Origin of the sequence: Ottowia sp. SB7-C50 (genome assembly GCF_033110285.1) — a bacterium.
Taxonomy (GTDB): domain Bacteria; phylum Pseudomonadota; class Gammaproteobacteria; order Burkholderiales; family Burkholderiaceae_C; genus Ottowia.
On the sequence record NZ_CP136995.1, the window covers coordinates 170,525 to 227,459 of the forward strand.

General features: G+C 68.9%; 49 protein-coding genes and 3 pseudogenes (2 of these 52 cut by a window edge). 37 read left to right on the top strand and 15 right to left on the bottom strand.

The window, feature by feature from the left end:
* The 3 genes from R0D99_RS00815 to R0D99_RS00825 all read left to right on the top strand — a co-directional run.
* On the top strand, nt 1-2,705 hold the 3' portion of the coding sequence (locus R0D99_RS00815; protein ID WP_317749538.1) for a YhdP family protein. It extends 1,387 nt beyond the left edge of the window; 2,705 of the gene's 4,092 nt are visible here — the last part of the coding sequence; its start codon lies beyond the left edge, outside the window; its stop codon occupies nt 2,703-2,705.
* Nucleotides 2,702-3,526, top strand: coding sequence for a carbon-nitrogen hydrolase family protein (locus R0D99_RS00820; RefSeq protein WP_317749539.1), 825 nt, complete (start codon nt 2,702-2,704; stop codon nt 3,524-3,526). Before R0D99_RS00815 ends, R0D99_RS00820 begins: the two co-directional genes overlap by 4 nt.
* A gap of 126 nt (nt 3,527-3,652) precedes the next feature.
* A complete protein-coding gene (locus R0D99_RS00825; protein WP_317749540.1) occupies nt 3,653-5,674 on the top strand; it encodes a sensor histidine kinase in 2,022 nt (673 codons plus the stop codon).
* Between the two features lie 50 nt (nt 5,675-5,724).
* Here R0D99_RS00825 and R0D99_RS00830 read toward each other — a convergent pair whose 3' ends face one another.
* Nucleotides 5,725-6,618, bottom strand: coding sequence for a LysR family transcriptional regulator (locus R0D99_RS00830; RefSeq protein WP_317751165.1), 894 nt, complete (start codon nt 6,616-6,618; stop codon nt 5,725-5,727).
* 679 nt (nt 6,619-7,297) lie between these two features.
* Between R0D99_RS00830 and R0D99_RS00835 the strand changes: the two genes are divergently transcribed.
* The 5 genes from R0D99_RS00835 (at nt 7,298) to R0D99_RS00855 (ending at nt 11,917) form a co-directional block, all read left to right on the top strand.
* Nucleotides 7,298-8,104, top strand: a complete 807-nt coding sequence (locus R0D99_RS00835) for an Ig-like domain-containing protein (protein WP_317749541.1) — start codon at nt 7,298-7,300, stop codon at nt 8,102-8,104.
* A gap of 182 nt (nt 8,105-8,286) precedes the next feature.
* Complete coding sequence (locus tag R0D99_RS00840; RefSeq protein ID WP_317749542.1) at nt 8,287-9,642, top strand: aspartate aminotransferase family protein; 1,356 nt, start codon at nt 8,287-8,289, stop codon at nt 9,640-9,642.
* 55 nt (nt 9,643-9,697) lie between these two features.
* A complete protein-coding gene (locus tag R0D99_RS00845; protein WP_317749543.1) occupies nt 9,698-9,988 on the top strand; it encodes a nucleotidyltransferase family protein in 291 nt (96 codons plus the stop codon).
* On the top strand, nt 9,985-10,332 hold the full coding sequence (locus tag R0D99_RS00850) for a DUF86 domain-containing protein (RefSeq protein ID WP_317749544.1): 348 nt from the start codon (nt 9,985-9,987) through the stop codon (nt 10,330-10,332). Before R0D99_RS00845 ends, R0D99_RS00850 begins: the two co-directional genes overlap by 4 nt.
* Nucleotides 10,333-10,399: 67 nt before the next feature.
* On the top strand, nt 10,400-11,917 hold the full coding sequence (locus tag R0D99_RS00855; RefSeq protein WP_317749545.1) for a CoA-acylating methylmalonate-semialdehyde dehydrogenase: 1,518 nt from the start codon (nt 10,400-10,402) through the stop codon (nt 11,915-11,917).
* 21 nt (nt 11,918-11,938) lie between these two features.
* Here R0D99_RS00855 and R0D99_RS00860 read toward each other — a convergent pair whose 3' ends face one another.
* Both R0D99_RS00860 and R0D99_RS00865 read right to left on the bottom strand, forming a co-directional pair.
* Nucleotides 11,939-12,619 carry an SDR family oxidoreductase gene (locus R0D99_RS00860; RefSeq protein WP_317749546.1) on the bottom strand — a complete coding sequence of 227 codons (681 nt, stop codon included), beginning with the start codon at nt 12,617-12,619 and terminating at the stop codon, nt 11,939-11,941.
* Nucleotides 12,620-12,733: 114 nt separating this feature from the next.
* Entirely contained in the window at nt 12,734-14,038 is a 1,305-nt protein-coding gene (locus tag R0D99_RS00865) for a D-amino acid dehydrogenase (protein WP_317749547.1), read from the bottom strand.
* A gap of 141 nt (nt 14,039-14,179) precedes the next feature.
* Between R0D99_RS00865 and R0D99_RS00870 the strand changes: the two genes are divergently transcribed.
* A complete protein-coding gene (locus tag R0D99_RS00870; RefSeq protein WP_317751166.1) occupies nt 14,180-14,659 on the top strand; it encodes a winged helix-turn-helix transcriptional regulator in 480 nt (159 codons plus the stop codon).
* 15 nt (nt 14,660-14,674) lie between these two features.
* Here the strand turns inward: R0D99_RS00870 and R0D99_RS00875 are convergent, their stop codons facing one another.
* The gene (locus R0D99_RS00875) at nt 14,675-15,745 is read right to left on the bottom strand and encodes an alpha/beta hydrolase family protein (protein ID WP_317749548.1); all 1,071 of its coding nucleotides are present in this window, start codon (nt 15,743-15,745) and stop codon (nt 14,675-14,677) included.
* 738 nt (nt 15,746-16,483) lie between these two features.
* Here R0D99_RS00875 and R0D99_RS00880 point away from each other — a divergent pair.
* Complete coding sequence (locus R0D99_RS00880) at nt 16,484-17,110, top strand: response regulator transcription factor (RefSeq protein WP_416365953.1); 627 nt, start codon at nt 16,484-16,486, stop codon at nt 17,108-17,110.
* A 75-nt stretch (nt 17,111-17,185) separates the two neighbouring features.
* Here the strand turns inward: R0D99_RS00880 and R0D99_RS00885 are convergent, their stop codons facing one another.
* Nucleotides 17,186-17,362 carry a hypothetical protein gene (locus R0D99_RS00885; protein ID WP_317749550.1) on the bottom strand — a complete coding sequence of 59 codons (177 nt, stop codon included), beginning with the start codon at nt 17,360-17,362 and terminating at the stop codon, nt 17,186-17,188.
* Between R0D99_RS00885 and R0D99_RS00890 the strand changes: the two genes are divergently transcribed.
* Both R0D99_RS00890 and R0D99_RS00895 read left to right on the top strand, forming a co-directional pair.
* Nucleotides 17,295-18,530, top strand: coding sequence for a murein transglycosylase A (locus tag R0D99_RS00890; RefSeq protein WP_317749551.1), 1,236 nt, complete (start codon nt 17,295-17,297; stop codon nt 18,528-18,530). The genes R0D99_RS00885 and R0D99_RS00890 overlap by 68 nt on opposite strands.
* A 443-nt stretch (nt 18,531-18,973) precedes the next feature.
* Complete coding sequence (locus R0D99_RS00895) at nt 18,974-19,297, top strand: hypothetical protein (protein WP_317749552.1); 324 nt, start codon at nt 18,974-18,976, stop codon at nt 19,295-19,297.
* 127 nt (nt 19,298-19,424) lie between these two features.
* On the opposite strand, the gene R0D99_RS00900 is transcribed toward R0D99_RS00895, so the two are convergent.
* Both R0D99_RS00900 and R0D99_RS00905 read right to left on the bottom strand, forming a co-directional pair.
* Nucleotides 19,425-21,572: a PhoX family phosphatase gene (locus tag R0D99_RS00900; RefSeq protein WP_317749553.1), complete on the bottom strand. Its 2,148-nt coding sequence runs from the start codon at nt 21,570-21,572 to the stop codon at nt 19,425-19,427.
* A gap of 98 nt (nt 21,573-21,670) precedes the next feature.
* Entirely contained in the window at nt 21,671-22,156 is a 486-nt protein-coding gene (locus tag R0D99_RS00905) for an Lrp/AsnC family transcriptional regulator (RefSeq protein WP_317749554.1), read from the bottom strand.
* A 191-nt stretch (nt 22,157-22,347) separates the two neighbouring features.
* Between R0D99_RS00905 and R0D99_RS00910 the strand changes: the two are divergent.
* From R0D99_RS00910 to secF, 4 genes and pseudogenes are all read left to right on the top strand, one after another.
* Nucleotides 22,348-25,936: pseudogene (locus tag R0D99_RS00910) on the top strand (indolepyruvate ferredoxin oxidoreductase family protein).
* A gap of 273 nt (nt 25,937-26,209) precedes the next feature.
* Nucleotides 26,210-26,542 carry a preprotein translocase subunit YajC gene (yajC, locus tag R0D99_RS00915; RefSeq protein WP_317749555.1) on the top strand — a complete coding sequence of 111 codons (333 nt, stop codon included), beginning with the start codon at nt 26,210-26,212 and terminating at the stop codon, nt 26,540-26,542.
* 63 nt (nt 26,543-26,605) lie between these two features.
* Complete coding sequence (gene secD, locus R0D99_RS00920) at nt 26,606-28,480, top strand: protein translocase subunit SecD (protein ID WP_317749556.1); 1,875 nt, start codon at nt 26,606-26,608, stop codon at nt 28,478-28,480.
* Nucleotides 28,481-28,581: 101 nt separating this feature from the next.
* Nucleotides 28,582-29,532 carry a protein translocase subunit SecF gene (gene secF / locus R0D99_RS00925; protein WP_317749557.1) on the top strand — a complete coding sequence of 317 codons (951 nt, stop codon included), beginning with the start codon at nt 28,582-28,584 and terminating at the stop codon, nt 29,530-29,532.
* 211 nt (nt 29,533-29,743) lie between these two features.
* On the opposite strand, the gene R0D99_RS00930 is transcribed toward secF, so the two are convergent.
* The 3 genes from R0D99_RS00930 to R0D99_RS00940 form a co-directional block, all read right to left on the bottom strand.
* The gene (locus tag R0D99_RS00930; RefSeq protein ID WP_317749558.1) at nt 29,744-30,229 is read right to left on the bottom strand and encodes a DUF494 domain-containing protein; all 486 of its coding nucleotides are present in this window, start codon (nt 30,227-30,229) and stop codon (nt 29,744-29,746) included.
* A gap of 113 nt (nt 30,230-30,342) precedes the next feature.
* A complete protein-coding gene (dprA, locus tag R0D99_RS00935) occupies nt 30,343-31,503 on the bottom strand; it encodes a DNA-processing protein DprA (RefSeq protein ID WP_317749559.1) in 1,161 nt (386 codons plus the stop codon).
* A 96-nt stretch (nt 31,504-31,599) separates the two neighbouring features.
* Nucleotides 31,600-32,856, bottom strand: coding sequence for a LysM peptidoglycan-binding domain-containing protein (locus R0D99_RS00940; protein WP_317749560.1), 1,257 nt, complete (start codon nt 32,854-32,856; stop codon nt 31,600-31,602).
* A gap of 155 nt (nt 32,857-33,011) precedes the next feature.
* Here R0D99_RS00940 and def point away from each other — a divergent pair, with 155 nt between their 5' ends.
* The 14 genes and pseudogenes from def (at nt 33,012) to R0D99_RS01005 (ending at nt 45,026) form a co-directional block, all read left to right on the top strand.
* Nucleotides 33,012-33,542, top strand: a complete 531-nt coding sequence (def, locus tag R0D99_RS00945) for a peptide deformylase (RefSeq protein ID WP_317749561.1) — start codon at nt 33,012-33,014, stop codon at nt 33,540-33,542.
* Entirely contained in the window at nt 33,539-34,069 is a 531-nt protein-coding gene (locus tag R0D99_RS00950; protein WP_317749562.1) for a hypothetical protein, read from the top strand. The genes def and R0D99_RS00950 overlap by 4 nt, the downstream gene beginning before the upstream one ends.
* 221 nt (nt 34,070-34,290) lie before the next feature.
* Nucleotides 34,291-34,605 (top strand): annotated as a pseudogene (locus tag R0D99_RS17245) (methionyl-tRNA formyltransferase); the annotation flags it as partial.
* Nucleotides 34,606-34,700: 95 nt separating this feature from the next.
* Nucleotides 34,701-35,366 (top strand): annotated as a pseudogene (gene fmt, locus R0D99_RS17250) (methionyl-tRNA formyltransferase); the annotation flags it as partial.
* A gap of 131 nt (nt 35,367-35,497) precedes the next feature.
* The gene (locus tag R0D99_RS00960; protein ID WP_317751167.1) at nt 35,498-36,262 is read left to right on the top strand and encodes an AzlC family ABC transporter permease; all 765 of its coding nucleotides are present in this window, start codon (nt 35,498-35,500) and stop codon (nt 36,260-36,262) included.
* Nucleotides 36,255-36,602, top strand: coding sequence for an AzlD domain-containing protein (locus tag R0D99_RS00965; RefSeq protein ID WP_317749563.1), 348 nt, complete (start codon nt 36,255-36,257; stop codon nt 36,600-36,602). Before R0D99_RS00960 ends, R0D99_RS00965 begins: the two co-directional genes overlap by 8 nt.
* A 146-nt stretch (nt 36,603-36,748) precedes the next feature.
* On the top strand, nt 36,749-37,945 hold the full coding sequence (locus tag R0D99_RS00970) for a phosphoglycerate kinase (RefSeq protein WP_317749564.1): 1,197 nt from the start codon (nt 36,749-36,751) through the stop codon (nt 37,943-37,945).
* Between the two features lie 24 nt (nt 37,946-37,969).
* Complete coding sequence (locus R0D99_RS00975) at nt 37,970-39,598, top strand: phospholipase D family protein (protein WP_317749565.1); 1,629 nt, start codon at nt 37,970-37,972, stop codon at nt 39,596-39,598.
* Nucleotides 39,599-39,834: 236 nt separating this feature from the next.
* On the top strand, nt 39,835-41,268 hold the full coding sequence (pyk, locus tag R0D99_RS00980) for a pyruvate kinase (RefSeq protein ID WP_317749566.1): 1,434 nt from the start codon (nt 39,835-39,837) through the stop codon (nt 41,266-41,268).
* A gap of 16 nt (nt 41,269-41,284) precedes the next feature.
* Nucleotides 41,285-42,076, top strand: a complete 792-nt coding sequence (locus R0D99_RS00985; RefSeq protein WP_317749567.1) for a hypothetical protein — start codon at nt 41,285-41,287, stop codon at nt 42,074-42,076.
* Nucleotides 42,077-42,175: 99 nt separating this feature from the next.
* A complete protein-coding gene (gene fba, locus R0D99_RS00990; protein WP_317749568.1) occupies nt 42,176-43,240 on the top strand; it encodes a class II fructose-bisphosphate aldolase in 1,065 nt (354 codons plus the stop codon).
* A gap of 85 nt (nt 43,241-43,325) precedes the next feature.
* Nucleotides 43,326-43,625, top strand: coding sequence for a type II toxin-antitoxin system VapB family antitoxin (locus tag R0D99_RS00995; protein WP_317749569.1), 300 nt, complete (start codon nt 43,326-43,328; stop codon nt 43,623-43,625).
* Nucleotides 43,622-44,023, top strand: coding sequence for a PIN domain-containing protein (locus R0D99_RS01000; protein WP_317749570.1), 402 nt, complete (start codon nt 43,622-43,624; stop codon nt 44,021-44,023). Before R0D99_RS00995 ends, R0D99_RS01000 begins: the two co-directional genes overlap by 4 nt.
* A 52-nt stretch (nt 44,024-44,075) precedes the next feature.
* Entirely contained in the window at nt 44,076-45,026 is a 951-nt protein-coding gene (locus tag R0D99_RS01005) for a phosphoribosylaminoimidazolesuccinocarboxamide synthase (protein WP_317749571.1), read from the top strand.
* An 86-nt stretch (nt 45,027-45,112) separates the two neighbouring features.
* Here the strand turns inward: R0D99_RS01005 and R0D99_RS01010 are convergent, their stop codons facing one another.
* Both R0D99_RS01010 and R0D99_RS01015 read right to left on the bottom strand, forming a co-directional pair.
* Nucleotides 45,113-46,285, bottom strand: coding sequence for a phosphoglycerate dehydrogenase (locus R0D99_RS01010; RefSeq protein WP_317749572.1), 1,173 nt, complete (start codon nt 46,283-46,285; stop codon nt 45,113-45,115).
* 86 nt (nt 46,286-46,371) lie between these two features.
* Entirely contained in the window at nt 46,372-47,493 is a 1,122-nt protein-coding gene (locus R0D99_RS01015) for a phosphoserine transaminase (RefSeq protein WP_317749573.1), read from the bottom strand.
* Nucleotides 47,494-47,559: 66 nt separating this feature from the next.
* Between R0D99_RS01015 and pyrF the strand changes: the two genes are divergently transcribed.
* The 7 genes from pyrF to R0D99_RS01050 all read left to right on the top strand — a co-directional run bounded on the left by pyrF (nt 47,560) and on the right by R0D99_RS01050 (nt 55,347).
* A complete protein-coding gene (pyrF, locus tag R0D99_RS01020) occupies nt 47,560-48,405 on the top strand; it encodes an orotidine-5'-phosphate decarboxylase (protein ID WP_317749574.1) in 846 nt (281 codons plus the stop codon).
* A 184-nt stretch (nt 48,406-48,589) separates the two neighbouring features.
* A complete protein-coding gene (locus R0D99_RS01025; RefSeq protein WP_317749575.1) occupies nt 48,590-49,558 on the top strand; it encodes a tripartite tricarboxylate transporter substrate binding protein in 969 nt (322 codons plus the stop codon).
* Nucleotides 49,555-50,550, top strand: a complete 996-nt coding sequence (locus tag R0D99_RS01030; protein ID WP_317749576.1) for a succinylglutamate desuccinylase/aspartoacylase domain-containing protein — start codon at nt 49,555-49,557, stop codon at nt 50,548-50,550. Before R0D99_RS01025 ends, R0D99_RS01030 begins: the two co-directional genes overlap by 4 nt.
* Before the next feature lie 216 nt (nt 50,551-50,766).
* Nucleotides 50,767-51,693, top strand: coding sequence for a LysR family transcriptional regulator (locus R0D99_RS01035; RefSeq protein ID WP_317749577.1), 927 nt, complete (start codon nt 50,767-50,769; stop codon nt 51,691-51,693).
* Between the two features lie 136 nt (nt 51,694-51,829).
* Complete coding sequence (gene tcuA, locus R0D99_RS01040) at nt 51,830-53,185, top strand: FAD-dependent tricarballylate dehydrogenase TcuA (protein WP_317751168.1); 1,356 nt, start codon at nt 51,830-51,832, stop codon at nt 53,183-53,185.
* Complete coding sequence (gene tcuB / locus R0D99_RS01045) at nt 53,172-54,344, top strand: tricarballylate utilization 4Fe-4S protein TcuB (RefSeq protein ID WP_317749578.1); 1,173 nt, start codon at nt 53,172-53,174, stop codon at nt 54,342-54,344. Before tcuA ends, tcuB begins: the two co-directional genes overlap by 14 nt.
* A 25-nt stretch (nt 54,345-54,369) precedes the next feature.
* A complete protein-coding gene (locus tag R0D99_RS01050) occupies nt 54,370-55,347 on the top strand; it encodes a tripartite tricarboxylate transporter substrate binding protein (protein ID WP_317749579.1) in 978 nt (325 codons plus the stop codon).
* An 81-nt stretch (nt 55,348-55,428) separates the two neighbouring features.
* Here R0D99_RS01050 and R0D99_RS01055 read toward each other — a convergent pair whose 3' ends face one another.
* The 3 genes in view from R0D99_RS01055 to R0D99_RS01065 are tightly spaced (at most 12 nt apart) and all read right to left on the bottom strand, a layout consistent with a single transcriptional unit that may run on beyond the window.
* Nucleotides 55,429-55,599 carry a hypothetical protein gene (locus tag R0D99_RS01055; protein WP_317749580.1) on the bottom strand — a complete coding sequence of 57 codons (171 nt, stop codon included), beginning with the start codon at nt 55,597-55,599 and terminating at the stop codon, nt 55,429-55,431.
* A 12-nt stretch (nt 55,600-55,611) separates the two neighbouring features.
* A complete protein-coding gene (locus R0D99_RS01060; RefSeq protein WP_317749581.1) occupies nt 55,612-56,751 on the bottom strand; it encodes a YeeE/YedE thiosulfate transporter family protein in 1,140 nt (379 codons plus the stop codon).
* Nucleotides 56,748-56,935, bottom strand: partial view of a sulfurtransferase gene (locus tag R0D99_RS01065; RefSeq protein WP_317749582.1) — the 3' end only. It continues 778 nt past the right edge of the window; 188 of the gene's 966 nt are visible here — the last part of the coding sequence; the start codon falls outside the window, past its right edge; its stop codon occupies nt 56,748-56,750. The genes R0D99_RS01060 and R0D99_RS01065 overlap by 4 nt, the downstream gene beginning before the upstream one ends.

Sequence of the window (56,935 nt, forward strand, 5' to 3'; positions counted from 1 at the left end):
AGCCGCGCATTCCGCTGGCCGATCTGGCGCTGCAATCGCGCTGGCGTGTGCAGGGCGAGCAGATCGAGGTCGACGTAGACCAGCTCAAGCTGCACAACGCCGACGCCACCGGCAGCTTCAAGGGGCGCTGGCAGACGCTGGCCGGGCAGCAGGGGGCGAAGCGCTTTCCGGGCGTGCTGGACCTGACCGGCAGCTTCACCCGTGCCAACGGCGCGCGCGTGCACCGCTACCTGCCGCTGGGCATTCCGGCTGAGGCACGCGACTACGTGCGCAGCGCCGTCGCGCGCGGTGAGGCGCGCGACTTTGCCGTGCGCGTGAAGGGCGACCTCAACCACGTCGGCGACAGCCAGCCCGCGCCGGGCAGCGAATTCCGCTTTGCCGGTCAGGTGCAGGGCGTCACGCTGGCCTACGTGCCGCGCGCGCTGCAGCCGGCCGGCCAGCCGCCCTGGCCGGCGCTGGAAGACCTGGCGGGCGAGCTGGTCTTCGACCACAACAGCATGCAGGTCAGGAACGCCAGTGCGCGCGTGCAGGGCCACCCGGGCTGGCAGTTCCACCGCGTGCAGGCCGACATCGCCGACCTGATGCACACCCGCGTGCGGGTCGACGCCGAAGGGCGCGGCACCCTCACGTCGGCGCTGGGCATCGTCAACGCCTCGCCGGTGGCGGGCTTCATCGAACACGCGCTGGACCGCGCCAGCGCCAGCGGCGACGCCGGCCTGCGCCTCAAGCTCGACCTGCCGATCGACCGCATCCGCGAAGCCAAGGTCGAAGGCCGTGCCACGCTGCACGGCAACGACGTGCGCATCACGCCCGATTCGCCGGCGCTGGCGCAGGCGCAGGGCGCGGTCACCTTCAGCGACACCGGCTTCGCGCTGCAGGACGCCCGCGCGCGCCTGCTGGGCGGCGAGGCGCGCCTGTCCGGCGGCACCTCCAGCGCGCCCGGCGGCCCGACGGTGGTGCTGCGCGCCGCCGGCACCGCCAGCGCCGAAGCGCTGCGCGAGATGGCCGACTGGGCCCCGCTGCCCGGCGTGGCGCGCCAGGCCAGCGGCAGCGCGGCGTACGAGGCGCAGATCGGCTTTCGCGCCGGCGAGCCGGACGTGCTGGTCACCAGCGACCTGCGCGGCATGGCGTTTGATTTGCCCGCGCCGCTGGCCAAACCCGCTGACGCCGCCTGGCCTTTGCGCTATGAAAGCGGTAGCGTCAATGGCGCGCCGGGCCGCCAGCGCTATCGCGTGGCGGTGGCCGATCAGCTGACGGTGGAGTTTGAGCGCGACGGCGCCAGCGGGCGCGTGCAGCGCGGCGTCATCGGCGTCGGCCCGCAGGCGCAGCCGCAACTGGCGCTGCCGGCCAGCGGCGTGCTGGCGCGCGTGCACCTGCCGCGCCTGCAGACCGATGCCTGGGGGGCCGCCTTGGGCAAGGTGTTCGGCGGCGGCGGCAGCGACGCCGCGTCGGCGCTGGCCGACGGCGGCTTCGTGCCCACCGCGTGGTCGCTGCGCGTGGGCGAGCTGCAGGTGGACGAGCGCACCCTGAACGACGTGGCCGCCACCGGCACGCGCGAAGGCAACACCTGGCGCGCCGATGTGCAGGCGCGCGAACTGGCCGGCCGCGTCGAATACAGCGGCGGCGTGGGCGACCGGCCGGGCAAGGTGCTGGCGCGCCTGTCGCGCCTGAGCATTCCCGCCAGCAGCGTGGGCGAGGACGAAAGCATGCTGGCCCGCCCGCCCGCCAACCTGCCGGCGCTGGACGTGGTGGTGGAGCAGTTCGAGCTGCGCGGCAAGAAGCTCGGCCGGCTGGAGATCGAGGCTGTCAACCACGACGTGGCGGCCGCGCGGCAGACCAGTGCGCTACAAGAATGGGAGCTGAAGAAGCTTGCCATTCGTGCGCCAGAAGCCACTTTTACCGCCAGCGGCCAATGGGCGGCGCTGGTGCGCGGCGCGCCGCCGCCGCTTGACCCGCGCGCGCCGCGCGAACGCGGCGACCCGCGCCGCACCGCGCTCGACTTCAAGCTGGACGTGCGCGACGCCGGCGGGCTGCTGGCGCGCTTCGACATGCCCGGCGTGCTGGCGCGCGGCAAGGGCAGCATGGAAGGCACGCTGGACTGGCGCGGCGCGCCACTGTCGCCGCATTACCCCAGCATGTCTGGCAAGCTGCACCTGGACATCGGCGCCGGGCAGTTCCTCAAGGCCGACCCCGGCGTGGCCAAGCTGCTGGGCGTGCTGAGCCTGCAGGCGCTGCCGCGCCGGCTCACGCTCGACTTCCGCGACGTGTTCAGCACCGGCTTCGCGTTCGACTTCATCCGCGGCGACGTCGAGGTCGCGCGCGGCATCGCCACCACCAACAACCTGCAGATGAAGGGCACCAGCGCCGCCGTGCTGATGGACGGCAGCGCCGACATCGACAAGGAAACGCAGAACCTGCGCGTGCTGGTGGTGCCCGAACTCGACGCCGGCACCGCGGCGCTGGTGGCGACGGCGATCAACCCGGCCATCGGCATTGGCGCCTTCGTGGCGCAGCTGGTGCTCAAGCGCCCGCTGGTGCAGGCCGCCACGCGCGAATTCCACGTCGGCGGCCGCTGGGACGACCCGCAGGTCACCGCCGTGCGCGCGCGCCCCGGCCCCACGCCGCGCGCCGAAGCCGGCTCCGCGCCCGCGCCTGCGGCCGCCACCGCGCCCGTCGACGCGCCTTTGCCAGAGGACAAGCCATGAAAGTCGCCGCCATCCAGATGGTCTCCGGCCCGCACGTGGCCGACAACCTGCGCGACGCCCGCGCGCTGCTGGCCGAAGCCGCCCGCGCCGGGGCCGAGCTGGCCGTGCTGCCCGAATACTTCTGCGTCATGGGCCACCGCGACGCCGACAAGCTGGCGCTGCAAGAGCCGCTGGGCGGCGGCCCCATTCAGGACTGGCTGGCCGCCACCGCGCGCGCGCTGGGGCTGTGGATCGTCGGCGGCACGCTGCCGCTGTCGTGTGAGCCGCGCGACGAACAGCGCGTGCGCAACGCCAGCCTGGCCTTCAGCCCGCAGGGCGAGCGCGTGGCCTGCTACGACAAGATCCACCTGTTCAAGTTCGACGACGGCACGCGCACCTATGACGAGGCGGCGGTGCTGGCGCGCGGCAGCCAGCCCACGCTGTTCGACCTGCCTTCGCGCGACGGCCACCGCTGGCGCATCGGCATGAGCGTGTGCTACGACCTGCGCTTTGCCGAGCTGTACCGCGCCTACGCCGCGCAGGGCGCCGACCTGCTGCTGGTGCCCAGCGCCTTCACCTACGTCACCGGGCAGGCGCACTGGGAAGTGCTGCTGCGCGCCCGCGCCATCGAAAACCTCAGCGGCGTGATCGCCGCCGCGCAGGGCGGCGTGCACGACAACGGCCGCCGCACCTGGGGCCACAGCATGGTGGTCGACGCCTGGGGCCAGGTGCTGGCGCAGCACGCCGAAGGACCGGGCGTGGTGCTGGCCGATCTGGACGCCGCCGCGCTGGCCGCGCGCCGCGCACAACTGCCGGCGCTGGCGCACCGGGTATTGGGCTGATGGCGCCGTGGCGCGCGGCCAGTTCAGGCCCTGATCGGCCGTCTGCGCTTTCCAGGACTGCGCAGACAGCTATCTAAATAGTAGCAACCCTGGCGCCGCGCCGCCGCCGCGTTCTACACTTGCGCCATGACCGACATGCATTCGTGGCCGACCCCTCTGCCGGGGCATGGCGCGCCCGCGAATGCCTGGCGCCGCCGCGGGCTGTGGGGCATGCTGGTGCTGGTGGTGGTCGGGCTGCTGGCCACGCTGGTCTGGCTGGCGCGCAGCTACGAGATGGAGCAGACCCAGCGCGACCTGGAGCGTGACAACACCTACGCCGCGCAGGCGCTGCGCCAGCGGCTGGCGCGCAACCTGCAGGACCTGCACGGCCTGGCCGCCACGCAGACCGAGGCCGTCGGCTGGACCGCGGCCGCCGGCTCCATGCTGGGCGAGCACCGCGAATGGCTGCGCCTGCAGTGGCGCGACCCCCAGCTGCAACTGCTGGCGGCGGTCGACAGCCCCTACTACGCGCCGCTGCCGGCGCCCGACACGGACCTGCTGCCCAACGTCGACCTGGGCCAGGCCTGCGCGCAGGCGGCCAAGACCGCGGGGCCCGTCTACGCGCCCAGCCGCTTTGTGCCGCGCCCCGGAGGGCTGGGCGACGAGGTGATGGAGCTGTGCCTGCCGATCCTGCAGGGCACGCAGCTGCAGGGCTTCCTGATCGCCGCGCACACGCTGGAAGGCGTGCTGTCGCAGCTGCCCGTGCAGCTGACGCGCGGCCAGAGCGTCAGCCTGACCGAGCTGGACGGCACCCGCCTGGCGGTGCAGGGCGCGCCCCGGCGCGGCACGCGCGTGTTCGTGGCGCAGCAGGTGCTGGACTTGCCCGGCGCGCCCATGGTGCTGCGGCTGGAAGGCGCGCGCCAGCTGCCCGACGTGTTCCCCAACGTGCTGACGGCGCTGGTCACCGGCCTGTCGATCGCGCTGGTGACGGTGCTGGTGCTGCTGGCGCGCGACTTCCGCCGCCGCCAGGCCGCCGAGGCCGAACTGGCGCAGGCGCTGAGCTTTCGCAAGGCGATGGAGGATTCACTGGTCACCGGTCTGCGCGCGCGCGACCTGCAGGGCCGCATCACCTACGTCAACCCGGCCTTCTGCGCCATGGTGGGTTACGAGCCGCACGAACTCATCGGCCGCGGCGCACCCATGCCCTACTGGCCGCCCGAGCACGCGCACGAATACGGCGAACGCCAGGTACAGCGCCTGGCCGGCCAGGCGCCGGGGCGCGACGGCTTCGAATCGGTCTTTCTGCGCAAGGACGGCACGCGCTTTCCGGTGCTGATCTTCGAGGCGCCGCTGATCGCCGCCGTGGGCAAGCAGACTGGCTGGATGAGCGCCGTGATGGACATGACCGCGCTGCGCCGCGCCGAAGAGCTGTCGCGCTCCAGCCAGGAGCGCCTGCAGGCCAGCGCGCGCCTGGCCACCGTGGGCGAAATGGCGTCGCTGATGAGCCACGAGCTGAACCAGCCGCTGGCGGTGATCTCCAGCTACGCCACCGGCTCGCTCAACCTGCTGCAGGGCGGCCCGGCGGCGGGCGCCGACGCCGCCATGCTGCACGACGTGCGCACCGCGCTGACCCGCATCGCCGACCAGGCCGGGCGCGCCGGCAAGGTCATCCACAGCGTGCGCGACCTGGTGCGCCAGCGCAGCACCGCGCGGCAGGCCGTGGCGCCGCGCGAACTGGTCGACACCGTGCTGCCGCTGGTGCAGCTGCAGGCCCGCAAGCTGGACGCGCTGCTGCAGGTCGACGTGCCACCCACCTTGCCGGCGGTGTGGTGCGAACCGACCATGATCGAGCAGGTGCTGATCAACCTGGCGCGCAACGGCCTGCAGGCCATGGACGGCCTGCGCGGCACGCGCGTGCTGCAACTGCGTGCGCGCAGCGTGCCCGGGCGCGCGTCGGTCGAATTCAGCGTGGCCGACAGCGGCGACGGCATCCCGGACGACATCGCCTCGCAGCTGTTCACGCCCTTCTTCACCACCAAGCCCGAAGGCATGGGCCTGGGCCTGTCGCTGTGCCGCACCGTGGTCGAGCAGCACGGCGGCACCCTGCGCCACGCGCCGCAGTCGCCGCGGGGGACGGTGTTCAGCTTTTGGCTGCCGGTGGCGCGCTGAAGGGCGTTCGGCTCGGGTCGACGGCGCCCTCGCCCATCCGATGCATCCGATCAGGGCGCGTCGGCATGCGCTATCAGCAAGGCCTGGTGAAACGCCTGCGCCGCACGCGCCGGTTGCGGCGAGCGGCGCAGCACGCTGACGAAATCACAGGCGTAGTGCAGCGTTGCTGGGTGGATGGCGCGCATCAGCCCGCGCTGCACAAAGGTGTCGGCATAGTGGTCGGGCAGAAAGCCGACGAAGCGGCCCGACAGGATGAGCGTGGCGATGGCTTCCTGCTCGTACGCCGTGGCGGCGCGGCGCAGCTGGCGGCCGTGGGCCAGTTCCATGTTGGGTGAGTGGTAGCCCAGGCCGGCAAAGTCTTTTCTGGCCCGCAGCCCTGGCCAGTCTAGCAAAGTTTGCTCTGATTCATATAGCGCGTGCCGCTGACCGGCGTACAGGTACATGGTCTCGCTGAACAGGCTGTCGTAGCGCAGGCTGGCCGACGCACGGTGCGCCGGGATGACGCCGACCGCGAAGCTGCCGTCCATCACGCCGCGTTCGATGGTCTGGATGCTGCCCACGTGCAGGTGCAGCTTCACGTCGGGCGCCTGGCTGGCGAAGGCGGCGATGGCCGCGTGGATGCGCGCGGCCGGGTTGCTGGCCGTCTTGTCAAACAGCGCCACGTGCAGCGCGCCGCCCATGCGGTCGTGGATGTCATCGACGCTGGCGCGAAAGCCGTCCACCGCAGCCAGCAGGTGCAGGGTCTCGTCGTACACGCGCTGGCCTTCGGGCGTGAGCGCGAAGCCGGCCCGCCCGCGCCGGCATAGCGTGAGGCCCAGCCGCGTCTCCAGGTCCTTGAGGTGGCGGCTGACGGTGCTGGTGCCGATGTTCAGCTCCAGCTCGGCCGCCGACAGGCCGCCGCATTCGACCACGGCCTTGAACACGTGCAGCAGGCGCAGGTCCATGTCGCTGACCTGGCCGAGCACGGCGCGGGTGCGGGGCGGATGTGGGGATGACGGGGGGACTGCGGGGGCCACGGTGAGCACAATCGCAAGGGACGTGGGCTTTTTATCACGCTGCTTGCCTTCCAAAGTCAACCAAAAGCCGATTTTGTGAACTTTTGGCTTCAAGTCAGTACACTACTGTCGTCGGCAGACGGTGCATCCGTCGGCATTTGTAAGGGAAGAAAGCGCATGACATCGATCACAGTGACACGCAAAGCGACCCAATACCAAACCCGGGCAACTCGTCGCGTGGCCGCCGTCATGGGCGCTGCGGGCCTGATGGCCTTGGCGGGGCCGGCGTCGGCGATCAATGGGTCGGGGACGTGGACCATCAGCACCACCAGCGCGCAACAAATCACCGGCACCTACACCACCCCTCAAGGCGACGCTGGCGCTTACACGCTCACGCGTACCGGGTACGACGGCTACCAAAGCGATGTGACTTTCACCTCGCCCGCCACCGGGCTTTTGGCCCATAACGGGGCATGCAACGCCATCACTGCGGGGGGGGTGCTCGTCTGGCGGCGATACGTTCACCTACCAGTTGACGCTGACCCCGACCAACCCCAGCATTCCCTTGGTGACCGAGGTGGTTCAGGGCGTCCCGACCAGCAACTTGGGGAACAGCGAGCCCGGCCGAATGACGCTGACCTTTTCGGGCACCGGCGTGCTGGCTGCCAACCCGGCGGTGCCGCTTCACTTCACGAACGGCACAGACTGGCCTGCGGCAGGCAATGAGGAGCAGGTGCGCGCTTACCCCAGCCCTGCTGCCAATCCGACCTACCCCATCAGCCAAGCCACACTGGGCGCCAGCTACCCGGCGTTGACCGTGGGCTCGCCCATCACCAGCGACAGCAGCATGCAGCTGTTTGCCGTATTGAACGTCGACAGCGGCTATCGAATCGACCTGCTCAATTCGACCAGTATCACGGTCAGCTACGTTGGCAACATGCAGAACAACGCGCATTCGGTTCCGGCAATCAACACCGCGCTTGGCGAAACCTACAACGAATGGATCGGCTTCGGTGTGCGCAGTCTGCCTCTGGCTAAAGACGACAGTTATTCAGTCACCAATGCCGCGGCCGCGGCCGCGACCACGGCGTCGGTGCTGGTCAACGACAGCGTGGGCGGCGTGTCGGGGCCCGCCGCGGGCACCTATTCGCTGACGCCGGGCACAGCGCCGGTGCCCACGGCAGGCAGCATCACGATGAACCCCGACGGCACCATCACCATCGCGGTCGGCACCACGCCCGGCACCTACAGCTACCCCTACACACTGTGCGACACGCGCGGCGCCACACCATCGTGCGTGACGGCCATCGCCACCATCACAGTCACAGCGCCCGCCATTCCGGCCGCTGTCCCGGTGGGCCCCTGGTGGTTGCTGCTGCCCCCGGTGCTGATGGCGGGCGGCTGGTCGATGCGGCGCCGACGCGAACAGCGCTGATGAGCAAGGGGCCATTCGGCCCCTTTTTTCATGGCCTCGTCCTGCGAGGGCTTTGCTTGCACTAATCCGCAAGTGAACATGAATATTTCCATATTTGAAAAGCTTGGCTCTTGCGCACACAATGGGCTGACGCCAAGCGCCGCCATGGCGCGATGTCGCCAAGCCGTCCCGAGGAGACACCCATGAGCACCGCCACCCAAGCCGCACCCAAAATCCAGTCGCGCCCCGACGCCGCCTGGCTCGACGCGCACTGGATGCCCTTCACCGCCAACCGCCAGTTCAAGCGCGACCCGCGCATGATCGTGGCGGCGCAAGGCGCCTACTTCACCGACGGCGACGGCCGGCAGGTGTTCGACGGCCTGTCGGGCCTGTGGTGCAGCGGCCTGGGCCATGGCCGGCGCGAGATCGCCGAGGCCGTGGGCAAGCAGGCCGCGCAGCTCGACTACGCGCCGGCCTTCCAGTTCGGCCACCCGCTGTCGTTTGAGCTGGCCAACAAGCTGAAAGCTTTCACCCCCGCCGGGCTCGATTACGTCTTTTTCACCGCCAGCGGCTCCGAAGCCGCCGACACGGCGCTGAAGATGGCCCGCGCCTACTGGCGCCTGAAGGGCCAGGGCGGCAAGCAGCTGCTGGTGGGCCGCGAGAAGGGCTACCACGGCGTCAACTTTGGCGGCATCTCGGTTGGCGGCATGGTGGGCAACCGCAAGCTGTACGGCACCGCCGTGCAGGCCGATCACCTGCCGCACACCCAGCCGCCCATGGGCACCTTTGCCAAGGGCCAGCCGGCCGAAGGTGGCAAGCAACTCGCCGACAAGCTGCTCGATCTGATCGCGCTGCACGACGCCAGCAACATCGCCGCCGTCATCGTCGAGCCCTTCAGCGGCTCGGCCGGCGTGGTGATTCCGCCCGTGGGCTATTTGCAGCGCCTGCGCGAAATCTGCACCCAGCACGACATTCTGCTGATCTTCGACGAAGTCATCACCGGCTTTGGCCGCTGCGGCACCAAGACGGGCGCAGACGCCTTTGGCGTGGTGCCCGACATCATGACCTTCGCCAAGCAGGTCACCAACGGCGTGCAGCCGCTGGGCGGCGTGATCGCCAACAAGGGCATCTACGACACCTTCATGGCCGCCGGTGGGCCGGACTACATGCTGGAGTTTGCGCACGGCTACACCTACAGCGCACACCCCGTGGCCTGCGCCGCCGGCATCGCCGCGCTGGACTTGCTGGAGCGCGAAGACGGCGTGGGCCGCGTGAAGGCCCTGGCACCGCACTTCGAGGCCGCCGTGCACAGCCTGAAGGGCGCCAAGCATGTGCTCGACATCCGTAACTACGGGCTGGCGGCCGGTTTCACCATCGAGTCGCTGCCCGGCGAGCCGGCCAGGCGGCCCTACGAAATCGCCATGCACTGCTGGAAGGCCGGCTTCTACGTGCGCTACGGCGGCGACACGATCCAGCTGGCGCCGCCTTTCATCAGCACGCCCGCGGAGATTGATCGGCTGGTGAGTGCGGTGGGGGATGCGCTGAGCGCGACGGCCTAAGGCCGCGTTGCTTCAGTTACGCTTGATGGTTGACGACTCTGTCCAAGGAGCACGCATGCGTCCCTCCATCGTCCTCGACGCCAAGCGAAGCGCGGTTCGTGAAGCCACCAGCCGCCATCGCGCTGCCAATCCGCGTGTGTTCGGGTCGGTGCTGCACGGCACGGATCGCGATGGCAGCGATATCGATCTGCTGGTGGATGCGCTGCCTGGAGCGACCTTGTTCGATCTGGGCGGTCTGCAGGACGAACTGGAGTCGCTGCTTGAGCTGCGCGTCGATTTGCGCACACCCGCCGACTTGCCGCCCAAGTTTCGTGCGCAGGTCTTGGCAGAGGCGCAGCCCGTATGAACGACAGCCGTCTTCACGACTATCTGGATCACATGCGACAGGCAGCGTCGGACGCTTGCGGCTTTGTAGCTGGCTTGGACAAGCAGGCGTTCCTTCAAGACAAACGCACCCAGCAGGCCGTCATCATGAGTCTGGTCATCATTGGCGAAGCAGCCACCAAATTGATGGACAGTCATGAAGCGTTCGTGCAAGCGCACCCCATCGTGCCCTGGCGCAGCATGCGCGGCATGCGCAACCGCATCGCGCACGGCTATTTCGACATCAACCTCGATCTGGTGTGGGAAACGGTAGGTACCGCACTGCCGGAACTGCTCGAGCAGCTTCGTGACATCGGTCCGGATTGAACTCACTTATTGATAGCTTTGAACCCAGTCCGGAACTGGTCAGACAGCATTTTTACCGAGAAACAACATGCAGCACGACAAACCCGTCACCCAAACCCTCGGCCACCTCATCGACGGCCAGATCGTCCACGACACGGCGCGCACCCAGCCCGTGTTCAACCCCGCCACCGGCCAGTCCAGCCTGAACGTGGCGTTGGCTTCCAAAGCCACCGTTGAGCAAGCCATCGCCAGCGCCGACAAGGCATTTCCCGCCTGGCGCAACACGCCGCCCCTCAAACGCGCGCGGGTGATGAGCAAATTGAAAGTGCTGCTGGAAGACAACGCCGACAAGATCGCCGCCATGATCACCGCCGAGCACGGCAAGGTGCTGAACGATGCGCATGGCGAGCTGCAGCGCGGCATCGAGAACGTGGAATACGCGAGCTACGCGCCCGAGTTGCTCAAGGGCGAGCACAGCCGCAACGTTGGTCCCGGCATAGATTCGTGGGCCGAGCATCAGGCGCTGGGCGTCACCGCCGGCATCACGCCGTTCAACTTTCCGGCCATGGTGCCGCTGTGGATGTGGCCGATGGCGGTGGCGTGCGGCAACACCTTTGTGCTGAAGCCCTCCGAGCGCGACCCGTCGAGCGCGCTGTTCATCGCGCAACTGGCGCTGGAAGCGGGCCTGCCGCCCGGCGTGCTGAACGTGGTCAATGGCGACAAGGAAGCGGTCGATGCGCTGCTGCACGACCCGCGCGTGAAGGCCATCAGCTTTGTCGGCTCTACGCCCATCGCTGAATATATTTATAGCGAAGGCACCAAGCACGGCAAGCGCGTGCAGGCCCTGGGCGGAGCCAAGAACCACGCCGTGGTGATGCCCGACGCCGACGTGGCCAACGCCGTGACAGCCATGATGGGCGCCGCCTACGGCTCGTGCGGCGAGCGCTGCATGGCCGTGCCGCTGATCGTGGCGGTGGGCGATGAAGTGGCGGACCAGATGATCGAGGGCCTCAAAACCGAGATCGCCAGGATGAAGGTCGGCCCCGGCACCGACAACGGCAACGACATGGGGCCGCTGGTGACCAAGCCGCACTTTGAAAAGGTGCGTGGCTACGTTGACCAGGGCGTGAAGGAAGGCGCCACGCTGCTGGTCGATGGCCGTGGCCTGAAGGTGAAGGGCCACGAGGACGGCTACTTCCTCGGCCCCTGCCTGTTCGACCACTTAAAGCCCGGGATGGTGATCTACCAGGAAGAAATCTTCGGCCCGGTGCTGGGCATCGTGCGCGTGAAGTCGCTGGATGAAGCCATGCAGCTCATCAACGACCACGAATACGGCAACGGCACCTGCATCTTCACGCGCGACGGCGAGGCGGCGCGCCACTTCACCGACCACATCCAGGTCGGCATGGTCGGCGTGAACGTGCCGCTGCCGGTGCCGGTGGCGTACCACAGCTTCGGCGGCTGGAAGCGCAGCCTGTTCGGCGACCTGCACGCCTACGGCCCGGACGCGGTGCGCTTCTACACCAAGCGCAAGACGATCACGCAGCGCTGGCCGTCCAGTGGCGTGCGCGAAGGGGCGGTGTTCAGCTTCCCCAGCAGCCGCTGATCGCAGGCGGCGCCGCGCTGTTCAGCGCGCCACCCAGCCGCCGCACACCGGAAACACCTGCCCCACAAAGCAATCGGCCGCCGGGCTGCACAGGTACGCGGCAAACAGCGCGTCTTCGCGCGCGCCCACCAGGCGGCCCAGCGGCACCTCGCGCTTCAGGCGCTCCTGAAAGCGCGGGTTGGCCTGCACTTCGGGCGGGAAGTAGGTGGGGTTGTCGACAAAGTTCTGCGCAATGGCGTTGACCTGCACGTTATGGGGCGCCATCTCCACGCCCACCGCCTGCACCCACGCCAGTTGCGCGCCGCGCGCGGCGCTGTAGCTGGCGCAGCGCTTCATGCCGCGCAGGGCGGCGGCGCTGCCCATCACCAGAAACTTGCCGGCGCGGCGCGCCATCATGGCCGGCAGGGCCGCGCGCGCCAGGCGCGGCAGCGGGTCGACCAGCGCGGCGAAGGTGGCGCGCCATTCGTCGTCGCTCACCGCGTCAACGGGTGTGGTGGGCGCTTCAAACGCCAGGTTGGCGACGAGTGCGTCGATGCGGCCGGCCTGCGCCACCACGTCGGCGGCCGCATCGGGCGCCAGCAGCGGCTGGGTGCTGGCGATGACTTCGGCGCCCTGTTCGGCAAACACGGCGCACAGGGCCGGCCCCATAAAGGCGTCGGCCTGGGTGATCAGAATGCGCTGGCCTTGCAGCGGCTGGGGCATGGTCGGGCTCCTCGTGTGTGGGGGCGCACCGCAGTGCGGCGGCGTGTCGCCAACGATAGCCGATGTGGCTTACCCCACCCCGCGTACGGCGGGCATGCATGCCCGCCCTGCGTGTCACGCAGGCGCCCAGCCCTCGACCCATCTGCCCCGGTTGCTCCTGGATGGATAGCGATCAATGCCCAGCCCACGGGTGGAAATGTCCGGCCGTCGCCCCAGCGCCAGATCGGCCACCAGCTTGCCCGAGCCCGCCGCCATGGTCCAGCCCAGCGTGCCGTGGCCGGTGTTGAGCAGCAGGTTGTCAAAGCGCGTGGCGCCGACGATGGGGGTGCTGTCGGGCGTCATGGGGCGCAGACCGGTCCAGAACTCCGCTGCGGGCAGATCGCCGCCGCCGTCGAACAGGCCGCGCGTCACCATCTCCAGCGTGGCGCGGCGCGCGGGGTTCAGGCCCAGATCAAACCCGCCCAGCTCGGCCATGCCGCCGACGCGGATACGTTGGTCGAAGCGCGTGATGGCCACCTTGTAGGTTTCGTCCATCACGGTGGAGCGCGGCGCGCGGGCTTCGTCAATGAGCGGCACGGTGAGCGAATAGCCCTTGACCGGGTACACCGGCAGATCGAGCCCCAGGTTGCTAAGCAGTTCGCGCGAATAGCTGCCCAGCGCCAGCACCACCCGGTCGGCCTTCAGCACCTCATCGGCCACGCCGCGAAGCAGCACGCCGGTGATGCGCTCTCCATCTTGTAGCAATTCCTCAATGCGCGCACCGAAGCGAAAGCGCACGCCCAGCGCCCGCGCGGCGTCGGCCAGTTGCGTGGTGAAGCGCTGGCAGTCGCCGGTTTCGTCACCCGGCAGGTGCAGGCCGCCGACCAGGCCGCGCGCGTGCGCCAGGGCGGGCTCGACGTCGGGCAGTTCATCGGCGCGCAGTAGGCGATAGGGCACGCCGCATTCCTGAAGCACGGCGGTGTCGCGCTGCGCCGCCTGCAGTTGCGCGGCGGTGCGAAAGACTTGCAGCGTGCCCAGGGTGCGCTGCTCGTACTGGATGCCGAGGTCATCGCGCAGGGCGCGCAGGCAGTCGCGGCTGTATTCAGCCAGGCGCGTCATGCGCTCCTTGTTGACGGCGTAGCGCTCGGCCGTGCAGTTGCGCAGCATGGCGGCCATCCAGCGCAGCTGGAACAGGCTGCCATCGGGCCGGATCGCCAGCGGGGCGTGCTTCTGGAACAGCCACTTCACGGCCTTCAGCGGAATGCCGGGCGCGGCCCACGGCGTGCTGTAGCCGGGCGACACCTGGCCGGCGTTGGCAAAGCTGGTTTCCAGCGCCACGCCGGGCTGGCGCTCCAGCACCGTCACGTCGGCGCCCGCGCGCGCCAGGTAATACGCGGTGCTGACACCGATGACACCGCCGCCGAGAACCAGGACTTTCATGCTTGCCTCCGCTTGTGTTTGACTTTGAATGGACTCATTCAAGTCTAGGCAAATGTCACCAAAAGTTTTGCCGAAGTCGCTGGCTTTTGGCTGAATTTTCAGCAAAATACGCTGATGAACATGGATTGAACGGTGATTTATATGGACATCGACCGCATCGACCGAAAAATCCTCGACATCCTGCAGCGCGAGGGCCGGCTGTCGATCACCGAACTGGCCGAGCGCGTGGGCCTGTCCACGTCGCCCTGTTCCGAGCGGGTGCGGCGGCTGGAACGCGCCGGTGTCATCCGCGGCTACAGCGCCAACGTCGATCCCGCCGCGCTGGGGCGGCCGCTGCTGGTGTTTGTGCAGCTCACGCTGTCGTCCAATTCGGGCGAGGTGTTCGAGCAGGTGCGGCGCGAACTGCTGCACGAGCCGCGCGTGCTCGAATGCCACCTGGTCTCTGGCGCGTTCGACTACCTCATCAAGGCACGCCTGTCGGCCATGAGCGAGTACCGCGACCTGCTGGCGCAGATCCTGCGCACGGTGCCGGTGCCGGCGCAGAGCAACAGCTATGTGGTGATGGAGGAGATCAAGGAATCGCTGGTGCTGCCCGTGGACGTGGCAGCACCCGCGCGTTGACCGACCTGCGCCCGGTTACAGGTCGCGCGCCAGCCGCGCCATGCGGTTGACGGCGAAGACGAAGTACTCGGGCACGCAGTCCAGGTGGCCCAGCTTGCCGGTGGTGCAGTCGGTCAGCGTCACGTCGCGGCCGCCGGCGGCACGCAGCGCGTCGCGCGCCGATTCGGACGCGGCGTAGGGCACCGTCATGTCCTGCCGGCCGTGGAACAGGTACACCGGCGCTTCAGGCGCCCAGCCCAGGTGCACGCTGTGGTCGCGCGCCAGTAAGTCGCGCTGGTTGGCCATGTAGCGGTCGAGGAACAGCGTCTGGTAGCTCACGTCGCCGTCCTCGGGCACCATCTGGCGCAGCAGCAGGCGGCGCACTTCGTTGCGCACGCTGGTGGGCAGGCGCGACAGCACGCTGGGGTCGAGCAGCGTGCCCAGCACCGACGAGGTGCTGCTCACGCGCGCCAGTTGCTCGTCCAACGTCTTCAGGATGTCGTACGGCCCCGCGCCGGGCACGGCGGCCTGCAGTTGCGTCTTGAGCGCGCCGCCTTCCTGCTGGATCGCGCGGTGCGCGGCCATGGTGGCGTAGCCCCCTTCCGAATAGCCGACCAGGAACAGCTGGCCGTTGCCCACCACCTTTTGCCCCTGGCGCCAGGCCTGCGCGGCGCGCAGCATGTCGATCACCACGCGCGCGGTGGGCGTGGCGACGAGGTAAGGGTGGTCCTGCCCCTTCGACGCGCCGAAACCCACGTAGTCGGGCGACACCACGATGTAGCCCAGCGAGGCCAGCACCTGCGGCGGCTCGTACGGCTCGACCTTGTTGGACGGCGCGTTGGCGTCCAGGAAGGTGGTGGCGTGCTGGTAGCTCAGCACCGGGCTGACGGCGCCGGCCGGCTTGACCGGCACGCTGATCAGGCCGGACACCGGCGTGGTGACGCCGTACTTGTCGGTGCTCAGGTAGGTCAGCCGGTACGCGGCCACGTCGTAGCGCGGTGCCAACGACCCCGGCTGCACGCGGCTGTCGGGCGAAGACAGCGCCGCGTCGATGGCCGCCGCGCTCAGCGTCTTGACGTAGCTGCCCGACAGCAGGCTGCCCGGCATGCCGGCGGCCGGCAGCGGGTCGCCTGGCTCGACCGGCTGGGTCGGGGCGGGCGCGGGTGTTGGAGCAGGCGCGGGTGTTGGAGCAGGCGCGGGTGTTGGAGTAGGCGCCGGTATTGGAGCGGGCGCGGGCGTTGGAGCGGGCGCGGGCGTTGGAGCGGGCGCGGGCGTTGGAGCAGGCGCAGGCGTTGGAGCAGGCGCGGGTGTTGGAGCAGGCGCGGGTATTGGAGCAGGCGCGGGCGTTGGAGCGGGCGCGGGCGTTGGAGCAGGCGCGGGTGTTGGAGCAGGCGCGGGTGTTGGAGCAGGCGCGGGTGTTGGAGCAGGCGCGGGTGTTGGAGCAGGCGCGGGCGTTGGAGCAGGCGCAGGCGCCGCAGGTGTCGTCTGGTAGGAGTCGCTGCTGTCGCCCCCTCCACCGCAGCCAGCCAGCCACACGGCCAGCAGCAAGGGCGCCAGGGTGGCGGCGGTGCGTCGACGAGAAGGGCTGTGCAAGATCATGGCTCCCTGATTTGAGTGGGTGGGCGGCGCTCCGTCTTTTGCTGGCGGACGCCTCAGTCCGGCGCGCATTGTCGGCGGCGGGGCGGCAGCCGGCGGCCACGTGGCGCATCGCGCTGCAAACAACTTCACGCAAACGCGCGCTTTTTTTGCCTTCGGACAGCGCTGCCTGTCGCTCACCGCCGGGAAATGACCACCATCGGTTTCATTCGTAAGCGGTGGGCGGGGCATCACCCTAGAATGAGCCGCATGTCCTCCAACGACGCCACGGTCTATATCGTTGACGACGACGCCAGCGTGCGGGAGGCGCTGGCCTGGCTGCTGCGCTCGCGCCGGCTGTTGTCCGAGGCTTTCGACAGCGCCGAAGCGTTTGATGCCGCGCTGGCGCAAGTGGTTCCCGCCGCGCCGGCCTGCATCCTGCTGGACGTGCGCATGCCGGGCACCAGCGGGCTGGCGCTGTTCGACCGGTTGCTGGAGCGCGGCATCGCGCACGCCTGGCCGGTGATCTTTCTCACCGGCCACGCCAGCGTCGCCACCGCGGTGGACGCGGTCAAGCGCGGCGCATTCGACTTCTGCGAAAAACCCTTTTCCGACAACGCGCTGGTCGACCGCATCGAGCGCGCGCTGGCCACCTCGCGCGAGCGGCTGGCCCAGCTGTCGGTGCAGCGCGCGCTGCACGCCCGGCTGGGCGAACTGACCGAGCGCGAACGTGCCGTGCTGCGCCTGGTGGCCGCCGGCCGCCCCAACAAGCTGATCGCCGACGAACTGGGCATCAGCGTGCGCACCGTGGAAGTGCACCGCGCCCGCGTGTTCGAGAAGATGGACGTGAAGTCGGCCGTCGAGCTGGCGCAGGCACTACAAAAAATAGAGCAATAAGCGCTCACCAGTCAAGCGCTGGCGACCGAATTCAATGCGAATGTCCGGGCGCGCGTCGCGGGTTCGGCACGATGCCTACGGCGGGGGCGGGCCGGACTTGTCACGCGCCGGTGCGGGCGGCTCGGCGGGCCGCGGCGGGGCATCCTGCTGCCCCGGCAGCTCGCCCTTCTTGCGGCCGGCAAACATGGTCCACCACACGATGAGCAGCAGCAGCACCAGCGCCGCCAGCGCTTCCAGCAAAATCAGGGTCATGAAACGACTACTACGGTTTCTGGCATGTGCGGCCATTGTAGGAACGCTGGCCAGCTGCGCGGTCAAGAAGCCGCCGCCCGCGCCCGCGCCGCCGCCCGCGCGCGAAGAGCCGGGCCTGCCCCCACCCGGCCCCGTGGCCGACACCGCGCCCATCGGCCCGGCCATCGAGCGCGCGCGCAGCCGCTGGGTGCCGGTGCGCTGGGCCGAGCTGCCGGGCTTCGAGCAGGACAACACCACCGACGCCTGGAACGCCTGGATCAAGAGCTGCGAGCGCCCCGGCCCCACCTTCGCCCGCCTGTGCAGCGAAGTGCGCCGCCTGTCGCTGGGCAACGTGGAGGAGCAGCGCAACTGGATGAAGGCGCGCCTGCAGCCGTACCGCGTGGAGCCGCTGCCGGGCGCCGGCGCGGCAGCGGCCGAGGGGCTGCTGACCAGCTATTTCGAGCCGGCGTACGACGCGTCGCGCACGGCGCGCGCGGGCTTTGGCGTGCCGCTGTACCGCGCGCCGGCCACGCTGGGCCAGCGCCGGCCCTGGTACACGCGGCAGGAGATGGAAACGCTGCCCGAGGCGCGCGCCCAGCTGGCGGGCACCGAGATCGCCTGGCTGGCCGACCCGCTGGACGCGCTGATCCTGCAGATCCAGGGCTCGGGCCGCGTGCGCCTGACCGAGGCCGACGGCAGCCAGCGCCTGGTGCGGCTGGCCTTTGCCGCCACCAACGACCAGCCCTACCGCAGCCCCGGCAAGTGGCTGATCGACCAAGGCCTGCTGCGCGGCGACGTCACGTGGCCCGGCATCCGCAACGCGCTGGCGGCCAACCCGCAGGTGCTGCAGGGCTTTCTGTGGAGCAACCCGCGCATGGTGTTCTTCCGCGAAGAGGCGTTGAGCCCGCTGGACGCGCAATTCGGCCCCAGGGGCGCGCAGGGCGTGGCGCTGACGCCGGGGCGCTCCATCGCGGTCGATCCGCAAAGCATTCCTTACGGCACGCCGGTGTGGCTGTCATCGCAGGGGCCGGTGGCCAATCTGCAGCGCCTGGTGATGGCGCAGGACACCGGCAGCGCCATCGTCGGCGCCGTGCGGGCCGACTACTTTGCCGGCTGGGGCGCCGAGGCGGGCGAATTCGCCGGCCGCATGAAGCAGCCGCTCAAGCTGTGGGTGCTGTGGCCACGGTGACGCACTCCCCCAGGCTCCACATGCTTCGCATTGTTTCGCCACCCCCCCTCGCTGGGGGCGCACCCACTGGCCGGTGCAAGCCCGGCCACGGGTGCCCTGGCAACGGCGTCGGGGTGGCGGGAGGCTGCGGGGGCAAAGCGCACTCCCGCGTCCTATGCAGCCGCTCGGTGTTTCTCCCTCTCCCTTTGGGAGAGGGTGGGGGGTGAAGGCCGCGCCCGCCCGTCAAGTGAACGCGGCCACCACGCCCCGGCATCTCAAGCCAAAGGCGCTTTCGGCGCTTATCCAGCCAGCGCAAGTAGCTTCTTTTTCAATAGCATCCAAGGCTTTCGTCGCACTCGCCTTGCCCACATTGCTGGCCGCCTGCGCCACCCTGCAAGACGCCCCCCCGCCTGACATTTCTCTGCCCCAATAGCCTGCGCTTCGAGGCGCGGCTGTACCAGGACATGGCGCTGCTCGAAGGTTTGCGCGGCCACGCCGTGCTGGAACGTGCCGCCGACGACAGCGGCGAACCCGCGCTGCTGTACGCCGACGCCACCGTGCGCGCCCGCTTCGGCCTGGGGCTGGACGGCCGGCTGGCGCGCCTGGACTACACCCGCATCCCCGAGCCGGTGTACTGTGAACGCACCGTGAGCGCGCGCCCCGGCGAGCCGCCAGCGGTCAGCGCGTCGAACCGCCCCGGCCCGCGCCCGCCGCCGCCGCGCCCCGACCCCAACGCGCCGATCGAGACCAACATCCACCTGGGTGACGGCCGCAACGGGCCGGGTTGAGCCGCGGCGCATTGCGCCTGGGTTGCATGACGAGCCGCGGCCACTGGCCAGAAAGACCTGCCGTGGCCGTTAACGGCGCAAGAAAAGGCCCGCCAGCGGCGGGCCGTCACCTCATGGCCCGATCGGGTCAGAGCGCGATCACGCCGCCGTCGGTGCGCGTCACCACCACGGTGGCCGAACGCGGGCGCTGGTGGCCGTGGTGCGCGGCATCGCTGGCGGGCGCCTGGTTGCCCGGCCAGTGGCTGCTGAAGGTGTTGGTGGCGAAATCGGCCTTGGCTTCGCCCGGATGCTGCACGTTGAAGAACAGCGTCTTGCCGTCGGGCGTGACCACCACGCCGGTGATCTCGCAGTCGAACGGGCCGACCAGGAAGCGCCGCACCGTGGCGTCGCTGGCCTTGGCGCCCATGAGGGTGGCCTGGCCGTCCCTGGTGGTGGCCTTGCCGCCATCGCCCACCTTGCCCGGCAGCGCGGCCAGCATCATGCAGTTGGTGACGTCGGTGTAGGCGCTGTCGTCGGTCTGGATCCACAGCAGGCCGCCGGCGTTGCCGCTGCGCTGGTCGAAGTACAGGCCGTCGGGGCTGGAGAAGTCGTTCACCGCCGTCAGGCCCGACAGGTTTTCGCTCTGCTTGCCGTCCTCGCGCGCGCCGAACAGGTACACGTCCCACTGGAAGCGGGTGCCGGCCTGGCCGCCTTCTTCCTTCCAGCGGATGATGTGGCCGTTCTGGTTGCCCTTGCGCGGGTTGGCGGCGTCCAGCGGCACCTTGGTGCCGTCGCGCTGCGAGTTGTTGGTCATGGTCATGTAAACCTCGTTGTTCAACGGGTTCACGCCACCCCATTCGGGCCGGTCCATCTTGGTGGCGCCGCGCGAATCGGCGGCCAGGCGGCAGTGGATCAGCACGTCGGCCTGGTCGGCAAACGGGTAGGTCTTGTTGGCGGCGTCGATGCCATGCTTGCCGAAGCTCAGCTCCAGCCATTCACCGGTACCGTCGTTGTTGAACCTGGCGGCGTACAGCGTGCCCTTGTCCAGGTACTTGGCGCCCGCGGCCGCGCCGCCGTTGATGTCCTTCGGGTCCCATTTGGCGTCGGACACGAACTTGAACACGTATTCGTTGCGCGCATCGTCGCCCGAATAGATGACGATCGGCTCGCCCGCCTTGGCCGGTGCCGGCCAGGCACCCTCATGGTTGAAGCGGCCCAGCGCGGTGCGCTTGACCGGCTTGCTGTCGGGGCGGAACGGGTCGATCTCGACCACCCAGCCGAAGGTGTTGAAGATGTTGCGGTAGTCCTGCGGGGCGCTGCCGGCACTGACCTTGCTGTTCCAGCGCTGGTATGACTCGCCATCGGGCGTGTCCCAGCCGTAGGGGTTCTTGCGGCCCTCGGGCAGGCCGTAGCGCTTGAGCGCCACGATCTCGCTCGCGCTGCGCTGGGCGTCGTCGCCGGCGGCGCGGCCGATGACGTTGAGGAAGTTCTCTTCGCAGGTCAGGTAGGTGCCCCAGGGCGTGTAGCCGTTGGCGCAGTTGTTGTTCGTGCCGAAGGCCAGCGTGCCGGTGGGCGACAGCTTGTTCGCCAGCCTGGCGTTGCCGGCGGCGGGACCGCCGAAGGCCATTTCGGTGGCCGAGGTGATGCGGCGGTTGTACCTGGAGCCGCGCACCATCTCCATGTCGTTGCTGCCGCTCTTGCGCTTGACCTCCACCACGCTGGCGCCGTGGGCGCGGATTTCCTTTTCCACTTCCTCGGCGGGGCGCTTGCCGTCCACCGTGGTGCTGCCGGCGGGGTGCAGGCCGTAGGGCGCCACCACGTATTCGTGGTTGACGCACAGCAGCCCGCTGGCCGATGTGCCGGGGTCGAACTTGCCGTCCTTCATGCCGAAGAAGTACATGCCGTCGTGGCCGTCGCCGATGCGGCGGTCGTAGGAATCGGCGGTCTCCGTGCCCTTGTCGCTCCAACTGGAATCGCCGAACTGCATCGGGTCGCCCAGCGCGTGCAGGATGCTGACCTGGTAGCCGGCCGGCACCGTCACGCGGTCGGCGTGGGTCTTGGCAACGGCGGCGAAGCTCAGCGCGGCCGCCTTGGCGGGCGGCGCGTCGTCGTCGTCGCTACCGCCACAGGCCGACAGGCCGAAGCCGCCCAGCAGCGCCGCCGTGGTGGCGCCAATGCCGCCCTTGAGCGCGCTGCGCCGGCTCAGGTGCGCCGCGAGGATGGCATCCATGTGCGGGTTGGGGGAATGGTTGACGATCTCGTTGTCGTCGTACTCGTTGACCGGGGTCGTGTTCATCGGGGCACTCCGTGCTCTGGTTGCGGATCAAGCCCCGGATGGTGCGTCGGCTGTGTGGCACTGGCGTGACAGTCGCGTGGCGCGTCCGCCTGTCGCCCTCAGCGTGGGCGATGCGTCAGGTGCTCCAGCGGCAGCGCGCCGCCAGCCTTGACCTCGCCCAGCGAAAAGCTGGTGTGCATGTCCTTCACATTGGGCAGGTGCAGCAGCACTTCGCGCGCAAAGCGGCTGAACTGCTCCAGGTCGGGCGCCACCACCTGCAGCTCGAACGTGCCGGTGCCGCTGATGTAGTGGCAGCTGGTGATCTCGGGCCGGGCGCGGATCGCCTGTTCGAGCCCGCGCATGCTGGCCGCGCCGATCTGCGCCGCGTCCAGCCTCACGAAGGCCAGCACGCCCAGGCCGATCTTGTGGCGGTTGATTTCCGCCCGGTAGCCGGTGATGAAGCCCGCCGCCTCCAGCGCCCGTACACGGCGCCAGCAAGGCGCGGCCGACAGACCCACGCGCTGCGCCAGCTCGCTGTTGGTCAGGCGCCCATCTTCTTGCAGATGTTGCAGGATGGCGAGGTCATAGGCATCCAATGTTTCCATGATCGCGCCATTTTAGAAAGAATCTTTCCTTTGGCTGCGTGAAAAGGGAACGCAAAGAAAACACTTATCGCGGCAGGCGGCATACACTTTGCGCTCAAATGACAGTGGGCCTGTCCACACGATGGGCCTGCACGCCGCGCAGGCCCAAGAGGCCCCGGCCCCTACAGGAGACAACACGATGAACGCCCCCCCTGCCCGAGCACATCCGCAAGGCGCTTGAAACCGTCACGCTCGACGACAAGTACAGCCTCGACTACGGCCGCGCCTTCATGAGCGGCGTGCAGGCGCTGGTCAAGCTGCCGATGCTGCAGCGCCAGCGCGACGCGCTGGCCGGCAAGAACACGGCGGGCTTCGTCAGCGGTTACCGCGGCTCGCCGCTGGGCGGCTACGACCAGGCGCTGTGGGGCGCACGCAAGCACCTGGAGGCGCAGAACATCGTGTTCCAGCCGGGGGGTGAACGAGGAGCTGGCGGCCACGGCCCTCTGGGGCACGCAGCAGCTGGGTTTTGCGCCGCCCGGCAGCAACAAGTTCGACGGCGTGTTCGGCATCTGGTACGGCAAGGGCCCGGGCGTAGACCGCTGCTCCGACGTGTTCAAGCATGCCAACATGGCGGGCACCACGCCGTGGGGCGGCGTGATGGCGGTGGCCGGTGACGACCACGTGGCCAAGAGCAGCACCGCCGCGCACCAGAGCGACCACATCTTCAAGGCCTGCGGCCTGCCGGTGTTCTTCCCGTCCACGGTGCAGGAAATCCTGGACCTGGGCGTGCACGGTTTTGCCATGAGCCGCTATGCCGGCGTGTGGACCGGCATGAAGACGATCCAGGAGGTGGTTGAATCCAGCGCCACCGCGCTGATCGACCCCGAGCGGGTGCAGATCCAGCTGCCCACCGACTTCCAGATGCCGCCGGGCGGCGTGCACATCCGCTGGCCCGATGCCGCGCTGCCGCAGGAAGAGCGCCTGTTCAACTACAAGTGGTACGCCGCGCTGGCCTATGTGCGCGCCAACCGGCTGAACTACAACGTGATTGAAGGGCCTCATGATCGCTTCGGCATCATCGCCAGCGGCAAGGCCTACAACGACACGCGCCAGGCGCTGCTCGACCTGGGGCTGGACGACGCCACCTGCCGCCACATGGGCATCCGCCTGCACAAGGTCAACGTGGTGTGGCCGCTCGAGGCGCAGATCACGCGCGACTTCGCCACCGGTCTGAAGGAAATCCTGGTGGTGGAAGAAAAGCGCCAGGTCATCGAATACCAGCTGAAGGAGCAGCTTTACAACTGGCGCCCCGACGTGCGCCCCAACGTGCTGGGCAAGTACATCGAGAACGACGGCGCGCCGGGCGGCGAGTGGGCGCGCGCCAACCCGACGTCGGACACGCTGCTGCGCGCCACGGCCGACCTGACGCCTGCGCTGATCGCCCGCGCCATCGCCGCGCGGCTGAAAAAGCTGGACATCGACGCCGACATGACGGCGCGGCTGGACCGGCAACTGGCCATCCTCGACGCGTCGGAGCAGACCATGCAGGTGCTGCAAAGCGCCGGCAGCGGCGCCGACCGCCTGCCGTGGTTCTGCTCGGGCTGCCCGCACAACACCAGCACGCGCGTGCCCGAGGGTTCGCGCGCCATGGCGGGCATCGGCTGCCATTTCATGACGATCTGGATGGACCGCAGCACCGTCGGCTTCACGCAGATGGGCGGCGAGGGCGTGCCGTGGGTCGGGCAGCAGCCGTTCAGCACCGACCAGCACATGTTCGCCAACCTGGGCGACGGCACCTACTACCACAGCGGTTCGCTGGCGGTGCGCCAGGCGGTGACGGCGGGCGTCAACATCACCTACAAGATTCTCTACAACGACGCCGTGGCCATGACCGGCGGCCAGCAGATCGGCGAGCGGCCCGAGGGGTTGTCGGTGATCCAGATCGCGCAGAACATGCGTGCCGAAGGCGCGGCCAAGATCTGCGTGGTGACCGACGAGCCCGAGAAGTACGAAGGCGCGCAGGCCAAGGGTCTGCCCGACGGCATCGAGATCCATCATCGCGACAAGCTCGACGCCATCCAGCGCGAATTCCGCGAGATTCCCGGCACCACGGTCATCATCTACGACCAGACCTGCGCCACCGAAAAGCGCCGCCGCCGCAAGCGCGGCAAGATGGTCGACCCGGCCAAGCGCGTCGTCATCAACGAGCTGGTGTGCGAGGGCTGCGGTGATTGCAGCGTGAAGAGCAACTGCCTCAGCGTCGAGCCGCTGGAGACCGAGTTCGGCCGCAAGCGCACCATCAACCAGAGCACCTGCAACAAGGACTATTCCTGCGTCAACGGCTTCTGCCCCAGCTTCATCACCGTGGAGGGCGGGCAACTCAAGAAAAAGGCCAAGGCCAAGTCGGGCGCCTCACCGTTCGAGCTGGGCGCTGTCCCTGAGCCACGCATCGCCGAGCCGCAACCCGGCGGCGCCTGGGGCATCGTGGTGGCGGGTGTGGGCGGCACCGGCGTCATCACCATCGGCCAGTTGCTGGGCATGGCCGCGCACATGGAAGGCAAGGGCATCGTCACGCAGGACGCGGCGGGCCTGGCGCAAAAGGGTGGCGCCACCTGGAGCCACGTGCTGATCGGCGCCACGCAGGACGACATCCGCACCACCCGGGTGGGCATGGCGGCGGCCGACCTGATCATCGGCTGCGACCCCATCGTGGCCGCCAACAAGGAAACCGTGTTGCGCATGCGCGAAGGGCGCACGCATGTGGCGCTGAATTCGCATGGCACGCCGACGGCGGCGTTCGTCAAGGACAGCGCGTGGCAGAACCCGTCGGAGCGCTGCGCTGCCGACATCGGCCGCGCCGTCGGGCCGTCGGGCCTGTCGATGTTCGACGCCGACGCCGTGGCCAGCCAGTTGATGGGCGACACGCTGTACGTCAACCCGATGCTGCTGGGCTACGCCTGGCAAAAGGGCTGGGTGCCGCTGACGCGCGAATCGCTGATGCGCGCGATTGAGCTGAACAACGTGCAGGTCGAGAACAACAAGACCGCCTTCGAATGGGGTCGTCAGGCCGCGCACGACCGCGCCCGCGTCGAGCGCCTGCTGGCCGGCGCCGGCGGGGCGCAGGTGATCGAGTTCAAGAAGCGCGAAACCATCGAATCCATCATTGCGCGGCGCGTCGAGTTCCTGACCGGCTACCAGAACGCTGCCTATGCGCAGACCTACCGCGACTTCGTGGCGAAGGTGCAGCAGGAAGAGGCCCGGCTGGGGAAGACGGCGCTTTCCGAAGCCGTGGCGCGCTACCTGTTCAAGCTGATGGCCTACAAGGACGAGTACGAAGTGGCGCGCCTGCACAGCGACCCGGCGTTCCTCAAGCGCATCGAGGACATGTTCGAGGGCGACTACACCATCAACTACCACCTCGCGCCGCCCATGACGGCCGACCGCAACGAAAAGGGCGAGATGGTGAAGAAGAAGTACGGCCCATCGATGCTGCGCAACTTCAGGCTGCTGGCCAAACTCAAGGGCCTGCGTGGCGGCGCATTCGACATCTTCGGCAAGACGGAGGAGCGCCAGACCGAGCGCGCGCTGATCCAGCAGTACCGCGCCAGCATCGAGGAAGTGCTGAAGTCGCTGAACGCCGACAACCACGCCACCGCGGTCGACATTGCGCGCATTCCCGACCAGATCAAAGGCTACGGCCACGTGAAGGAGCGCAACCTGAAGGCGGCGCGCGAGCGCTGGAGCGCGCTGATGGCGCAGTATCGCCAGCCGGCAGCGCAGCCGGCGCGTCAGATCGCCTGATCTGCCCGTGCGGGTCGCGGCCGCGGCGCACAACGTTCCGTGGTGGTGCCGGATCCATAGGGGGCTGAGCAGCAATCCGAGGTGCCCCCCTAATCGACCAGTCCAGGCGGGCTGGAAATTGGCCCGGCCTGGGACGGGTTTTCGGCGGCAGGCCTGCCTAACTACAATACGCAGTTACCCGCGCGTCCACTGGGGCGCGCGCCGCACACAGTGGGCGGGTGCCTTCCATGAGCCCCCGCCTGTTGACCCGACCCCCATTTTCAGGAATCCGCCGTGTTCATTTCCAGCGCTTTCGCCCAAGCCGCCCCCGCTGCCGCCCCTGCCGGTGACATGAGTTCATCGCTGATGAGCATGCTGCCTTTGCTGCTCATGTTCGTGGTGCTGTATTTCATCATGATCCGTCCGCAGATGAAGAAGCAGAAGGAGCATCGCGCCATGATCGACGCCCTGGCCAAGGGCGACGAAGTCGTCACGGCGGGTGGTCTGCTGGGCAAGGTGACTTCGCTGTCCGACACCAGCCTCGGCCTGCAGGTGGCCAATGGTGTCGAGGTGCAGATGCAGCGCAGCGCCGTGGTGCAGGTGCTGCCCAAGGGAACCATCAAGTAAGCGCCGACTCGCATCGGGGCGGTTCACGCCTTCGCTGCCCCGCTGTCTTCAATTCGTTCCGCCATGAACCGCTACCCCGTCTGGAAATACATCGTCATCCTCATCACGCTGGTGGTGGCGGCGATCTACACCTTGCCCAACTTCTTTGGCGAGTCGCCCGCGGTGCAGGTGTCGGCCGGCAAGGCGACCACGCGGGTGGATAACGAGACCCTGTCGCGGGTTGAAAGCGCGCTGAAGACCGCCAATGTGACGCCGCAGCGCCTGACATTGGAGGGCCATTCCGTCTGGGCGCGCTTCGATTCGCCGGACATCCAGCTCAAGGCCAAGGACGCCATCGAGCGTGCGCTGAACCCCGATGCGGCCGATCCGTCGCACATCGTGGCGCTGAACCTGGTGCCGCGTTCGCCCGCGTGGCTGGCCGCGCTCAACGCCAAGCCGATGTACCTGGGCCTTGACCTGCGTGGCGGCGTGCACTTCATGCTGCAGGTGGATATGCGCACCGCCATCACCAAGCGCCTGGACACGCTGGCCAACGACATCCGCGTGTCCCTGCGCGAGAAGGATGTGCGCCACGGCGGCATCAGCCGCGAGGGCAACAGCATCGACATCCGCGCGCGCGATGCCGCCACGCTGGAGGCCGCCCGTCGCGTCATCGTCGACACCATGCCCGACCTGCAGGTCGAGCAGACGGCCGACGCCGAGCCGCGCCTGGTGGCCACCTTCAAGCCGCAGGCGCTGCAAAAGGTGCAGACCGACGCCGTCAAGCAGAACATCACCACGCTGCACAACCGCGTCAACGAACTCGGCGTGGCTGAGCCGGTGATCCAGCAGCAGGGCGCCGACCGTGTGGTGGTCCAGTTGCCCGGCGTGCAGGACACGGCCAAGGCCAAGGACATCCTGGGTCGCACCGCCACGCTGGAGATGCGCCTGGTCGACGAAAGCGCCGAGGGCCGCGCCGCCGAAGCGGGTGGCCCGGTGCCATTTGGTTCGGAGAAATTCCTGGAGCGCGATGGCCGCCCGGTCATCGTCAAGCGCCAGGTCATCCTGACCGGCGACAGCCTGACCGATGCGCAGCCCGGTTTTGACCAGCAGACGCAGCAGCCCAAGGTCGACCTGACGGTGGACGCCAAGGGCGGCCGCGTGATGCGCGACGTCAGCCGCGAGAACCTGAAGAAGCGCATGGCCATCGTGCTGTTCGAAAAGGGCAAGGGCGAGGTGCTGACCGCGCCGGTGATCCAGGCCGAACTGGGCACGCGCTTCCAGATCTCGGGCTCGATGACCACCGTGGAGGCCAATGACCTGGCGCTGCTGCTGCGCGCCGGCTCGCTGGCGGCGCCGATGGAGATCATCGAGGAGCGCACCATCGGCCCCAGCCTGGGCGCCGAGAACATCAGCAAGGGCTTCCACAGCGTGACCTGGGGCTTCCTGGCCATCGTGGTGTTCATGGTCATCTATTACCACCTGTTCGGCATGTTCTCGGCCATCGCGCTGTCGTTCAACCTGCTGCTGCTGGTGGCCATCCTGTCCATGCTGCAGGCCACGCTGACGCTGCCCGGCATCGCGGCCGTGGCGCTGACGCTCGGCATGGCGATCGACGCCAACGTGCTGATCAACGAACGCATCCGCGAGGAGCTGCGCGGCGGTGCCTCGCCGCAGGCGGCCATCCACGCCGGCTACGACCGTGCGTGGGCCACCATCCTTGACTCCAACGTCACGTCGCTGATCGCCGGCCTGGCGCTGCTGGCCTTTGGTTCCGGCCCGGTGCGAGGCTTCGCGGTGGTGCACTGCATCGGCATCCTGACGTCCATGTTCTCGGCCGTGTTCTTCTCGCGCGGGCTGGTGAACTTCTGGTACGGGCGGCAGAAGAAACTCAAGACGGTGTCGATCGGCACCGTGTGGCGCCCTGCCCCCGAGGCGGTGGCGGACAAACAGGCCTGATCGGGAGCGATGCACATGGAATTCTTAGTTTCGGCATCACATGCGCTTCGCGCAGATGTGAGCCTGCACTGAAAACTCCACCTCAAGAATAGGACAGTCAGATGGAGTTTTTCAAGATCGGGCGTGACATCCCCTTCATGCGCTATGCGTTGGTGTTCAACGTCATATCGATCGCCACCTTCGTGCTGGCGGTGTTCTTCCTCATCACGCGCGGGTTGCACCTGTCGGTCGAATTCACCGGCGGCACGGTGATGGAGGTCAGCTACAGCCAGGCGGCCGACCTCGGCAAGGTGCGCGGCACCGTGGCGTCGCTCGGCTATGGCGACGTGCAGGTGCAGAACTTCGGCACCGCACGCGACGTGCTGATCCGCCTGCCGGTGCAGCAAGGCAAGACGTCGGCCCAGCAAAGCGAGCAGGTGCTGCAGGCGCTGAAGGCCGCCACGCCCGACGTGCAGTTGCGGCGCACCGAATTCGTCGGTCCGCAAGTGGGGCAAGAGCTGACGACCGACGGCCTGAAGGCGCTGGCCTTCGTGGTCATCGGCATCATGATCTACCTGTCGATGCGCTTCGAGTGGAAATACGCCGTGGCCGGCATCATTGCCAACCTGCACGACGTGATCATCATCATGGGCTTCTTCGCCTTTTTCCAGTGGGAGTTCTCGCTCTCGGTGCTGGCGGCGATCCTGGCGGTGCTGGGCTATTCGGTGAACGAGTCGGTGGTCATCTTCGACCGCATCCGCGAAAACTTCCGGCGCTACCGCAAGATGAGCACGGTGGAGATCATCAACAACTCGATCACCGCCAACATCAGCCGCACCATCATCACGCACGGCTCGACCCAGGTCATGGTGCTGTCGATGCTGCTGTTCGGCGGCGAGACGCTGCACTACTTCTCCGTGGCGCTGACGATTGGTATCCTGTTCGGCATCTATTCGTCGGTGTTCGTGGCCGCCGCCATCGCCATGTGGCTGGGGATCAAGCGCGAAGACCTGGTCAAGGGCGGCCGCAAGGAGCACGACGCCAGCGACCCGAATTCCGGCGCCGTCGTCTAGGGCCTGTTCACGCTTGTTCCCTCCGGGTTGCGATCAAATAGGCCATCGTCGGTGTTGCCATCACCTATCTTGGCGAGTGGCCTTTTTGACTCGCAATATGGTCATAGCGCCACCCGCACGGCGCTCGAAAAGCTCAACGCCCAGCCCGACCAGTTGCTACATTAAATGTAGCTACCGGCGCAGTCTGGGCAGGCGCAGCGGGGCGAAACCTTCAGTGCGCCACGCGGCGGCCGGCGTCGTCGCACAACTCGTCCAGCACCAGTGCCCCGGGGCTGGCGCCCATGCGCCAGTACACCATCATCACGATGATCTTCAGGTCGCCCAGCGCCATGGGTTCGTCCGAGGCGGCCAGTGCGCGCTCGATCACCAGCTCGCGCAACTCGGGCGACAGCGCGCCAGCTTCTTCCAGGAACATCAGGCAGGCGATGCCTTCGCGGCCCAGATGGGCCATCTCGCGCGGGCTGTAGATGCGCAGGCTGCCGGGCGCGGCTGGCCAGGTCGCAGCGGGCGCGTCCGGTGTCTGCGGCACATGGATGCCGCCGGCCGCGCAATCCAGGCCGTCCAGCCACTGCAGCGCCTGCTGGATGTCGCTGCGCTCGAAGCCCGCGCTCGACAGGCGCCGGCCCAGCTGATGGCGGTCGGGGCTGTCGCCGCCGCCACCGTAGTTCTCGTACACGTACACCAGCACTTCGTACATCGGGTCAATATAGCACCTGGCCCGTGCCCGGAAGGGCTGAACTGCGGCGCGGACGGGGTACCGTCAGCCCCGCGCGTGCGCTGCGCGCGGCACACGCCGTGCGGCTGCACGTGTCACGCGCTGCCCAGCCGCTGAAACAGGCCGCCCGGCAGCCGGCCCACGCGACCGTCGAGTTCCAGCGTCAGCAGGCCCGCCTGCAGCGTCGCCGTGTCCAGCCCGGTGCGGGCCAGCAGCGCGTCCAGGCTGACGGGGTCGGCGCCCAGGGCCTGCAGCAGCTCGTCTTCATGGCTTGTGTCGGCACTGTGCGCAGTCTGTACGCCGTCTGATGCTTCAATAGTGATAGCGTTGACGGTGCCCGGCCAGCGCAATTCTTCCAGCACATCCTGCGCCGTTTCGACCAGCTTGGCGCCCTGGCGAATCAGCGCATGGCAGCCGCGCGACTGCGGGCTGTGGATGGAGCCGGGAATTGCGAACACCTCCTTGCCTTGCTCCACCGCCAGTCGCCCGGTGATGAGCGAGCCGGACTGCAACGCGGCCTCGACCACCAGCGTGCCCTGGCTCAAGCCGGCGATCAGGCGGTTGCGTTTGGGAAAGTTGGGTGGCAGCGGCGGCGTGCCCAGCGGGTATTCGCTGACGATCACGCCGCGCGCCGCGATGCGGTGCGCCAGGTCGAGGTGCTGGCGCGGGTAGACGCGGTCAATGCCGGTGCCGACCACGGCGACGGTGGCGAGCAGGTCGGCGCTGGCGCCGTCCAGCGCGCCTTCGTGCGCCGCGCCGTCGATGCCCAAGGCCAGGCCCGACACCACCGTCACGCCGCTCGCCGCCAGGGCGCGCGCGAACTGGCGCGCATTTTGCGCCCCTTGCGGCGTGGGGTTGCGGCTGCCGACCATGGCCAACGCGCGGTGGGGCCAATGTGGCGCACCGGCGCTGCCCGGCACCTGGCCCATGGCATACAGCAGGCACGGCGGGTCTTCGGTGGCGAGCAGCGGCGCGGGATACGCGGCGTCGCCCAGCGTGATGACGCGCCGCGCCACGCCGGCCTGCGCCGCGTCCAGCCAGTCGAGCGTGGCGCGCAGTTGCGCCGCCAGCGTGTCGGGCGGCTGCGCCAGGGCGCTGGCTTGCGCGGGCGTCAGCAACTGGCGCAGGGCGGTGGACGGCTGGTCGAAGATGGCCTGCGGCAGTCCAAAGGCCGCCAGCAGGCGGCGTGCGGCGTCGTTGCCGATGCCCGGCGTCAACGTCAGGCGCAGCCAGGCTTGCAGTTCAACGGGGTCCATGCGCGGCGGGTTCAGGCAAGGTCATGCAGGATTCTGACCCGCATGCCGGCGCCGTGCCCTGTCCTGAAAACGACGGGCGAAAGCGGCGTCCGCCGCTCAAGGCAAGGTCGTGGGGTTCATCATCTTGTCCCCCACCTGCACCGGGTTGGTGATCTGCATCACCAGCGCGTACGACACGCGCTCGAACGGGCGGAACACCATGGCCAGGCCGTTGCGCTCGTCGGGCAGGCGCATCACGGGGCGCGACTTGTCGGTCTTGTCCACCAGCTGCGGGCCGGTCGACATCACTGCCAGCACGTGGCCGCTTTCCACACCATCGCGCAGGCCCTTGTTGATGACGACGATCTGGTTCTGGCCCACGAAGCGCACCGCGTTGCCATGCACCGACACCACGCGCGCGTCGATCGGCAGGTCGGGCGCGTGCGGCACGTAGTTGCGGTATTCGCGCGGCGGTTCGGGCAGCAGGCGGTCGCCCGCCTTCATCTCTTCCTTGCTGCTGACCACGTCAATGGTGGCCGGCACCGGCGTGGGCCGGGGCGTGCTGCTGGAGCCGATGCGCCAGGCGGAAGGCACGATGTCGTCCACCTCGCTCTCGCCCCGCACCAGCGCGGCCTGGCCGACGTACTGGCCTTCGTAGCCCAGGATTTCGCCGCTCACCGGGTCTTTCAGCGCGGTGGCGGTGCGGAACACGCGGAAGTCGGTGGGCAGGCCGGGCGCCTTCAGCAGCGGCGCATCGGCCGGCCCGCGCACGTAGGCGCGGTCACCCTTGGCCACCAGCACGCGGCTCTGGTTGGCCAGCGCCACGATGCGTGGTGCGCGCTGGAAGGTGTCGTCGTCCACCACCAGCGGTTCGGCCAGGAAGGGCTCGATCAGGTGCGGCTCCAGCGTGGGCAGCGGGCCGGTGCCCAGCACCTCGACCCGGTTGCGCGGCGACACGCGCACCGTCTGGCCCACCTGGCCTTCGCCCGAGCGGCGCGCGCGCAGGTAGGCGCGGTCGCCCACGCGTTCCAGGTACAGCTGCTGGCCGGGGTAGATGAGGTGCGGGTTGCGGATGTCCTGCAGGTTCATGCCCCACAGCTCGGGCCAGCGCCAGGGCGACTGCAGAAACACACCGGCAATGCGCCACAGCGTGTCGCCGCGGCGCACCGTGTGTTCCTCGGGCGCGTTGGGCGCCAGCGCGGACAGCGGCACGCCTTGGGCCGCCACCTGCTGCGCCGTGGCGCGCTGCTGCGGCAGCACGGGGCGGCTGGCGGCCGATTGGGCATAAGCCGGCGACGCGTTCGACAGCGCAAGCACCAGCAGCCCGAGCGGCAAGACCGGTGCGCGCGAGGCGACTGTAGAAATTAGTTTCATTTTGATAAGTAAGCGTACACGTTGCAACAGGTTCTTACTTTGCAAGCATTGCACATTCTGCTTTCGCGCCCCCGATACGGCAATCCATTCCCCCTGAGTGCCCTGCGCGAAAGTGCAAAAGTGGCGAAAATACCCACATCCTGATCCCGCAATCCATGGCCCTGCTACCCATTCTTCGATATCCCGACGCGCGCCTGCACAAGGTGGCGCGGCCCGTGGCCGCGTTCGACGCGCGGCTGCGCCAGCTGGTGGCCGACATGTTCGACACCATGTACGAAGCCAAGGGCATCGGCCTGGCCGCCACGCAGGTGGACGTGCACGAGCGCCTGATCGTGATCGACGTGTCGGAAGAGCGCGACCAGCGCCTGGTGCTGATCAACCCCGAACTCACCTGGACCAGCGACGAGCGCATCCGGGGCGACGAAGGCTGCCTGTCGGTGCCCGGCATCTACGACGGCGTGGAGCGCGCCGAGCGCGTGCGCGTGCGCGCGTTCGACGAACATGGCCAGCCGCACGAGATCGAGGCCGACGGCCTGCTGGCGGTCTGCATCCAGCACGAAATGGACCACCTGGTCGGCAAGGTGTTTGTCGAATACCTGTCGCCGCTCAAGCAGGGGCGCATCAAGACCAAACTGCTCAAGTCGGAGCGCCAGGACAAGGCGGACAAGGCCCGGGAGCTGGCTTGACCGCGCGGCGCGCCGGTGCCGCCGTGCGCCTGACGGCCCGCCTGCTGGCGCTGGGCCTGGCCGCGTGGCTTGGCGGCTGCGCCCTGCTGGCCGAGCCCGGACGCGTGGCCCCCGGCACGCCGCAGGCGGCGGTCGTGCAATACCTGGGGCCGCCCACCGCGCGCTACCCGGCAGCGGGCGGCGCGGGCGAGCGCCTGCAATACACCTACCAGCCGGCCGGCCAGCGCGTGTTCAACATCGACCTGGACGCCCAGGGCCGCGTGGCGCGCGTCGAGCAGGCGCTGTCCGAAGCCTTGTTCCCCGAGCGCATCCGGCCCGACCACTGGACGCGTGCCGACGTGCTGCGCGAATACGGCCCGCCCGCGCGGGTGGTGGGCGTGCACAACTTCGACGGCGACATCTGGCTGTGGCGCTACGCCGACGGCCCGGTCTGGCGCCTGCTGCACATCGACATCGACCGCAGCGGCGTGGTGCGCGGCTGGTCCAGCGGCGACGAGCCGCTGCCAGACGTGCCGGATACCCGATGAAGCACCCCCTGAGTCGCCTGCGGCGCCTTTCCCCTCTTCTGAGGGAGGGGGACCACGCCGGTGGCCGGCGCAGGTCCGGCCACGGCGTGCCCCGCGTGGCTTGCGATGCGACGACCGGCGTGTGCCGGACGCGGTGTTCAGCGCCGATGGACGCCTGAATATCTATCGAAACCTCCTCTGGCGCTTGCGCAGTCAGCGCAGACAGCTATTAAAAAATGAGCATGAAAGTCGCCTTTGCCGGCACCCCCGAATTTGCCCGCGTGGCGCTGCAGCAGTTACTGGCCGCGGGTTTCAGTGTGCCGCTGGTGCTGACCCAGCCCGACCGGCCCGCCGGCCGCGGCATGAAGCCGCAGGCTTCGCCGGTCAAGCAATTGGCGCAGGCGCACGGTATTGCCGTGGCGCAGCCCATCAGCCTGCGGCTCGACGGCAAGTACCCGGATGACGCCGCCGCCGCGCGCGCCGCCCTGGAAGCCGCCCAGCCCGACGTGATGGTGGTCGCCGCCTACGGGCTGATCCTGCCGCAGTGGGTGCTGGATGACATGAGCGCCGCGCGGCCGTCCGAAGGCACGAAGGCCCCCTCGGGGGGGCAGCGCAACAGGCGCAGCCGTGGCGCGTGGGGGGCCAGGGTTCGCGCCTGGGCTGCCTGAACATCCACGCCTCGCTGCTGCCGCGTTGGCGCGGCGCGGCGCCCATTCACCGCGCCATCGAGGCGGGCGATGCCGAGACAGGTGTCACCATCATGCAGATGGACGCCGGCCTTGACACCGGCGACATGCTGCTGGCCGAACGCCTGCCCATCGGCCCGCACGCCACCACCGCCACGCTGCACGATGAACTGGCCGCGCTGGGCGGCCGCCTGATCGTGGAGGCGCTGGAGCTGGCCGCTTGCGGCGGCCTGAGCGCCACCCCGCAGCCCGCCGACGGCGTGACCTACGCGCACAAGATCGAGAAGCACGAAGCCGCCATCGACTGGCGCCAGCCCGCCGCCGTGATCGAGCGCCGCATCCGCGCGTTCGACCCGTTTCCGGGCGCCAGCAGCAGCGTCGACGGCGAAACGGTGAAGCTGTGGCACTCTGAAATAGATAGCGCTCTACCCGCTCCTGATCAGCGCCCAGGCCAGATTCTGTCGGTCAACGAGCAGGGCGTGCGCGTGGCCTGCGGCGAGGGCGTGCTGCGCCTGACGCAACTGCAGCGCGCGGGCGGCAAGCGCCTGCCGGCGCAGGACTTCCTGCGCGGCTTTGCGCTGCGCGCCGGCCAGGTGTTCGGCGCCGCGCCGGCGGAAGGCGCCGCGCCGTGAACATGCCGCTGCCGCCCGAGCCGCCGGGCGATCTGACCCCGCACGGCCGGCTGGGCCGCTGGGTGGCGGGCCGCGTCGAGGCCTTTGCCCACACCGCGCGCCACCCGCTGTTCTGGGTGGGCGCGCGTGAAATGTCGGGCATCTCGGTCGGCATGACCGTGTGGTCGTTCATGACCGGCGTGGCCATGGTCAAGAGCGGCATGAGCGTGACCGAAGCGGTGCTGATGTCGCTGCTGGTGTTTGCCGGCAGCGCGCAGCTGGCGGCCATTCCGCTCATCGCCGCCGGCGCGCCGCTGTGGGTCATCCTGGCCACGGCGTTTTGCGTCAACCTGCGATTTGTCGTCTTCAGCCTGCATCTGCGCGATTACTTCATGTTTTTGCCGCGATCACGTCGCCTTTGGCTCGGCTACTTTACCGGCGACGTGACCTACGTGCTGTTTACCCGGCGCTTTCCCAAGCCGGCCGAGACCGAACGCCAGCGGCGCGCGCAGATGGCCTACCTGTGGGGTGGTAACTGCTGCAACTGGGTGTTCTGGCAAAGCTTCGGTTTTGCCGGCATCTTTCTCGGCGCCGCGCTGCCGCAGCGCTGGGGGCTGGAATTTGCCGGCACGCTGGCGCTGCTGGCGGTGACCTGCTCGCTGGCCACCACCCGCATGCGCGCGCTGTCGGCGCTGATGGCGGCCGCAGCGGCGGTGGTGCTGTTTGCGCTGCCGTATCGCCTGAACATCGTCGCCGCCATCGTGGTGGCGGTGGCCATCTGCCTGGCGCTCGAGCCCATGCGCCGCCCGCCGCCCCCGCCCGCGGCCCGCAAGGACGACGACGCGCCGGCCGGCGCCGGCCCCGCGGTATCGTCGCCCGCGCCCGGCGCGGCGCACGCAGGGGGCGCCCATGCGTGAAACCGACGGCTGGACGCTGCTGGTCATCGTGGGCATGACGGTGGTCACGGTGCTGACGCGCTGCTTCTTCTTCATCAGCGAGCGCGAATGGCGCCTGCCCGATTGGGCGCAGCGCGGCCTGCAGTACGCGCCCATCGCCGCGCTGGCGGCCGTGATCGCGCCCGACTTGCTGCTGACCCAGGGCGTGTTCGGCAACCTGCTGCGCGACGCCCGCACTTGGGGCGCGCTGGCGGGCGCGGCGTTCTACTTCTGGCGCAGCCGCTGGCGCTTTGCGCTGGTGGGCGCCATCGCGGTCGGCATGGCGGTTTACCTGCCGCTGCGCATACTATTGAATTGGTAGCGCACTGCGCTGATCCGGCCAGCGCAAGCGCCACTTTGGGCTCTGATCTGCGTCAGCCGGCCGCGCCCCGCCGGGCCGTAAAATGGCGCCATCGCCGCGCGCCGCCGAGCGTCCCTTTTCTTCATTACCGCTGCATCGCCATCACCATGAACGTCCTGCGCTTTTCCGATCTGTGCGCCCAAGGCAAGGCCAAGGGCCAACGCGTCTTCATCCGGGCCGACCTGAACGTGCCGCAGGACGCCGACGGCCGCATCACCGAAGACACGCGCATCCGCGCCAGCGTGCCCTGCATCCAGCAGGCGCTGGACGCCGGCGCCGCCGTCATGGTGACCAGCCACCTGGGCCGCCCGACCGAGGGTGAGTTCAAGCCCGCCGATTCGCTGGCGCCCGTGGCCAGGCGCCTGTCCGAGCTGCTGGGCCGCGAGGTGCCGCTGGTGGCCGACTGGGTGGACGGTGTGCAGGTGCAGCCGGGCCAGGTCGTGCTGCTCGAGAACTGCCGCGTCAACAAAGGCGAAAAGAAGAACGATGAAGCGCTTTCGCGCAAGATGGCCGCACTTTGCGACATTTACGTGAACGATGCCTTTGGCACCGCGCACCGCGCCGAAGGCACCACCTACGGCATTGCGCAGTTTGCGCCCATTGCCTGCGCCGGCCCGCTGCTGGCGGCCGAGATCGACGCCATCTCCAAGGCGCTGGCCAACCCGAAGCGGCCGCTGGTCGCCATCGTCGCTGGCAGCAAGGTCAGCACCAAGCTGACCATCCTGCAGTCGCTGGCCCACAACGTCGACCAGCTGATCGTCGGCGGCGGCATCGCCAACACCTTCATGCTGGCGGCCGGCCTGCCCATCGGCAAGAGCCTGGCCGAGCCCGACCTGGTTCAGGATGCCAAGGCGGTGATCGACGCCATGAAGGCGCGTGGCGCCGAAGTGCCGATCCCCACCGACGTCGTGACGGCCAAGGAATTTAAGGCCGACGCCAAGGCCGAGGTCAAGGCCGCGCGCGACGTGCAGCCCGACGACATGATCCTCGACATCGGCCCCGACACCGCCGCCAAGCTGGCCGCGCAGTTGAAGGCGGCCGGCACCATCGTCTGGAACGGCCCGGTCGGCGTGTTCGAGATGGCGCCATTCGAAAACGGCACCAAGACCATCGCCCAGGCCATCGCACAGAGCGACGCCTTCAGCATCGCCGGCGGCGGCGACACGCTGGCGGCGATTGCCAAGTACGGCATCGACCACGACATCGGCTACATCTCCACCGGCGGCGGCGCCTTCCTGGAAGTGCTGGAAGGCAAGAAGCTGCCCGCGTTCGAGATCCTGGAAAAGCGCGCCGCCGGCGCCTGACCCGAGCGGGCCGGGGCACACGGCGTGGCGGGCCTGCCGTCGTTCAGAAAGGGCCGCCGCGGCTCGCCGTTCGATGATGTGCCCGCGTGGCGGCGCTGGCTGCGCCGCGGCCTGATCGCGCTGGCGGTGCTGGCGCTGCTGTCGGCGCTGTCGCTCTGGTCGTGGGGCCAGTTTGCGGCCCGCGCGCGTGGCGCGCCGGGCACGGCGCTGGCCGTGCAGCCTGAGGCCACCGCACTCGACCGCGCGGTCGCGCCCTTGCTGGCGGCGCGGCTGGACCAGAGCGGCGCGGCGCTGGTGGCCGACAACGTGCAGGCCTTCGCGCTGCGCGCGCAGTCGGCCCGCGAAGCCGGGCGCAGCCTGGACGTGATGTCCTACATCTGGCGCGGCGACCTGACCGGCAACCTGCTCAAGCACGAACTGCTGGCCGCCGCGCGCCGCGGCGTGCGGGTGCGCCTGCTCATCGACGACATGAACGGCCCGGCGCGCGACCGCGTGCTGCTGGCGCTGGACGCGCACCCCAACCTGGAAGTGCGCCTGTTCAACCCCGCCCGCAACCGCGCCAGCAGCGTGGTGCGCGCGCTGGAGATGGCGCTGCGCTTCGTCGGCTTCAACCGCCGCATGCACAACAAGGCTTGGATCGCCGACAACCGCGTGGCGCTGGTGGGCGGCCGCAACATCGGCGACGAATATTTCGACGCCGCACAGCGCATGAACTTCCACGACGCCGACCTGCTGCTGCTCGGCCCCGCCGTGGCACAGGCCAGCGCGATCTTCGACCGCTTTTGGTCCAGCGCCGAAGTAATTCCGCTCGCCGCGCTCAAGTCCAACGCCCCGCCGCCCACGGCCGACGAGCTGTCGGCCTGGCGCCAGGCGCTGCTGGCCGACGCCCGCGCCTCCGACTGGGTGCGTGCGCTGGGCGATCCGCGCCGGCTGGCCGACAAGCTGACGGGCGACGACGTCGTCCTGCACTGGAGCGACAGCCTGCGCGTGCTGTCCGACCCGCCCGAAAAAGCCGCGCCCCTGGCCGGCGCGCGCGACCGCCCCGGCTGGCTGCTGCACGACGTGATGGCGCTGCTGTTTTCGGCCCGGCGGCAAAGCTGGCTGATCTCGCCGTACTTCGTGCCCGGCGACGCCGGCACCCTGCTGCTGGCCGGCCAGGCCACGCGCGGGGTGGACGTGCGCGTGCTCACCAACGCGCTGGCCGCCACCGACGTGCCGGTGGTGCACGCCGGCTACCAGCGCTGGCGCCGCCCGCTGCTGCAGCACGGCGTGCAGTTGTTCGAACTGAAGCCCGGCGGCGACGCGCGCGGGCGCGAGCTGATCGGCTCCAGCGGCGCCAGCCTGCACACCAAGGCCTTCGTGGTGGACGGCGCGCGCGGTTTCGTCGGCTCGTTCAATTTTGATCCGCGCTCGGCCCAGCTCAACACCGAAATGGGCGTGGTGTTCGACGACGCGGCGCTGGCGGCGGAGCTGATGCGCCTGTTCGAGCGCGGCGCCGCCCCCGCCGCGGCCTGGCGCGTGGCGCTGGACGGCGATGCCCTGCGCTGGCACGGCGACGACGGCGCAGCCTGGTCCGACGAGCCGCAGACCAGCGCCCTGCTGCGCACCCTGGTGTGGTGGCTGGGCTGGCTGCCGATTGAGTCGCAGCTGTAATTGCTATTATATAGATAGCTGTATGCGCTTAAGGGGCAAGCGATGGCGGGCTTTTTGGCACTAAATGACTCGATGGACGCCATCGCGGCGGCCGCTGCAGGTTGACGGGCGGTCTGACTGGTGTTCGCGTGCCGAAGGGGCATCCACAGAACCCGCGCCACGCCGTGCCGCCCGGTGCACGCCTCATCGTCACGACCGCGTGCCAGAATGAACGTCTGCCTTTTCATCGGATTCCCATGAGCTACCGCGCCACCAAAATCGTCGCCACCCTTGGTCCTGCGTCCAGCGATCCCGCGCTGCTGGAAGAAATGATCCGCGCCGGGGTTCACGTGGTGCGCCTCAATTTCAGCCACGGCACGGCGGCCGATCACATCGAGCGGGCGCGGCTGGTGCGCGAGGCGTCGGAGCGCGCCGGGCGCGAGGTGGCCATCATGGCCGACCTGCAGGGCCCGAAGATTCGCGTCGGCAAGTTTGCCGAAGGCAAGGTGCAACTGGTGCCCGGCGCGCCCTTCGTGCTGGACGCCGCGCGCAAGGAGCCCGGCGACGTGAACGGCGTCGGCCTGGACTACAAGGAGCTGCCGCGCGACGTGAAGCGCGGCGACACGCTGCTGCTGAACGACGGCCTGATCGTGCTGACGGTGAGCGAAGTGCGCGGCGACGCCGTGCATGCCGTGGTCAAGGTGGGCGGCGAGCTGTCCAACAACAAGGGCATCAACAAGCAGGGCGGCGGGCTGACCGCGCCGGCGCTCACCGGCAAGGACATGGAGGACATCAAGACCGCCATGAGCTTCAAGGCCGACTACGTGGCGGTGAGCTTTCCCAAGACCGCCACCGACATGGAAATGGCGCGCCAGCTGTGCAACGTGGCCGGCGCCGAGCACGGCCACAAGCCGCAGCTGATCGCCAAGATCGAGCGCGCCGAGGCCATTCCGCGGCTGGTCGAGATCCTGGCGGCCAGCGACGGCATCATGGTGGCGCGGGGCGACCTGGCGGTGGAAGTGGGCAATGCGGCGGTGCCGGCGCTGCAGAAGAAGATGATCCAGATGGCGCGCGACGCCGACAAGCTGGTCATCACCGCCACGCAGATGATGGAAAGCATGATCAACGCGCCGGTGCCCACGCGCGCCGAGGTGAGCGACGTGGCCAACGCCGTGCTGGACGGCACCGACGCCGTGATGCTGAGCGCCGAGACCGCCGCCGGCAAATACCCGCTGGAGACGGTGCGCGAGATGGCGGCCATCTGCCAGGCCGCCGAGGAGCACGACCCGGTGGAGCTGGACGCCGACTTCAGCGGCGCCACCTTCCACCGCATCGACCAGTCGATCGCCATGGGCGCGCTGTTCACCGCCTACCACCTGGGCGCCAAGGCCATCGTGGCGCTGACCGATTCGGGCTCGACCGCGCTGTGGATGAGCCGCCACCGCGTGCGCATCCCCATCTACGCGCTGACGCCCAAGGTGGGCACGCAGCGCAAGATGGCGCTGTACCGCAACGTGCGCCCCATGCTGATGGACACCGCCGCCGAGCGCGACGCCGCGCTGGCGCAGGCCGAAACCTACCTGAAGCGCCAGGGCGTGGTCGCCACCGGCGACGTCTACGCCATCACCTGCGGCGAGCCGATGGGTGCGCCCGGCGGCACCAACATGCTCAAGATCTGCCGCGTCGGCTGACGCACGGGGGGCGGCGATGGGCTTTCTGCTGCACTGGCCTCTGTGGGCGTCGGCCCTGTGGGTGTACGGGCTGTTCGTGGCCGCCGCGCTGGCCGTGGCCACGCTGATCTGCGGCTGGGTGCGCCGCCACCCGGCGCGCGAGGCGGCCGTGGGCGGGTTGGTGCCGCCCGTGGGGGCCGCCATGACCGCGGGTTTTCTGGTCTGGCTGGCCCTGCTGGCCAACGTCGAGTTGCGCGACATTGACGACGCCGAACGGGCCGTGAGCGCCGAGGCAGCCGGCCTGCGCACGCTGGGCCTGCTGGGCAGCGCCGCCGCGCCCGCCTCCAGCGCCGGCTGGCACGCACAGCTGGCCGATTACGCACAGCACACGCTGACGCGCGAATGGCCCCGCATGTCCGACGGCGGTGGCGACGCCGACACCCAGGCGCGGCTGGACCGCCTGCGCACCGAAGCCATCACCCGCTTTGCCGACGAGCCGCCCGAGCTGCGTGCCGCGCTGCGGCAGGCCGTGCAGTCGGTGGCCGACGCGCGCCAGTCGCGGCTGGTGGTGGCCGCGGGCCACATCCCGTCGATCATCTGGCATGCGCTGGTGATCTGCGCCGGCGTGGTGCTGGTGTTCGCCGCGCTGGTGCATGGGCGGCAACCGCGCTCGGCGCGCTGGATCGGCACCCTGCTGGCCATGATGATCGCCGTGCAGGTGCATGCCGTGTATGTGATCGACCGGCCGTTTGTCGGCGTCGTCGCGGTCAGCGATGCGCCCCTGCGCGAGGCGCTGCAGCAATTGCAGCGCGCCGCCGTGCGGCCATAAGCCCCCCGGCCGGCCGTTTGCGGGTGCGCCGGTAAAATCAAGGGAATCGGCGCGTTTTGCGCGCCCGCGTGTTTCTTTGACTCCTGGAGGATTCCCGCCATGCCACTCGTTTCCATGCGCGAGCTGCTCGACCACGCAGCGGCCAACAACTACGGTATCCCCGCCTTCAACGTGAACAACCTGGAACAGGTGCAGGCCGTGATGGCCGCCGCCGACGAAGTGGGCGCACCGGTCATCCTGCAGGCCAGCGCCGGCGCGCGCAAGTACGCGGGCGAACACTTCATCAAGTACCTGATCCAGGCGGCATCTGAGGCCTATCCGCACATCCCCATGGTGATGCACCAGGACCACGGCACATCGCCCGCCATCTGCAAGGGCGCGCTCGACCTGGGTTTTGGCTCCGTCATGATGGACGGCAGCCTGCGCGAAGACGGCAAGACGCCGGCCGACTTTGACTACAACGTCGACGTGACCAAGCAGGTCGTTGCCATGGCGCACAAGATCGGCGCCACGGTGGAAGGCGAACTGGGTTGCCTGGGATCACTGGAAACCGGCGAGGCGGGTGAGGAAGACGGCGTCGGCGCCGCCGGCAAGCTGAGCCACGACCAGCTGCTGACCGACCCCGAGGAAGCCGCGCAGTTCGTTGCCGCCACGCAGCTCGATGCGCTGGCCATTGCCATCGGCACCAGCCACGGCGCCTACAAGTTCAGCCGCCCGCCCACCGGCGACGTGCTGGCGATTGGCCGCGTGAAGGAAATCCACGCCCGCATCCCCAACACGCACCTGGTGATGCACGGCAGCAGCAGCGTGCCGCAGGACTTGCTGGACATCATCAACCAGTTCGGCGGCAAGATGAAGCAGACCTACGGCGTGCCGGTGAAGGAAATCCAGGAAGCCATCAAGCACGGCGTGCGCAAGATCAACATCGACACCGACATCCGCATGGCCATGACCGGCGCGGTGCGCAAGTTCCAGGCCGAGAACCCGGACAAGTTCGACATGCGCGAATGGATGAAGCCCGCGCGCGAAGCCGCCAAGGCGATCTGCAAGCAACGCTACCTGGAGTTTGGCTGCGAAGGCCAGGGCGCCAAGATCAAGGGCGTGCCGCTGTCGGTGATGGCCGAGAGGTACGCCAAGGGCGAACTGGCGCAAGTCGTCAACTGACGTCACCGAAAGGCGCGCCGCCTTTCGCTGGCGGCCGCCCGCGTGCAGTGCGATAATCCGCAATACACATCGAAGGTGTATTGCCATGACCACCCGTACCAACATTGTTCTGGACGACGAATTGATCGCGCAGGCGATGGCGCGCGCGGGCGTGCGCACCAAGAAAGCCGCCGTGGAGGCCGCCCTGCGCGCCTACGTGCGCCAGCCGGACTATTCCAGCCTGCTGGCGCTGGAGGGCAGCGCTGTACTGGCCCCGGACTACGACCCGAATGCGGTGTTCGCTGCATCCGACGGCGACTGGGCTGCACGGCAGGTGGCTGAGCCCCAAACCGCGCCGTATTCGGCCCAACAGCGCACGCCGGCGCGGCCCAAGGGGCGCGGTTGATCGTCGACACCTCTGCCTGGGTGGCACTGTTTCGCGCCACCGGCAGCCCCGCGCATGCGCGCCTGCGGTTGGCGCTGCGCCGGCAGGAGCCGGTGTTCATGCTTGACGTGGTGTACCAGGAGCTGCTGCAAGGCGCGCGCGATGCCGCCCACTTCATTCGCCTGCAAACCGCGCTGGACGCCGTGCCGCTTTGGAGCCCCGCAGACAGCCTGGAACTGCACCGCCAGGCGGCCATGCTTTATGCGCGCTGCCGCTGGCGGGGCTACACCGTGCGCAGCCCGCACGATTGCATCGTCGCCGCCAGCGCCATCGAGGCCGGCCTGCCCTTGCTGCACGATGATCGCGATTTCGCCACCCTGGCCCAGACGGCGCCGCCACTGCGGTTCGTGCCGTGCTGAGGCGCCTAGTGTGCGAACCTGACCCACTCCATTTTCATTCACCGCCATTTCCATGACCACCGCCCTGCACACCAGCCAGCTCACCAGCCTGCCCCTGCTCGCCCGAGGCAAGGTGCGCGACAACTACGCCGTGGGAGACGACCGCATCCTGATGGTCGCCAGCGACCGCATCAGCGCGTTCGACGTCATCATGGGCGAGCCGATTCCCGGCAAGGGGGCGCTGCTGACGCAGATGGCGCTGTGGTGGTTCGATCAGTTGAAAGACATCGTGCCCAACCACCTGACCGGCGAGGCGCCCGAAAGCGTGGTCGCGCCCGCCGAAGTGGCGCAGGTGGCCGGTCGCAGCATGCTGGTCAAGCGCCTCAAACCCATCCCGGTCGAGGCCGTGGTGCGCGGCTATCTGGCGGGTAGCGGCTGGAAGGAATACCAGCAATCGCAATCCGTCTGCGGCGTGCCGCTGCCGGTGGGCCTGAAGAACGCCGGCAAGCTGCCCGCACCCATCTACACCCCGGCGGCCAAGGCCGCGGTGGGCGAGCACGACGAGAACATCACCTTCGAACGCACGGTGGAGATGATCGGCGCCGACCTGGCCGCGAAGATCCGCGACGTGAGCATCGCCCTGTACGAGCGCGCTGCCGCCATCGCGCTCAAGAAAGGCATCATCATCGCCGACACCAAGTTCGAGTTCGGCCTGGACGATGCGGGCCAACTGGTGCTGATGGACGAGGTGCTGACGCCCGACTCATCGCGCTATTGGCCCGCCGAGAGCTATCAAGAGGGGAGCAACCCGCCCAGCTTCGATAAGCAGTTTTTGCGCGACTGGCTGGAGCAAGCACGGGTTGATGATCAGCCCTGGGGCAAGAAAGCGCCGGCGCCCAGGTTGCCCGATGAGGTCATCGCACAGACGGCGGCGAAGTATCGGGAGGCGATGGAGCGGTTGGGGGTTCGAGTCCGCTTCAGCGCCTCGGAGATCGGTCAATTCAAGCGCGCTGGGCGGCCTTGATCGATGTCCACTGGGCCAAGGCGCAGTCGGTCAAGGTGTCGCTGCTATCGGCGTGAGCAGCGGTTCACTTGGGCTGGACCGAGTCGTCAAACCACCCTTACCCGAATCACATTCCCCACCCCCCGAATCGCCTCGATCACGCCCGCAGCGGGCGCAGTTTCCACGTCGATGATGTTGTAGGCCAGCGTGTCGCGGCTGCGGTTGCTCATGTCGAGCACGTTGACGTTGGCGTCGGCCAGTACGCTCAGAACGTGGCCCAGCACGCCGGCCACGTTGTCGTTGGCGATGGTGATGCGCGTGGCGCCGGGCGTGCGGTCCATGCGGATGGCGGGGTAATTGACGCTGTTGCTGATGTGGCCGTTTTCCAGAAAGTCGATCAACTGGTCGGCGCCCATCACGGCGCAGTTTTCTTCCGACTCTTCGGTGCTGGCGCCGATGTGGGGCAGGGCGATGATCTTCGGCTCCTGCGCAAAACCCGGCTCCGGGAAGTCGCACACATAGCGCCCCAGCTTGCCGGAATGCAGCGCCTCCACCACGGCGGCCGGGTCAACGATGCTCTCGCGCGCAAAGTTGAGCAGCACCGCGCCGGTCTTGATGCCGGCCAGCGCCTGCGCGTTGATCATGTGGCGCGTGGCGTCGAGCGCGGGCACGTGCAGGCTCACGTAGTCGGATCGGCCCAGCAGCGACGGCAGGTTTTCCATGCGCTGCACGGCGTTCGACAGGCGCCAGGCGGCGTCGATGGACAGGGCCGGATCAAACCCCAGCACCTTCATGCCCAGCGCCAGCGCCATGTCGGCCACCATGGAGCCGATGGCGCCCAGGCCGACGATGCCCAGCGTCTTGCCGCGCAATTCGCCGCCGGCGAACTTGGCTTTCTCCTTTTCCAGCAGCGCGTGCATGGCGGCCGAATCCGTCATGTGCCCGAGTGACTGCGCGTACGCAATGCCCGGCAGCACGCCGCGCGTGGCCAGCAGCATGCCGGCCAGCACCAGCTCTTTCACCGCGTTGGCGTTGGCGCCCGGCGTGTTGAACACGACGATGCCGCGCTTGCCGTAGTCGTCCACCGGAATGTTGTTGACCCCCGCGCCGGCGCGCGCCACCGCCAGCAGAGAGTCGGGCACCGGCTCGCCCTGCAGCTTGTGGCTGCGCAGCAGCACGGCGTCGGGGTCGGTGACGGCGCTGCCCACCTCGAACTGGCCCGGTGAAAATCGGCTCAGGCCCTTGGGCGAGATGGCGTTGTAGGTCTTGATCTTGAACACGGGTGTCTCCTCCGTGGCGGGTTCATGAACGAAATCGGCGCCAGGTCGGCGCCGAATCGGGCTTATTTGCTATCAAATCGGGAATTTCAGCTGGCCTTGACCTGCTCGTATGCCCATTTCAGCCACGGCATCAGCGCCTGCAAGTCGCTGGTGTCCACCGTGGCGCCGCACCAGATGCGGATGCCGGCGGGCGCGTCCTTGTAGGCGCCGATGTCGTAGGCCACGCCTTCGCTTTCCAGCAACTTGACGAGCGCCTTGACCTTGTCTTCCGGCAGGTCGAGCGTCAGGCACACGCTGGTGTTCGACCGCGTTTCCTTGGCCCTGGCCAGAAAGTGAATCCACGGGTTGGCGGCGACAAAGTCTTCGATCACCTTCAGGTTGGCCGTGCTGCGCGCGATGAGCGCCTTCACGCCGCCCAGGCTGTCGGTCCACTTCAGGGCGTCCAGGTAGTCGGCCACGCACAGCATGCTGGGCGTGTTGATGGTTTCGCCCTTGAACAGGCCTTCGGTCAGCTTGCCGCCGCTGGTCATGCGGAAGATCTTGGGCAGCGGCCACGGCGGGCTGTAGCTTTCCAGCCGCTCCACGGCGCGCGGGCCCAGGATCAGCATGCCGTGCGCGCCTTCGCCGCCCAGCACCTTCTGCCACGAATAGGTGATGACGTCCAGCTTCTCCCACGGCAGTTCCATGGCAAACACGGCGCTGGTGGCGTCGCAGATCGTCAGGCCCTTGCGGTCGGCCGGAATCCAGTCGCCGTTGGGCACGCGCACGCCGCTGGTGGTGCCGTTCCAGGTAAAGACCACGTCGTTGTCGAAGTTGACCTTGGACAGGTCGGGCAGGTCGCCGTAGCCGGCCTCGTGCCGCGTCACGTCCTTCAGCTTGAGCTGCTTGACCACGTCGGTCACCCAGCCGCTGCCGAAGGATTCCCACGCCAGCATGTCGACGCCGCGCGCGCCCAGCAGCGACCACAGGGCCATCTCGACCGCGCCGGTGTCCGACGCGGGCACCACGCCCACGCGGTAGCCTTCGGGCAGGCCCAGGATGCGCGCCGTTTCGCTGCACGCCGCGCCCAGCAGCTTCTTGCCCAGGCTGCTGCGGTGCGAGCGGCCCAGCGCGCTCAGATCGAGCTGGGCGACGTCGTAGCCGGGGCGCTTGGCGCAGGGGCCGGACGAGAAATTGGGGATGCGGGGTAGGGTGCTGGGCTGGCTCATGCGCGTCTCGATGGAAGGGGGTAAAGGCAACAGAGCATTCTAGGGCTCGCCCTAGAATCGACCGCCATGACCTTCCTCAACCAATTGCGAGAAGCCGAAGCCCTGAACCACTCCATGCTGTGCGTGGGGCTGGACCCGGAGCCCGGCCGCTTTCCCGCCGGCATCACGCGCGATGCGGAGGGCATCCACGACTTCTGTCTGCGCATCGTCGAGGCCACGGCCGATCTGGCGATTGCCTTCAAGCCGCAGATCGCCTACTTCGCCGCGCACCGCGCCGAACCGCAATTGGAGCGCCTGATGGCCCGCATGCGCCAGGTCGCGCCCCAGGTGCCGATCATTCTGGACGCCAAGCGCGGCGACATCGGCAGCACCGCCGAGCAGTACGCGCGCGAGGCCTTCGAGCGCTACGGCGCCGACGCGGTCACGCTGTCGCCCTTCATGGGCTTTGACTCGGTCGCGCCCTACCTGCAGTACCCGGGCAAAGGCGCGTTCTTGCTGTGCCGCACGTCCAACCCCGGCGGGGACGACTTGCAGAACCAGCGGCTGGCCTCGGTCGAAGGGCAGCCGCGGCTGTACGAACACGTGGCGCGCCTGGCCCAAGGCCCGTGGAACCTGAACGGCCAGCTGGGCCTGGTGGTGGGCGCGACCTACCCGCAGGAGATCGAGCGCGTGCGCGAACTGGCGCCCACGCTGCCGCTGCTGATTCCGGGCGTCGGCGCGCAGGGCGGCGATGCGGTGGCCACGGTGCAGGCCGGCTGGCGCGGCGATGCCGCCGGTGCCACCACCGGCCCGGTCATCGTCAACAGCTCGCGCGCCATCCTGTACGCTGGCCAGGGCGCCGACTTTGCCGACGCCGCGCGCGCCGCCGCGCTGGCGACGCGCGACGCGCTGAACCGCGCGCGGCCGCGGTAAGCTGCAAAAATCATAGCTGTCTGTGCTTGACCAGCAAGCGCTAAAGGCCTGTTTGACTCGATAAGCGTCGGCGCTGTCAGCCTTTGTGCGCGCGTCGGCCCTGGGCCTGGCGTCGGCGCGCGCCGGCCTTTTTTGCGCACAATGCGGCCCACGGTACAAAAACGCTGCAAAGGAATCATTCACCGTGTCACGCCACCTCACCACCGCCGTCGCCCTGTCTCTGGCCGCGCTGGCCGCCGCGCCTGCCGCGCTGGCGCAGGCCTACCCCACCAAGCCCGTCACCATCGTCGTCGGCTATCCGGCTGGCGGCAGCACCGACCTGACCGGCCGCACGCTGGCCGACGCGCTGACCAAGCAACTGGGCGTGCCGGTGGTGATCGAGAACCTGGGCGGCGCGGGCGGCGCCATCGGCGCGCAGAAGGTGGCGCACGCCGCGCCCGACGGCTACACGCTGCTGGTGGGCGCCAACAACGAGGTCGCCATCAGCAAGCTGGTCACCAAGACCACCAAGTACGACCTGAAGGACTTCACCCCCATCGGGCTCATTGCGTCGCAACCGATGGTGCTGGTGGCCTCGCCCTCGGCCGGGGTGAAGAACCTCGACGAGTTTGTTGCCAAGGTCAAGGCCGCGCCGGGCAAGTACAGCTACGGCAGCTCGGGCGTCGGCACGGCGCTGCACCTGGCGGGCGAGATGGTGAAAGAACGCGCCGGCGTGTTCATGACCCACATCCCCTACCGCGGCGTGGCGCCGCTGACCACCGACCTGGTGGGCGGCAACCTGGAATACGGCGTCTTCGTGCTGTCCAGCGGCCTGCCGCACATCAAGAGCGGCAAGGTAGTGGCGCTGGGCACCACCGAGGCCAGGCGCTCGCCCTCGACGCCCGACATTCCGGCGCTGGGCGAGCACAAGGCGCTCAAGGGCATCGACATCGGCAGCTGGTTCGTGCTGATGGGCCCGGCCAGGCTGCCTGAGGCGGTGACCGCCAAGCTCAAGACCGCGCTGGCCGAATCGCTCAAGTCGCCCGACTTCCGCAAGAAGATGGAAGCCAGCGGCTCCACCGTGGCGGCCACCAATGTCGACATCGGCCCCTTCCTGCAGAGCGAGGTCGCCAAGTACCAGAAGATCGTGCAGTTCGCGAAGATCGAGCAATGAACCGCCCGCCTGCCTTGCCCTTCGCGCTGCCCCTGCCCGACATCGCGGCCTGGCGCGCCGGCAATACCGGCGTCGAGGGCGTGTGGCACTGGGACAGCGGCCAGCCCGGCCGGCAGGTAGCGATCAGCGCGCTGATCCACGGCAACGAAGTCTGCGGTGCCTGGGCGCTGAAAGGGCTGCTTGAAGCCGGCGTGCGGCCGCAGCGCGGCGCGCTGACGCTGATGTTCTGCAACCTGGCCGCGTTCGACCGCTTCGACGCGGCGCAGCACGATGCCGCGCGCTTTGTCGAACAGGACCTGAACCGCCAGTGGACGCCCGAGCGCATCGCCGCCGCCGACACGCTGGAACGCCGCCGCGCGGCCGCGCTGGCGCCCTTCGTCGCGCGCGCCGACTGGCTGCTCGACCTGCATTCGATGCACGAGCCGTCGGCGCCGCTGCTGCTGACCGGCGTGCAGCCGCGCAACCTCGACCTGGCGCGGCGCCTGCGCGCGCCCGAGCACATCGTCATCGACGCCGGCCACCAGGACGGCGTGCGCATGCGCGACTACGGCCGCTTTGGCCTGCCGGACGACGAGGCGGGTGACACGCGTTCGCTGCTGATCGAATGCGGCTTCCATGGCGACCCGGCCAGCCGCACCGTGGCGCAGGACCTGTGCCTGCGCTTTCTGCAGCAGTCGGGCTGCATCGATGCCGCCACGCTGGACGCGCAACTGCCCGGCTGGCGCCAGCCCGACGCGCCGCGCCAATGGGCGCTGACGGTGGACGGCGCGGCGGTGGCGCGCAGCGAGCGCTTTGCCTTCACCGCGCCCTTCACGGGGCTGGAGGTGTTCCCGACCGCCGGCACCGTCATCGGCCACCACGACGGCCCGGGCCAGGGCGAGCCGGTCGTCACGCCGTATGACGACTGCGTGCTGGTGATGCCCTCGGTGCGGCAGGCGCGCGCGGGGGTGACGGTGGTGCGCTTCGCCCGGCGCGCCTTGATGTCCTCATGATTCATCCGGAAGCCATCTGCGTGGCGATGCTTTTCTCTTCGTCATTCCCGCGCAGGCGGGAATCCAGGGACATGTCCACAGGTCGAATGGATTCCCGCCTGCGCGGGAATGACGGAGTTTTCGGTTGCGTTCGATACAGCAACATGTGCCCAATCGGCCTGCAGCGCTTGCCTGACATGCGCAATCAGCTATCTAATCAATAGCAAAAAGGCTGCCATGGAACTGCGCCAGCTGCGCTACTTCGTCAAGGTCTGCGAAGCCGGCAGCATGGGTCGTGCCGCGCTCGATCTGGGGCTGGCGACCTCGGCGCTCAGCCAGCAGATCAGCCGGCTCGAAGGCGAACTGGCCACGCGCCTGCTGCAACGCCAAAGCACCGGCGTGGTGCCGACCGACGCGGGCCTCGCCTTTTTGCAGCAGGCGCAACTGACGCTGCGCCACGCCGACGACGCCGTGCACGCGGCGCAGACGGCGCGGCTGTCGGGGCACGTCAGCATCGGCCTGGCGTCGACCACCGCGTCGGTGCTGGGCGTGCCCTTGATGCAGGCCATGGCCGCGCGCTACCCGGCGGTGCGGGTGCACCTGGTCGAGGCGCTGTCGGGCCACCTGACGACGATGCTCAACGCGCGCCAGCTCGACCTGGCGATCCTGTTTCGCGCCGACGCCGGGCGGCGCTGGAGCGTGACGCCGCTGCTGGATGAAAAGCTCTACGTCATCGGCGCCCCCGATCTGCCCGGCATGCCGGCGGGCGCGCGCGTGCGGCTGAAGGCGTTGCGCGATCTGCCGCTGATCCTGCCCTCGCCCAGCCACGGCCTGCGCGCACTGACCGATGCCGCCTTTGCGCGCCAGCGCATCACGCCGCGCGTGCAGGCTGAGGTCGACGGCCTCACGCTGCTGATGGACGCGGTGCGCGCGGGTCTCGGCGCCACCATCCAGCCCGGCGCCGCCACGGCGCGTCTGCCCGCTGGCGCGGTGCGCAGCGTGCTGCTGGCCGATGCGCTGACGGCCCGCCGCAACCTGCTGGCCAGCCTGTCGGACGACGAACTCTCGCCCGCGGCCCTCGCCGCGCGCGTGGTGCTGGCCGACGTGGCGCGCGCGCTGGTGCGTGACGACCGCTGGGCTGGCGCCAGCCTTCACAAAAACTGAAGGCCCGTTGTCCGGCGACGCCTTGCCGCGCGGGCGCGCGCTGTCTACCATCGCGCCATCCAACAAAAACCCAGGAGACAACGTGGTCGATGTGCTTGTCATCGGCGGCGGCAACGCCGCGCTGTGCGCCGCGCTGATGGCGCGCGAGGCCGGCGCCAGTGTGCTGCTGCTGGAAGCCGCGCCGCGCGAATGGCGCGGCGGCAACTCGGGCCACACGCGCAACCTGCGCTGCATGCACGACGCGCCACAGGACGTGCTGGTCGAGGCCTACCCTGAGGAAGAGTATTGGCAAGACCTGCTGAAAGTCACGGGCGGCCAGACCAACGAACACCTGGCACGGCTGGTGATTCGCGCGTCCAGCAGTTGCCGCGACTGGATGCGAAGCCATGGCGTGCACTTTCAGCCGCCGCTGTCGGGCGCGCTGCACGTGGCGCGTACCAACGCCTTCTTCATGGGTGGCGGCAAGGCGCTGGTCAATGCCTATTACCGCAGCGCCGAAAAGCTGGGCGTGCAGATTCGCTACGAGGCGCCGGTGGATCGCATCGAGATCGAGGACGGCCGCTTCGTGGCCGCGCACGTCAAGGGCGAGCGCATCACCGCCAGAACCTGCGTGCTGGCCGCCGGCGGCTTCGAATCCAACCGCGACTGGCTGCGCGAAGCCTGGGGCCGCAACGAGCGCGGCGAGTGGCCGGCCGACAACTTCCTGATCCGCGGCACGCGCTTCAACCAGGGCGTGCTGCTGAAGCACCTGCTGGATGACCACGGCGCCGACCGCATTGGCGATGCGACGCAGGCGCACATGGTGGCCATCGACGCGCGCGCGCCGCTGTACGACGGCGGCATCTGCACCCGCATCGACTGTGTGTCGCTGGGCGTGGTGGTCAACCGCGAAGCCCGGCGCTTCTACGACGAGGGCGAGGACTTCTGGCCCAAGCGCTACGCCATCTGGGGCCGCCTGGTGGCGCAGCAGCCGGGTCAGATCGCCTGGTCGATCATCGACGCCAAGGCCATCGGCCGCTTCATGCCGCCGGTGTTTCCGGGCGTGGTGGCGAACAGCCTGCCCGAGCTGGCGCGAAAGCTCGAATTGGATGAAGCCACCTTCATGCACACGCTGAACAGCTACAACGCCGCCTGCGTGCCCGGCAGCTTCGACCACACGGCGCTGGACGACTGCCACACCGAAGGCGTGACGCCCGCCAAGACGCACTGGGCGCGCCCCATCGACACGGCGCCCTTCTACGCCTACGCCGTGCGGCCGGGCGTGACCTTCACCTACCTCGGCCTGCACACCGACGACACGGCGGCCGTGCGTTTCAACGACCAGCCCAGCGACAACCTGTTCGTCGCCGGCGAGATGATGGCCGGCAACGTGCTGGGCAAGGGCTACACCGCCGGCGTCGGCATGTCGATTGGCACGGCGTTTGGCCGCATTGCCGGCGTCAATGCGGCGCGGGCAGCTATGAATCAAGGAGCATTGCATGGCCTCGCTTGAAGCCCTGACACGCGACGCGCGCGCGCTGGCCAACGGCGAAGTGGTGCTGACCGCGCCTGAAGCCGAGGTCGCGCGCCAGATGACCATCTGCAACGCCTGCCGCTATTGCGAAGGCTTTTGCGCCGTGTTCCCGGCCATGACGCGGCGGCTGGAATTCGGCAAGGCTGACGTGCACTTTCTGGCCAACCTGTGCCACAACTGCGGCGCCTGCCTGCACGCCTGCCAGTACGCGCCGCCGCACGAATTTGCCGTCAACGTGCCGCGCGCCATGGCCACGGTGCGCGGGCAGACCTATGCCGACTACGCCTGGCCGCCAGCGCTGGGCGCGCTGTACCAGCGCAACGGCCTGGCGCTGTCGGTGGCGCTGGCTTTGGGGCTGGCGCTGTTCCTGGTGCTGGCGGTGCTGCTCAAGGGGCCGATCTGGGGCGCGGCGCAGGGGGCTGACTTTTACGCCATCTTTCCGCACAACCTGCTGGTCGGCCTGTTCGCGCCGGTGTTTCTGTTCGCGGTGCTGGCGCTCACGCTGGGCGTGCGGCGCTTTCTGCGCGAGGTGAATCCCGCCACCAGCGGCGCACCCGCCAGTGGCGACGCCGCCGCCGAGGCCGCGCACGACGTGCTGCGCCTGAAGTACCTGGACGGCGGCCACGGCGACGGCTGCCACGACGAGGACGACGCCTACACCCTGCGCCGCCGCCGCATGCACCACTTCACCTTCTACGGCTTTCTGCTGTGCTTTGCGGCCACCAGCCTGGCGACGGTCTACCACTACCTGTTCGGCTGGGCGGCGCCGTACAACTTCCCGTCGCTGCCCAAGCTGCTCGGCGCCGTCGGTGGCGTCAGCATGGTGATTGGCACCGTGGGCCTGTGGCGCCTGAACCTGCGGCGGGACCCGCTGCAGGGCGACACCGCCCAGCGGCCGATGGACCGCGGCTTCATCGCGCTGCTGTTCCTGATCGCCCTGAGCGGCCTGCTGCTGTGGTGGGCGCGCGGCAGCGCCGCCATGGGGCTGATGCTGTGCCTGCACTTGGGCGCGGTGATGGCGCTGTTTGCGCTGATGCCCTACAGCAAGTTTGCCCACGGCTTCTTCCGCAGCGCGGCGCTGCTGCGCCACGCGGTCGAAAAACGCCAACCCAACCCGATCGGGCTGGGCGCCGATTGAATTCCACCTCAAGGAGACTTCCCCCATGAACAAGCGACAACTGATCCGCAGCGCCACTGCCCTGGCCTGCGCCGCACTGGCCGCTGGCCTGGTGCAGGCGCAGGACTTTCCGCCCAAGAAGCCGGTCACGATGGTGGTCGGCTTTGCCGCCGGCGGCGCGGCCGACGCCGCGGCGCGCCTGATCGCCAAGAAGCTGGGCGAGAACGTGGGCCAGACCGTGGTGGTCGACAACAAGGGCGGCGCCGGCGGCAACATCGCGCACCAGTTCACCGCCAAGGGGCCGGCCGATGGCTCGCTGTTGCTGTTCGGCTCCATCGGTCCGCTGACCATCGCGCCGCACCTGATGAAAGTGGGCTACGACCCGTTCAAGGACCTGGCGCCGGTCTCGGGCGGCGTCAACTTCCCGAACGTGCTGGTGGTGCACAAGGGTGTGGGCGCCAAGACGCTGGCCGAGTTCGTCGCGCTGTCCAAGAAGCCAGGCGCCAAGGTCGAATTTGCCTCCACCGGCGCCGGTTCGGCCTCGCACCTGGCGGGCGAGCTGTTCAACCAGCAGGCCAAGATCGACATGGTGCACGTGCCCTACAAGGGCGGCGCGCCGGCGCTGCAGGATTTGCTGGGCGAGCGCATCGCGTCCTACTTTGCCGCGCCGCCCACCGCCATGCCGCACGTCGAGGCCGGCAAGCTGATTCCGCTGGCCACCACGGGCCCGAAGCGCCCGGCCTACCTGCCGAACATTCCCACGGTGGCCGAGTCGGGCTACCCCGGCTTCGAGGCGCTCAACTGGTACGCCTTCGTCGCGCCCGGCAAGACGCCGGCGCCGATCCTCGACCGCTGGAACGTCGAGATCGTCAAGGTGCTGAACGACCCCGAAGTGAAGAAGGCACTCGAAGCCCACGGCCTGACGCCGCAGCCCACCACGCGTGCCGAGCTGACCACCTTCATGAAGAAGGAAGACGCCAAGTGGTCGGCCATCGTGAAAGAACGCAACATCAAGGCGAACTGACCGTCGGCTGAGTGATGCGTTAAATAGGCTACCAGCGCTGATGGATGCGGCGCTGGCAGCTATGATTTAAGTAGCGATCCGCTACTTCGGCCGCGCGCAATGCCCGCCGCTCACGGGCAGGCCCGAGCCGGCGGCGATGAGGGGCGGCTCCAGCCGCAGGTTGACCGGGGCCGAGGCGCGGTAGTCCCAGGCGATGAAGGCGAACAGCCCGATCCAGAAGATCCAGCGGCGCAGTGCGGTGATCGACAGCATGGCGCGCCTCCTTTAAAAGTCCAGCCGGCGGCGCACGCGCACGCCGATCAGGGTGCCCATGAAGGCCATCGGCACCCAGATCCAGCCGTGCAGGCTGCCGGTGCTGATGCCGCTGACCATGGCGCCCACGTTGCAGCCAAAGGCCAGGCGCGAGCTGTAGCCCAGCACGAAGCCGGCCAGCAGCCCGACCGCCCACTGCGCGCCGGTCAGCGGCCGCGCGTCCTGCGGGCGCTTGGGCGCTACCCACAGCGCGCCGGCCAGAATGCCGATGTTGGTGATGCTGGTCACGTCCAGCAGCAGCGTCTGGTGCAGGCGCTCGGCGTGGCCGGGGTCGGACCAGAAGGCGTTGGCGGCGGGGTCGAACAGGCCCAGCGCCGTGGCCGCCTTGGCACCCCACAGGCCAAAGCCGTACACCACGCCCCACGGCTGCCCGGCAATCAGCAGGTTGAGCGCCGCAAACACGGCCATGGCCAGCGCGCCCCAGACCCAGCGCCGCGGCATGCTCCTGAAACTGAAGCGCTGGCCGCTCCACCGGCCGACGCCCACGGCCACCACGGCCAGCGCCGCCAGCGTGGCCACCAGCGCGGTGCCCGCGCCCCATTGCTGCACCAGGCCCACCGGCTGCAGCGCGCCCAGCGCCAGCCAGCCGTTCAGGTGCACCGACCCGGCAAAGCTGCCCAGCGCGAACAGCGGCAGGATGGCCATGTTCAGCGGCACGCCCAGCCCCGCCTTGTACAGCGTGCCCGAGCCGCAGCCGTCCGAGATCTGCATCGCCAGCCCGAACACGAAAGCGCCCACCAGCAGGCTGACCGAGGGCGGCCCGAGCGCCGCCTGCGTCTCGGGGAAGTGCGCCAGCAGCGGCATCGACAGCGCCGCCAGCACCGCCAGCAGCAGGATCTGACCGTACACGCCCGACGGGTCTTTCTGCTCGATCAGGTGGCGCCAGCCGGTGGTGAAGCCGAAGCGCGCCGCCGCCAGCGCCCAGCCCAGCCCCACGCCCACCAGCAGCAGCAGCGCCTGGCGCGCCGACACCGTCCACAGCAGCCAGCCGAACAGCGCCAGCACCGCCACCGCGATCGGCCAGCGCTTGGACCACACGCGCCGCGTGCGTGCCGCCGCCACGGTCAGGGGGGAATCGGCCAGCGTGTTCATGGCGTCTTGAAGGTGAGATTGCGTTGCGCCCAGGTCGCCAGCATGTGGCGCAGCTTGTCCAGCCGGGGCGGCTCGTTGGCCATGGGCAGCGGCTCGGGCGCCTGGCTCCAGTCGATGATGGAGCCGGGGTAGAGCTTGACGTTCTTTTCGCCCAGCAGCTCGGAGCGCACGAACCAGTCGGTGG

Bases quoted from the DNA above. Each gene is read 5' to 3' on its own strand.
- R0D99_RS00880 (WP_416365953.1), top strand. From the start codon at position 16,484: ATGTCCTCCAACGACGCCACGGTCTATATCGTTGACGACGACGCCAGC.
- R0D99_RS00985 (WP_317749567.1), top strand. From the start codon at position 41,285: ATGGGCTTTCTGCTGCACTGGCCTCTGTGGGCGTCGGCCCTGTGGGTG.
- R0D99_RS00900 (WP_317749553.1), bottom strand. From the start codon at position 21,572: ATGAACACGACCCCGGTCAACGAGTACGACGACAACGAGATCGTCAAC.
- R0D99_RS00850 (WP_317749544.1), top strand. From the start codon at position 9,985: ATGAACGACAGCCGTCTTCACGACTATCTGGATCACATGCGACAGGCA.
- R0D99_RS00930 (WP_317749558.1), bottom strand. From the start codon at position 30,229: ATGTACGAAGTGCTGGTGTACGTGTACGAGAACTACGGTGGCGGCGGC.
- R0D99_RS00940 (WP_317749560.1), bottom strand. From the start codon at position 32,856: ATGAAACTAATTTCTACAGTCGCCTCGCGCGCACCGGTCTTGCCGCTC.
- R0D99_RS00905 (WP_317749554.1), bottom strand. From the start codon at position 22,156: ATGGAAACATTGGATGCCTATGACCTCGCCATCCTGCAACATCTGCAA.
- R0D99_RS00875 (WP_317749548.1), bottom strand. From the start codon at position 15,745: ATGCCGGGCAGCCTGCTGTCGGGCAGCTACGTCAAGACGCTGAGCGCG.
- pyrF (WP_317749574.1), top strand. From the start codon at position 47,560: ATGACCTTCCTCAACCAATTGCGAGAAGCCGAAGCCCTGAACCACTCC.
- R0D99_RS00840 (WP_317749542.1), top strand. From the start codon at position 8,287: ATGAGCACCGCCACCCAAGCCGCACCCAAAATCCAGTCGCGCCCCGAC.
- R0D99_RS00855 (WP_317749545.1), top strand. From the start codon at position 10,400: ATGCAGCACGACAAACCCGTCACCCAAACCCTCGGCCACCTCATCGAC.
- R0D99_RS00835 (WP_317749541.1), top strand. From the start codon at position 7,298: ATGACGCTGACCTTTTCGGGCACCGGCGTGCTGGCTGCCAACCCGGCG.
- R0D99_RS00860 (WP_317749546.1), bottom strand. From the start codon at position 12,619: ATGCCCCAGCCGCTGCAAGGCCAGCGCATTCTGATCACCCAGGCCGAC.
- R0D99_RS01015 (WP_317749573.1), bottom strand. From the start codon at position 47,493: ATGAGCCAGCCCAGCACCCTACCCCGCATCCCCAATTTCTCGTCCGGC.
- R0D99_RS00870 (WP_317751166.1), top strand. From the start codon at position 14,180: ATGGACATCGACCGCATCGACCGAAAAATCCTCGACATCCTGCAGCGC.
- R0D99_RS00970 (WP_317749564.1), top strand. From the start codon at position 36,749: ATGAACGTCCTGCGCTTTTCCGATCTGTGCGCCCAAGGCAAGGCCAAG.
- fba (WP_317749568.1), top strand. From the start codon at position 42,176: ATGCCACTCGTTTCCATGCGCGAGCTGCTCGACCACGCAGCGGCCAAC.
- R0D99_RS00825 (WP_317749540.1), top strand. From the start codon at position 3,653: ATGACCGACATGCATTCGTGGCCGACCCCTCTGCCGGGGCATGGCGCG.
- def (WP_317749561.1), top strand. From the start codon at position 33,012: ATGGCCCTGCTACCCATTCTTCGATATCCCGACGCGCGCCTGCACAAG.
- R0D99_RS01030 (WP_317749576.1), top strand. From the start codon at position 49,555: ATGAACCGCCCGCCTGCCTTGCCCTTCGCGCTGCCCCTGCCCGACATC.
- secD (WP_317749556.1), top strand. From the start codon at position 26,606: ATGAACCGCTACCCCGTCTGGAAATACATCGTCATCCTCATCACGCTG.
- R0D99_RS00890 (WP_317749551.1), top strand. From the start codon at position 17,295: ATGGTCCACCACACGATGAGCAGCAGCAGCACCAGCGCCGCCAGCGCT.
- R0D99_RS00965 (WP_317749563.1), top strand. From the start codon at position 36,255: ATGCGTGAAACCGACGGCTGGACGCTGCTGGTCATCGTGGGCATGACG.
- tcuB (WP_317749578.1), top strand. From the start codon at position 53,172: ATGGCCTCGCTTGAAGCCCTGACACGCGACGCGCGCGCGCTGGCCAAC.
- R0D99_RS00885 (WP_317749550.1), bottom strand. From the start codon at position 17,362: ATGACCCTGATTTTGCTGGAAGCGCTGGCGGCGCTGGTGCTGCTGCTG.
- R0D99_RS00960 (WP_317751167.1), top strand. From the start codon at position 35,498: ATGTCGGGCATCTCGGTCGGCATGACCGTGTGGTCGTTCATGACCGGC.
- R0D99_RS00995 (WP_317749569.1), top strand. From the start codon at position 43,326: ATGACCACCCGTACCAACATTGTTCTGGACGACGAATTGATCGCGCAG.
- R0D99_RS01050 (WP_317749579.1), top strand. From the start codon at position 54,370: ATGAACAAGCGACAACTGATCCGCAGCGCCACTGCCCTGGCCTGCGCC.
- tcuA (WP_317751168.1), top strand. From the start codon at position 51,830: ATGGCGCGCGAGGCCGGCGCCAGTGTGCTGCTGCTGGAAGCCGCGCCG.
- dprA (WP_317749559.1), bottom strand. From the start codon at position 31,503: ATGGACCCCGTTGAACTGCAAGCCTGGCTGCGCCTGACGTTGACGCCG.
- R0D99_RS01035 (WP_317749577.1), top strand. From the start codon at position 50,767: ATGGAACTGCGCCAGCTGCGCTACTTCGTCAAGGTCTGCGAAGCCGGC.
- R0D99_RS00895 (WP_317749552.1), top strand. From the start codon at position 18,974: ATGGCGCTGCTCGAAGGTTTGCGCGGCCACGCCGTGCTGGAACGTGCC.
- R0D99_RS00820 (WP_317749539.1), top strand. From the start codon at position 2,702: ATGAAAGTCGCCGCCATCCAGATGGTCTCCGGCCCGCACGTGGCCGAC.
- R0D99_RS00865 (WP_317749547.1), bottom strand. From the start codon at position 14,038: ATGAAAGTCCTGGTTCTCGGCGGCGGTGTCATCGGTGTCAGCACCGCG.
- R0D99_RS01005 (WP_317749571.1), top strand. From the start codon at position 44,076: ATGACCACCGCCCTGCACACCAGCCAGCTCACCAGCCTGCCCCTGCTC.
- pyk (WP_317749566.1), top strand. From the start codon at position 39,835: ATGAGCTACCGCGCCACCAAAATCGTCGCCACCCTTGGTCCTGCGTCC.
- secF (WP_317749557.1), top strand. From the start codon at position 28,582: ATGGAGTTTTTCAAGATCGGGCGTGACATCCCCTTCATGCGCTATGCG.
- R0D99_RS01055 (WP_317749580.1), bottom strand. From the start codon at position 55,599: ATGCTGTCGATCACCGCACTGCGCCGCTGGATCTTCTGGATCGGGCTG.
- R0D99_RS01060 (WP_317749581.1), bottom strand. From the start codon at position 56,751: ATGAACACGCTGGCCGATTCCCCCCTGACCGTGGCGGCGGCACGCACG.
- R0D99_RS00845 (WP_317749543.1), top strand. From the start codon at position 9,698: ATGCGTCCCTCCATCGTCCTCGACGCCAAGCGAAGCGCGGTTCGTGAA.
- R0D99_RS00830 (WP_317751165.1), bottom strand. From the start codon at position 6,618: ATGGACCTGCGCCTGCTGCACGTGTTCAAGGCCGTGGTCGAATGCGGC.